Raw genomic sequence first — 57671 nt, 5'->3', positions numbered from 1 at the left:
GTTATCCATCGGGTTCAACGGGTCCTGGTTTTTCATCTGCGTTACCAGCAAGGTCATGAAACGGTCCTGTGTTTCATCGGTGGTGCTGGCGGTGTTGCGCGTGTTCACTGAATTCAGTAAATCCTGTGACACCTGGTTGTTGGTATTAACGGTGGTCATGCTGAAGTCCTTTCTGCAGGTTATTGACCGATATTCAGTGTTTTAAGCAACATGGTTTTCGCCGCATTCATGGTTTCCACGTTGTTTTGATAAGCGCGTGAGGCTGAAATCATGTTCACCATTTCTTCAGTCACATTGACGTTAGGCATGGTGATGTAGCCATCGGCATTGGCCATTGGGTGTTTGGGGTCGTAGACCATTTTGCCGGGCTTGGTATCTTCAATCACACGCTCGACTTCGACCGTGCTGCTCTTGTTGGCTGCGTCCTGCACCGCCTTGAACACGACTTGTTTGGACTGGTAGGGCTTGCCATCGGAACTCACCACGCTATCGGCGTTGGCGAGGTTACTGGCCACGGTGTTCAAGCGCATGGATTGCGCACTCATGGCTGAGCCGGAAATTTTGAATACGTTAAACAGAGACATGACAGACCTCCTTTAATTATTGCTGGCCGTTAATGGCGGACAGCATTTTCTTAATCTGGCCGCCTATCATGGTCAGGCTGGCCTCATAACGGATACCGTTATCGACATACGCATTACGCTCTACATCCATGTCGACCGTGTTGCCATCGGCAGAGCCTTGCACCACGGAGCGGAACAGAGGATCACTGGCACCACTCACATAGCCACTGCCACCTGTGCCATTCATATGGCCCGCATTGGTTTGTTGTAATGTGCCACCGCTTGTCGGTGTACCAGCCGAGGCATTGGGTTGCAAGGCTGCCTTCATGGCAGACTGAAAGTCGATGTCACGCGCTTTATATTGCGGCGTATCTGCGTTGGCAATATTCGATGCCAACAGCTCTTGACGTTGATTGCGCACGCGCAATGCCGTCTGATGGAAATTCAGTGCGGCGTCCAGTTTGTTTATCATCGTTTTATCCTTTCCTGGCTTTTTCTCAAGCCCTGTTCGAAACCTGTTACTTTCGAACCTCTAAAGTTTTGCCATCTGCAGCCGTTAACCCGATTAAGCAGGTCTGCTTTCACACATGACTTTTACTAGCTATGCCTAGTGTACGCCGCGGCTTATGCAATGATTCTTCAATTAAACGGGGGAAATCCCCTTTAATTCCGGGATTAAACTTGCCCGTGATGCGTAGAATAGGGCACATGAAACAACTCCAGCCCCAGATTGTGATGATGCTTATCGTTAGCCTGTTATGGCTGATGAGTGGCTCTGCGCACGCGGCAGACCGCACTGTGATTGCGAATCAGCATGCAGCGGGTGCTGCCACGGCAGGCAATGACATGCACAGCCGCTTGTATCAGACGGCAATGCAATATGTGCAAAGCCAGACACAAGGGTATCCGGGCAAAGTCAATATCGAGATTCAGCCGCTGGACAGCCGTATCCGGATTGCCGAGTGTGCATTGATGGAAGGATTTACCGTACAGGGTGCACGTTTGTGGGGTAAAACCCATATTGGTGTGCGTTGCCTGCAATCTGACACCAAGCCATGGACACTGTATGTACAGGCTGATGTGCAGGTGTGGGGAGAATATGCCGTCACTGGCTTGCCGGTCAGCCAGGGCTCACCAGTACAAACCACAGACGTAGTCATGCAGTCTGGGGATTTAAGTAAATTGCCTGCGGGCATTATTACCGATCTTTCTATGCTGGCGGGTAAGCAGGCAGCATTGAATTTGCCACTGGGCACCGTGTTAAGACCTGAGCTACTTAAGTCTGTGCCAGTGATTAAGCAAGGGCAAACTGTTCAATTAAATAGTCGTGGTGACGGCTTTGTGATTACGGCTGATGGCACCGCCATGCAAACCGCAAATGTTGGCCAGGTAGTTGATGTGAAAGTCAGCAGCGGCCAGATTGTAAAAGGCGTGGCGCAGTCTTCCGGTAAGGTAGACATCCAGTTTTAGTCAGATGGACAACCTTTTTAATTGAAAACTAGCTTAATTGAAAAATGTCTGAAAATTATAAACATGCGATAAAAAGTATATTAAGCACTAAAGTTCGCTTAAACTATGCCGATAGTACTGTTAACGAATGAGGGTTTTGACTTTGATCAGCCCTGAAACAATTCAAAATCAGAAGAGGTACGGCATGAATATTTCAGATTCTATTAAAAAATTGGGTGTTGGCGGCGTTGACAAGCCGACATTGGACAAAGGGTCTGCGAGCAAAGGCAGTGACAAAGCGGCGAATACGTCTAGTACTGCCTCTTCAGACAATGTGACTTTATCTTCTGCCTCCGTGCAGCTGCAGTCATTAGAAGCCGGATTAGCGTCTGGTGAAGTCTTTAGATACGAACAAGGTCGAAGAAATCAAAGCGGCGATTGCGCGTGGTGATTTCTCCGTCGATACGGCCAAAGTGGCAGATGGTTTGCTGCAAACCGTGAAAGATTTGATACAACCGAATAATAAAGGGTGACTATGATGGCGACTGCAACGCATTTATCTTCTTCTCCAGTAACGTTTGAAAAAGACGCCGCACTGGTTTCAGAACTTTTAAATGATTTGCAGTCTGAACAGTCCGCGTTGATCAGTGCTGACCTCGATGTGATTGAGCGCATGGTAGATAAACGTGTAGAACTGCTACAAGCATTAGGTGCAGCCGCTAATTCACGTTATGACGCACTGGCCGCTGCCGGTTTTGAGCCAAATGAGCAAGGCATGTCTGCCTGGTTGCAAACACAGTCTAGCCCATTGCTTGATTCGGCTTGGGTGACTTTTCAGCAACAACTGGTACAAGCCAAAGAACTGAATCGCCTGAATGGCATTCTGATCAACAAAAACTTCATACGTAACCAGGAAAAACTGGATGCATTGAACGGCAAGAGTTCTGCCCCGCAGTTTTATGGTAAGAATGGTCAAGCCCATAGAGCCAACGCCAGCCGCAGTGGTTTTTCAGTGTAAACACGATTCATACGATTAAAAAATAACAGCCGAAGAGAGTCTCTTCGGCTGTTGTGTTTTTAAGGCTCTATAACAAGGTTCTGTAAATTGCTAAGCCAGGTTTTCCAACGCTTCCCAGCGCGCGAGTTTTTCAAGGATCAACAATTCAATGTCGTCAAGTCGGTCTTGCAACTGTTTAACTTGCTCAGGCGCCTGTTTATAAATATCGCCTTGGGCGAACTGAGTCTGGATGTCAGCTTGTTCTTGTTCCAGCTGCTCAATCTCTGCAGGTAGTGCTTCCAGCTCACGTTGTTCTTTAAAGCTCAATGTTTTTCGCGGTGTGACCTTAGGTGTGGGTGTGTTTGCTACTGGCGCGGCCGCAGGTACTTTGGGCGTAGGCGCAGGCTTGCTGGCACGATCCTGGGTAAATCTTAACCAGTCATCGTAACCACCACCAAACTCGGTTAACTTCCCTTGGCCTTCAAACGCAATCACTTGCGTGACGGTGTTTTCCAAAAATGCCCGGTCATGGCTGACAAGAAAAAGGGTGCCCGAATAATCCTGTAATAGCGTCTCCAATAATTCCAGCGTATCAATATCCAGGTCATTGGTCGGTTCATCTAATACCAGGACGTTGGCCGGGCGTGCAAACAGGCGCGCTAGCAGCAAACGGTTGCGTTCACCCCCAGACAGGGACTTCACTGGTGAGCGTGAGCGTTGTGGCGGAAACAGAAAGTCTTCCAGGTAACTGATGACATGTTTACGTTCATTGCCAATTTCAACAAAGTCTGAGCCAGGGCTAATGGTGTCAGCCAATGTGGCTTCTTCATCTAACTGCTCACGCATCTGGTCAAAATAAGCAACATTGATTTTGGTGCCGCGCTGAATGTCGCCGCTATCTGCTTCAATGTCACCTAAGATCAGTTTTAACAGCGTCGATTTTCCAATGCCGTTGGGCCCTAATAAACCGATTTTATCGCCACGTAAAATACGTGTGCTAAAGCCCTTGATTAATGTTTTGTCGCCATAGGATTTATAAACCTGATCCAGCTCGGCAACCAGTTTGCCACTACGTTCGCCAGCATCCAGGTTGAGTTTGACATCGCCCTGGCGCTCGCGTCTGGCTGCTCGGTCTAAACGTAACGCTTCTAATCTTCTCACGCGCCCTTCATTACGGGTACGGCGTGCTTTAATGCCCTGGCGGATCCAGACTTCTTCCTGTGCCAGAAACTTATCAAATTTAGCCGCATGGGTTTCTTCGACTGCCAGCAACTCCTCTTTTTTAATTTGATATTGCGAAAAATTGCCCACAAAGTCAGTCAGGTTCCCACGGTCGAGTTCAGTAATACGTGTGGCCAGCTTGTCTAAGAAGCGGCGGTCATGGGTAATAAACAACACACTGCCATTAAAGCCCAATAGCAAATCTTCCAGCCATTCGATGGCTTCCAGGTCCAAATGGTTAGTCGGCTCATCGAGTAGTAATACTTCAGGTTCTGCCACGAGCGCACGGCCAAGCGCGACACGTTTACGCCAGCCACCAGAAAGCGTGGAGACCAGTACATCTGCATCCAGCTTCAAGCGGCTAAGCACGGTTTCCACACGTGATTGCGCTACCCAGCCATTCTGTGCATCCATTTCATGCTGCAATGCCTGCATGCGCTCCATCAGCGCCTCAACATTGGCATCTGGCATGCCCATATCATGGGTGACTTGATGGTAGTCAATCATGGTTTGTTGCAAGCTGCCTAAACCTTCTGCGACGGCTTCAAAGACGGTGTGCGCATTATCGAGTTCAGGCTCTTGCGGCACATAGACCACGCGTACGTTTGGTGCCCGCCATACGGTGCCGTCATCCAGTTTGATGGTACCGGCAATGGCCTTCAGTAAACTGGATTTACCGGCACCATTGCGGCCAATCAAGCCAACGCGTTCACCTGGATCTAACTGAAATGAGGCTTGGGCAAGCAAGGCATGATGGCCAAATGCCAGGCTGGCATTATCAAGCGTAATATGAGGCATAAAGGGTACTCAAAGCAGTGCGAATGGAAGGGGCACTATTGTAAACGACATCAAACCGCAGAATATGCTGAATAGGTAAATATCAACAATATATCAGTGTATATGCTGCGAAGGTGAGGGCAGGCTATCCAGTGACAACACACCACCACGCAAAGAAACACCAAGCGCCGGGCGCGTATCCGGTTGGTATTCTTCTACCCAGCGCTGTAAGTCCTGCTTGATCTGCGCTTCTTGCAAATGCGGCACGCTTGCCAGCCACTCCAGCAGATTAGTTAACCAAAGCGTATCTGCGCTACGCGCCTGTGCAATGCGTAATTTTTCATGGCTGGTAGGCAAAGTGCTTTCATCATCCGCCAGCAGTTCTTCATATAGTTTTTCGCCTGGTCGCAAGCCGGTAAACTCTATGCGGATATCCTGCTCTTGCAAGCCGGACAATTTAATCATGTCGCGAGCCAGGTCGATAATCCTGACCGGCGTGCCCATATCCAGCACAAATACTTCGCCGCCATTGCCCATGGTTGCTGCCTGCAGCACCAATTGCGCCGCCTCGGGGATAGACATAAAGTAACGTGTGATTTCTGGGTGGGTAATCGTCAGTGGCCCGCCGTGCGCAATCTGCTCTCGAAATTTAGGAATCACACTACCGCTGCTACCTAACACATTACCAAAGCGCACGGTGATAAAGCGTGTGCTGCTATTGTCTGCATGCTGTAAGCCCTGACAAATCAGCTCGGCCAGCCGTTTGCTAGCCCCCATCACATTAGTGGGATTCACTGCTTTATCGGTTGAAACCAGCACAAAGGTCGGTACGCCCGCCGCCTGGCAAGCCGCCGCAATCTGGTAGGTGCCATGGGCGTTATTTTGCAAGGCCTCCACCACATTAAAATGCTCCATCATCGGGACATGCTTGTAAGCGCCCGCATGCAACACCACGTCAGGTTGATGGCTTTGCAAAATACGCTGAATGCGCGTCTGATTTTTCACATCGGCCACTAGGTACACCAGCTCCGTGTCGGTCACCCATTGGCTAAACTCCTGTTGCAGGGTGTAGAGCGCATATTCAGAAATATCCAGACAAATTAACTGTGTAGGATGAAAACTTAAAATCTGGCGACACAACTCAGAACCAATCGACCCCGCTGCCCCAGACACCAGCACCACTTTGTTCGCCAACATACTGCTCAGGCCATGCGTGTCTAACTGCACCACATCGCGCCCCAGCAAATCCTCCACATCAATCTTGCGAATCTGCGACAGGCTAATTCGGCCACTGATCAGGTCCGACATCGCAGGCAAGGTCAATACCTCCATGCCCTCGACTTTACGCGCAGCATCCACCGCCAGCCGACGCTTTTCATGTCGACTACCCGGCATCGCAATCATGCAATGCTGGCAACCATGCCGCGCAGCAATCTGCGCCATATCCTCCAGGCCGCCCTCGACCTTGGTGTGCATAATCTCCCGCCCAATTAGCTTATTGCTAGGGTCAACCATGGCAACCACGCGCCACTCAGGGTTCTTGCTCAGCTCTTTAATCAGGTTAAACGAAGCGTCTTCAACGCCAATCACTATCACCGGTTTACCTTGCAAAGCAATACCATTAAATAAGCGACGTTCTTTCCAGGCGCGATAGATAAAACGACTGCCGCCCATGGCTAATAGCAATAACATGGGGTTGAGAATTAGCACAGAGCGCGGAATGACGATAGTAGGGTGCACCAATAAGGCAAAGGTGGCACTCAGTAGCGCAGCAAATGCCACAGCACGCATGATGCGTTTTAAGTCAGGCAGGCTTGCAAAGCGCCAAACGCCTTTGTACAAACCAAAACTGTAGAAGCAAATACTATGGAAAATGAAAATAATTGGCAGGCTTTGAAAGAAAAAACTGACGAATTGATTAGGGATATGGAAATTAAAACGCAGTGCAAACGCCATCAGCCAGGCAGCGATGACTACAATTGCATCATGCAAGAAAGCGAGCAGAGATAATAATTTAGCAGGGAATTTAAGCATGGTTGCAATTTAATAATCAATGCGTGATGTTATCACGTCTTAACACCTTGATTGCAGTTAATAAAATAATCCTTAAATCCAGCCACACTGTTTGGTTAGCAAGATAATATGCATCTAAAGCCACTTTCTGCGGGATCGGAATCTCATCCCTTCCATTGATTTGCGCCCAACCAGTGATGCCGGGTTTCAATGTGTGCACGCCTTGCTCTGTGCGCAAACTCACGAGGTCATCTTGGTTAAACAGTGCAGGACGCGGGCCAACAATCGACATATCCCCTTTGAGTACACTCCATAATTGGGGTAACTCATCCAGGCTGGTTTTGCGGATAAAACTGCCCACTGGCGTGAGAAAAGCATTGGGATTGCTTTGTTGATTCATTAAATGGGTGGCAATTTGCGGTGTGCCTACGCGCATTGAGCGGAATTTCGGCATGCTAAACAGCTGGTTGTTTTGACCAATACGTTGACTCCAGTATAAAGCCGGGCCGGTTGAAGTGAGCTTTACTAATAGGTAGGTCATCAGCACTAGCGGACTGAGCAATAACACCGCAATCAGGGTCAATAGAATATCCAACAATCTTTTAATCAACATGTGAGATCACCGCGTTTTTAATACCTTCATCCAGACGCAGAATGGGTTTCCAGCCTAATAATTGTTTTGCTTTGCTCACATCCACCTGCAAGTTAGCCAGGAGCTGATCACTCAGATTATCTTTACCTAAAAAGTTAAAAAAAGAACGCAGCCAAGTGTTAGGAACAGGTAGTAACCATGCAGGTTGATTGAGCGCTTTTCTAATGGTCGTAATCAGTTCGGTTAAAGAGACATCCTGATCGTCGGAAATGAGAAACGTCTGATCAGCCGCTTCAGAGTGTTGGCAACACAGACTAATAAAATGACACAAATTATCAATACCAACCAAGCTCCGTTTGTTATGGATGGCTCCAAATGGCAGCGGGATCGGATATTTACACAAGGAGACCAATGTTTTAAAGTTTGCTTTAGGGTTGGGGCCATAAACGAGTGGTGGACGGATAATTGTCAGCTCAGTTTCCGTTCCCTCAAAAAATCCTTTTAATGCTAGCTCAGCCTCCCATTTACTGCGTGCGTAATCATTATGAGGTTTAGGGATGTCCTGTTCCGTAAAAGGAAGCGAGCCTGAATGTTTACCATTAACACCAATTGAGCTAATAAATACAAACCTCTTAATTGCCAGCTTTTTTGCTAACTCAGCCACCTTGAGTGTATATCCAACGTTTGCTTCATTAAATGCGTGGTAAGCGTCCTCGCTTGTTTCGCGCAATATATGTGCACGGCCTGCTAGGTGTATGAGGCAGTCATATTGCAAATGTCCCGAGTTTTGTGGACTGGGGTGACGGGGAATAGTGGAAATTGTATGCCCTTCATTGATTAGAAAGCAGTATAGACTACTGCCAATAAAGCCATTTGCACCAGAAATTAGGATGTTCATTTTTTAGGCAGTAAGAATATTAAGACAAGAGCAATACTGTCCCAAAATTTGCGGCGGAACTGACGAATATTTGAAATTAAAAGTAATCTATCGATCAGATTTAATCTTTTTAGCTGCTTAACGGGGAAGCCATGATCCATTTCCAACAATTCAGCTAGAGATATGATTTGATTAATATACCAGCCATTGGTTAATCGCTTGATTCGCTTGATTTTTGCACGTAACCCAATATTAGCGCCCATAGCATTCGCATGGTGCTGTCTGTAAAGCATAAAAGATTGTTCATCTATGAACCATTTATAACCATGGGATCTTGCAAATGCATAGATAAACCAATCATGCAAATCAATCGACGAGGTAGTTTGTTCATTCTTATTTAAGAATTTTTGAATTTCCAAAGCGAGATTCTTTGTTAAAACGAATGTACAACCTGGACCCGCTGATTCGAATAAAAAATCCCAACGTTTTAGCGGTTGAGATTTCTTTATCAGACGCTTTTCTCCATTGGGCCAAAAAGCGGTCACGTTCCCAGAGTAAGCATCTACCTCTTCTTCTTCAATTTTTAAAATTGCAGTTGATAGCTTATTAAAGTCCCAAATGTCGTCTTGATCTGCGAAAGCAACGTAATCAACATCGCTGAAATTTACAATACGAAGTAATCTAAAGAAGTTAGCTGCTGCTCCTCCCAACCTTGTAGAGGGTAGAACAGTGAGCGTAATGTTTTTAAGATAATTTTTGTTCAGCAAGCTTTGGGTACTATCGGTAGACTGATCATCAGATACAAACAACGATACGACAACGTTCTTTTGTGCAGCGATACTTTGCAATTGAGTGCCGATGTGTTTTTCGCCGTTGTAAGTCGCAAGCAGCACAGCAACTTTATTTTTTTTATTTTGCAAAGAGCTTCTTCCTAAGAAACACTAACATTAGTCTTCTTATAAATTTGAGATATGAAAAAACGAATAACGTGACACACCCTAAAAAGTTGATCTTGTTTTCCTTAAATAGTAACCAATAGTTGTTTAGCTCGGATTTCTCCATCGCCCACATTTGAGCGCTTAAACCTGTGGCTCCATACATCGGTTTGAATATTGCAACTAGAGGTATATTTATTCTGATAACTTTGTAATTGCTTAATGCAATTTGCATCCATAACAAATGATCATCAACATGCCTCTTTTTTTCGTTAAATCGGAATCCTATGTTTTTATTGAACATAACAGACGGTGTACAGAACGGATTTCTAATCAGAATGCTTAGCTTGGAAATTAAACTATAAGTCTGTTTACCCAGTGACCAATTAAAGCTAGCATTGGCGTTGACTATTCTTAATTCATGACCACATAAGCTGACATCTGGATTTTCTTTCATAAAGTTGTATTGAATTTCAATTTTCTGTGGATGCCAGGCATCATCAGAATCAAGCAAAGCAATATAAGGTTGAGATGCTGAGTTCCAACCAACATTCCTAGCATTCGCAGCCCCTTTATTTTTATCCAGTGCGATCAGTTTTGCAAATCCTGGATTTGCATCTATGATTTCTTGTAATTTAATTTTGGTTAAATCATCACTGGCATCGTCTACAAGTATTACCTCAGTAGGGAGAACGGTTTGCTTTTGTATGGATTCAAAAGCCCTTCCAATGCTGTCAGCACAACGATAACAAGGAATGACCACTGATACATCAGCTCTCAATTGAGAGTCTATTTTAACTTTGTCCAATATGGAGACTCCCCCATAATTATCCTGCCCATATCTAAAAGAGATTTGGCTCTTTTTTCACCTAAGATTTTCCATAGCGTTGCTCTAATATAGACTCTCATTAAGGCTAAAATCCAAAAAAGGCTTAATTTTTGTTGATGTTTAATTTGCGCTTTTCTAAGTTCTTTAAGTAACAATAGTGAATTCTGCGGGTCGCTACTTATGCCTCCTTGCTCCATTCCACACAAGATAACATTAGGTATAAAGGTAGCCTTATTGGTTTTAAAGTATCTTAAAAGCAACTCATAGTCTCCGGCAATTCTATAGCTATAATCGAATTTACCGTATTCAATAAACAATTTTTTGTGATGTAAAGTACCTTGATGAGGTATTGGCATTCCATGCTGCAATTTAGCTATTGACTGCTCCCATGGTTTGCCCGCCAAAAGAATATTTTCGTTGTTTTGATTAACCAGCATTACCTGAGCATAAACCACTCTCTCCTCATTCAAATCTGGCATCTTTATTAGTGTTGATACTATTTTTTCGAGTGAGTCTGAACTCCAAAGAAAGTCGTCTGCGCCAAGGAATAAAACCCACTCACCATTAGCAATATCTAAACCTTTATTCCATGCATCATAAATTCCATGATCTTTTTCAGAGATCCAGTGACTAATTAAAGATTGGTTGTGCCGAATAATCTCAAGCGTGTTATCAGTAGAGCCACCATCAATGATGATTAACTCATAGTTTTTGCATGTTTGAGAGCTGATAGAGTCAATGCATTTTTGCAATCTAAGACTAGCATTGAATGTCGCAATAATGATTGAAAAAGTTATCGTGCAATTATTAGTCAAAAGAATGTCTTTCTGAGGCGAATCTATTTCAAATCTTTTTGTGTGTGTTGGGATATGAACTTATTAATATCATTAAAGTGTTGGTAGTTATTTTGAACCCATTCAATATTTTTTTCCCACCATTTAAATTGAATTAAAAAGTCAATCTGAGAGCCATCGAATCTTTTACGTATTTCCTTGGCCGGGTTCCCACCAACTATAGAGTAGGGGGCTACATCTTTTGTAACTACTGCAGCAGCAGCAATAATTGCCCCATGACCAATAGATACTCCATCTAAAATGATGGCCCTAGCTCCGACCCACACATCATGACCTATATTTATTGGTTCATATTCATTAAAACGACATTCTTTTGTAAACGTGATACCAGTCTGGTTGTTTGTTGAGTAAAAAACTGGGTGGCTAGAAACGAACATTCGAGATGGATGTTTGCCTAGTCCAATCATTACATCAGGGCCGATACTACAGTATTTACCAATTTTACAATTTGATATCTTTGAATTCTCAGCGATATATGTAAAGTCGCCTATTTCAACATTCGTTAGATGTACGTTTGCGTATGTCTTATTATAGAAACCAAACTTTATGTTTGTGCATACTGACATGTAACCCAAAGAAAGCTTTTTATCCCTATTGATAAATTCTAGTTTTGAGTTTTTCAGCAGCCTATTAAGCCAAATAAAAAATGGGCTTCTGAGTATTTTCTTGTTCATTTAAAAAGCTCCGAAAAGGAGACTCTAGGAAATACCTTTAATATACCTCCAGCAGAAGCATTAAATATTTTGGATTTCGTGGTTTTGGCAAAACCTTGGTACTTCATGAATATTTGATACTGTCTCAGAAACTCCTGAATGTAAAAGTCTTCTCCAAAAGTGCGTTTTATCTCATTCTTCTGGTGTTTGGCATCACTGTACATGCGCATATCTTTTTCACTTTCATAAAGAAAGTAATCGTGATCCATTCCTAGCAAATATATTTCATCGAACCCCATATATATTGCAATCATTATGGCGTAAACGCTAACAGTTTCGCCACTAAATATGACACCTCTCAAATCCATGCCATGCTTTATAGATTTTGTTTCATTATAGTTTTTACCAGAAAAATACCAATAAAGACTGTGTTTTTGGAATAGATTATGTTTGCTAAAAATGTGTAAGCAATTTTTTTTATAATTGTTTAAACCAAAAAACATTTTCACATTTTGGGGAACTGATTTCTCCATTTCTGTAAACCAATCTAGCCATTCATTTTCAGTCTGAGGTGGGTGTATTGGTGCTGTCACATAATACTTAGGCTTGTCACCACTAAAGATTTCCTCAAAATCTTCATGCACAAAGAAATTGTTTAATCCGAACACAATTTCATTTTTTAATGGAAGTAGATTTTGTTTTTTTATCGATGGACCGCTACCGAGAATAAAGCATCTTTTACCCTTGTGTACGTTTTTAAATAAGCCATTTCTCTTAGTTAGATATTTGTATTTAATGAATTCTTTGTAAATTCTCGTATCTCTCAACAGCATTAGCGCTATCGGAGGAATGAAATTTTTTAAAAATAATTTCACGAATTACCTATCACTTTCAATGAAATGTCATGCTTATAAAATCTGCGAACTAAGAGTGAGTAAATGCCTAAAGATAAAATGGTGGCATAAGCAAAGTAACTAACATCGAGATGATTAAATGATATATAGAAGTTCAAGATTATTTGAATTATTAGAATGATGGTTTGATACTTAATAAGAACGTGACTTAAATTATTACTAATCATGTAGTAAATATACATATTGTTGATGCTCAATAATGCAGAAGCGATTACCAGCAAAGAAAATGTTAAATGGGTATCGTAGTATTTGTGAATCACTAGATTGACCATGATTGGATAAAAAAGAATTGCAAGTATGGAAATGGAAAGAACTAACACATAAAGTTTTTTGTTGACGTCATCAATTAGGTTGCCTGCACCTTTAAAGTCACTTTTAGCGATAAATGTGTAAAGTTTCTGAGAATAAGGTCCTAGGTAGCTCAGTGCTAAAAGCCAAATATTCATGGCTAAGGCGGAAACAAATCCATATGAGGCTAAGTGTTGGATTGCATAATATTGCGAAATAAACCACTTGTCAGAACTCCTGAATAATAGGTCAATCACCCATACTATATATATAGGAAGGCCAACCTTGAGTGTTTCAATTAAGTAATTAGAGGACTTCTCAATTTTAATCAGGGATAGCGTTGGTCTTTTAAAATAGATTGAAAGTAGGAGTAGAAAAAAACTTGTGATCAAATGTCCGATAAAGATTGATTCAATATCATTAAATTTGATGAACAGCGTGATTACAATTATGGGCCTTATAACCTGATCAACCAACTTTAGAATATTGGCCTTTTTGAATTCATGTAAGGCGTTCAGGTAAAGAAGTATGTTCTCGCTATACTTACTCAAAAATAAATGAACGAAGATGATTAGTATTAAATGTGTTCTGAATGATGTTTCAATTAAAAATAGTGATAGTAATGAAAGAGTATGTAAGACATGTGAGCTTTGATTGAATGTTTGAAAAAAGTCTCCGGATTCCTTTTCTTTTGTAGCAAGGTACTTGGGGAGTAAAACTAATGCACCATGCATAGTACCAAGTTGAGAGATTGGTAGTAGCGAAATAAGCATTGATACATAAACGAAAGTACCGTATTCATTTTTCGTTAAAACCCTTGCTATGTAAATAAAAGAGACTAATGAAAGCAGTTTTGCAACAATTGTTATTGTTAAGTTTTGAGCAATTATTCTTCGCATTATTTTTTAGTGGAGATAATATCTTTAATACCTGTTTTTCTTAACAGAAAACTAAATAACTTTCTATAAACGGTGGGATTTATTTTAAGCATGTGTTGCAAGTAGTATTTCTTTAAGCTTATTGCTACCTTTTCTGCACATGAGCTATGACTTGCCTTCAAAAAACGACCTATGTTTGGAACTGACCAGTCTTTAGGTTTTTTTAGTAACAAGGAGCACGTTTCATTACTAAGTATCACCTCAAGTCCCATACTTTTGAAGAGCGTTTTCAGAAAGTTAGCGTGAAAGTTATACACATGTGCGTTTTGAAAATACATCAATGGATTCTCATACGCTTTTGGTATATTGAAAATGCCAGGAACCTCAATAAATAGATAGCCCTCTGGTTTGATAAATTTCGTGATATTTATTAGTGACTCTATGGGGGTATTAAAATGCTCCATTACATGAGATAAGATGATTAAGTCTTGGCTTTGCTCAGCTGTATTTTGAGTTGATAGTTCTCCTTGATAAAGAGTCAGCCCATTCAACCTACCAAAAGCTAAGTACTTTTCTCCAAAGTCACAACCTGAAACTAGATGGCCAGCTTGCTTGAAAGCGTTCAATATGCCACCCGCACCACAACCAACCTCAAATACTGTTTTTATTTGAGAGATATTAATATGCTGGGAAATTAAGCTATAAAACTGTTCGCCTCGCCGCATTTGGCTGTTGAAGAAGTCTTGTGTAGCAATATCTAAACCGACATAAATGTTTCTGTAGTCATTCTTATAAAAGGCTGCAGTAGAATCATCATCTAGTCTGTCTTTTATTCGAATTAATCCACAATTCATGCAAAGCACATTTTTACATGGAATTCCGTATCTATCTTTTTGGGCGATTAAAACATCCGTGAACTCATCGTCAATGCCACACAGGCAAGGGTTTTTAACGTATTTATATGTTCCAGTATTTACTTTATTTATAAAGACCTTTATGGCCTCTCTTTGAGTCTTATTTAATTTTAACGCGGCTTTCCCATCATCATCCCATAATGGGTAACTTACTAATTGTTCAAGCAAATCCATCCCCTTTTAGTAATAAGTTGTTCATTAGGGATTCAGCAACTATCCAATCTGTTTCTTCATCAATATCAACGGCAGAGTATTCTGGCATCTCAAAAATAGTTATTGGTTTGGTTAGGCGGTTTTGATAGTTAATGATATTTGCAACTTTATTTATATAAAAAGCCCCATTCTCCATATACATGCCATCAAAGTCCTGTCTTCTAGGACGCATATTAAAGTCATAGTTAATTGGAGTTCCATTGTTATCCCAAAAAAAGCGCTTCGTTAGAACGCATGATAACAAGCTGCTAGCATTACTTTTATCTAATTGATCTAGTGCACGATCAATATCAACTGATCGTATAAAGGGGGAGGTCGCTTGTGCCAGGATGAACGTATCTTCGCCGTTGAGTTTAGCGTGGTTTATATATTCCAGCATTACTGATTCTGTGCTTGACGAATCCTGACTGTTTTCAGCATTTCTCCAATAGCACGATACTTTTGGCAAACGAAACGAATTGATAATGCTCTCATAGTGTTTGCAGTCTATGGCAACAATTATTTGATCAACACCTTTTGCATTTTGCAGAGCATAAAGAGACCAAAATACCAATGGCTTCCCACAAAAAAGTTTGATATTTTTGTTAGGTATTGACTTACTGCCTGATCTTAAAGGTATAAACGCAATGTTCATTTGTAGAGATTTTGGTTTGGGAGTTGTGAAAACGCGAGTAGCGATTTTTAGCTTCTTAAAGACTGCAATTGAGAGCTTCAGCAAAAAACATCTTATATCACTATTTATGTTTATTGGAATTACACGTTTTTAATTCCATTCTTCCATCTTGAAAGGTCAGTTTCAATCATTTCTTGGATAATTTTCTCAATTGGTTTTGATCCGGCCCACCCAGTTTCCAATTTTAGTTTATTAGGATTTCCTGTCCTTGCTGTGGTGTCAAAAGGTCTGAAATATCTTTCAGAAACAACAGCTATTTCTTGCCCTGTTGACTTATTAAAGCATACTTCTGAACTGCCATTCCCTTCAAATTGGGGATCAAACCCCACCTCTTGTGAGGCTATTTTAAGAAACTCTCGAACGGACGTAAGTTTGCCTGTTGCAAAAACAAAGTCATCTGGCTTTTCTGCCTTAAGCGTTAGGGTCATTGCATATGTATAGTCTTCGGCCGATCCCCAGTCTCTACTAGCATCTAATGAGCCCAGCTCGATAGGCTCACCTCCATTTAATGCTATTCGAGCTAAATTAAATGTGATTTTTCGAGTTACGAAGCTACCAGTGCGTAACGGGCCTTCATGATTAAATAAAATGCCGTTTGTTGCAAATATTCCGTATCTGTCTCTATACATTTTGACTAGATGCTGGGCAGTCATTTTAGAAATCGCATATGGATTAGAAGGCAAAAAAGGACTTTTTTCATCTAATAGAATACTGTCATTGCTTTCACCAAACACCTCGGAGCTGGAAGCAAAGAAAACTCTAGTTTTTTTTGCTAAAAGCCTTACAGCTTCAAGAATATTTAAAGTTCCGATTGTGTTTGTCTCAATTGTTGTCAAAGGATGGGTAAATGAATCTGCTACAAAGCTCTCACCGGCAACATGAAAAATGTAATCCGGCATGATGCTCTGAAAGGTTTCGATTAAGTGGTACGGTTCGTCAATATTAATATTTACGAGATGGATGTGTTTTAGGACATCTAAGTGTTCTAAACGCCATACTTTCGTTCCTGACCCTCGTCTGTACCCACCGAATACTTGGAAACCCTGTTTAAGGAGATGTGATGCTAAATAAGCACCATCTTGCCCGGTAACTCCCAAAATAAGTGCAATTTTCTTATTCATGCTTAAATAGTTTTTCTATACTTGCAATGGCTTTACTAAAACCGGCGCCATCATCAAGGTGGCCTTGCCATACCTCAATAACTTTCATGCAGTCAATCTCGAAGGAATTTCGCAGAGCCAACATGTTCTTTTTATCGCCTTCACCAAAATGCAAACCCTCACCGTCAATACCCTGTGCATCAGCAATATGAATATGCTTTATGTATGGGGATAATTCTTTTACGACTTCTGATGCATTAAAGTTCCAAAGGCTATCACCCATACAGAGGTGGCAAATATCCATACATATAGGTAATTGGTACTTTTTAATATAACTGATGTCTTTCAATTCATTCATGACATTTAGTTTAACTGAACCTCCAAAGTACCAAGCTATTGGAGGCAGCCATTGTGGAAGTATTGATACACCTTGGTCTCTAAATTTGTTTAGCAACGCAGAGTGTTGCTCATAAAATTGATCGAGGCCTTCATGGACAAGAGAGAAACTTCCCACAATTGGCACTTCAGTTCCTGTTGAATCCTGGAGTTTTTTTGCAAAGTTAACTGTACGATTTAGTATGTTGTAACTTTGAATTGCCTGGTTCTCATCACTTGAGAATGGATCCATCAGTGCTGTAGAGCTAATATAGTCCGGTAGGTGAATACTATATCTATTGGCACTGGAGTAAGATTGTTGATTAAGATCACTTAGCACTTCACCAAATGACAAATGAAATTCGTATGCCCCGATTGGAAACTTACTTTCAAATCTTTTGAAGTCATGAAGTCTGACTGGAATTGAAATTTTCTTTTCTCGAGCGAATGCAAGAGCACTTTCAGATGCCAATGATGGTTTGATAAATGTAGAACCATTTATAACTTCACCAGGCTCCAAATCTTTAATCGCTGGTTTACCAAGGTGTTTTGATATTTCAATTCTACCGAGTCCAACTCGAGGAGAGCGAAGTATTAAATCTTCATCTCGGACAACATCGCCAGTTTTAATTGCGTGTTTTGTATAAAACGATCGTCCAAGATTCTGAAGATTCAGCATTTCTCCCTGATTCGGAACTCTAGGTATGTTTCCCGACATTAGTAATTGCATGCTCTCTGCAAATGCCGTTATTTTTATGAATTCGTCTAAGGTTGAGCTTGTTGTATGATCCAGTCCCTCTGCTGTTTTATCAAGAGTTATGTGGCGTTCAATAATGGTTGCTCCCATGCTCATGGCGATTAAGCAGACCTCCCAATTTTCATCATGGCTTGAATAACCAAACGGCCTTGACCATTTGGTTTTCATATGGTCAAGATAGCCCAGTCTTGCATTTGTTAGTGAAACTGGATAATTTGATACGCAATGCAGCGCTACCCAGTTGTCACTTTTTAATTCAGAGAAAGCCTGATCAATCTCGCTCTCATAGTGGCAGCCTACTGAAATATAGACGGGTTTGCCAAATCCTAGCATTCGATTGATTAGTTGAGTGTTGTTGAGCTCAACAGATGGAGATTTGAAAAAATCAAATGAGTGAACATTTTCTCCAAAATCATCAATATCTGCATCATCAAAAAAGCTAATTCCTGCTTCTAATTTTAGATCATGACTTATTGCTACAAGCTTCAAAATATCTTCAGGAGATAGATAGTTTTTTGTGATTTCTTTGAGTAGAATCTCGTCACCAATTTGTCTTGAGCCCTCGGCATAAGCATTTTTTAGGTTGCGATACTGAAATTTAATACCATCAACACCAGCTTTCTTAGCAGCTTTAATTAAATCTAGGGCTTTTGAGAATTCCCCGTCATGATTGATACCAATTTCAGCAATGATGTATATCTGTTGTTGTTTCACGAGTAATTAATCTCAGTTTGTAATTGATAATTGTAGTAATTGTCTTTGATGTGCTGGAACTTTCTAATGAATTTCTTTTGCATATTTCAATAGAAAGTCTTGGATAGTCAACTGAAGACCCTCTTCGATGGAAATTAATGGCCTCCATCCGAGTGTATGAGCTAACGTTGAGTCCATCAGTTTATTAGAGGTGCCATCTGGTTTGGAAGTGTTATACACAACATGACCATCGAAAGAAGTGTATTTCTTAATTAACTCTGCAAGCTCACTAATTGTTATATCGCTGCCATAACCAATATTTACTAAGGGAGGAATATCTCTCGTCAATAGAAAATTTAGTTTAGTTTTTGGCATAGTCATCAGTTCCAAACATGCTGTTGCCATATCTTCACTGTAAAGAAACTCTCTTCTTGGTTTACCAGTGCCCCAAATCTCAACCTGTTTAATATTATTCGTTTTTCCCTCATGGAACTTTCGAATAAGCGCAGGTATGACATGACTGTTTTCTGGGTGGTAGTTATCGCCAGGCCCATAAAGATTGGTTGGCATGGCAGCCAAAAATTGTGTGCCATATTGGCGGTTATAACTCCAGCACATCTCTATGCCCGCAATTTTGGCTAATGCATAGGGACGGTTTGTTGGCTCAAGAGGGCCAGTAAGCAAGTGTTCTTCTTTAATTGGTTGAGGTGCATTTTTGGGATAAATGCAGCTAGAGCCTAAAAAAAGCAGGCGCTTGACGCCATTTACATATGACTGATGTATGACGTTGGTCTGAATAGCCAGGTTTTCATGGATAAATTCAGCGGGGTAGGTGTTATTGGCGTGAATGCCGCCCACCTTGGCTGCAGCTAAAAATACGTATTCAGGCTTTTCTTGCGCAAAAAACGCCATGACTGCTTGCTCTGAAGTCAGATCAAGTTCCGCATGGGTACGCACCACCAGATTGGTGTAGCCTTGCGCTAACAACGCTTTAACGATCGCTGAACCAACAAGGCCTCGATGACCAGCAACGTAGATTTTGGCATTCTTATCCATAGACTACTCGTGATAATCCATGGCTTGATAGCCGTGTTGCTTGATGAGTTCATCTCGTTGCGCAGATTTGTAATCTTCACGTACCATTTCAGCAACCAAGTCTTCAAAGCTGGTTTTGGGCACCCAGCCCAGTTTCTCTTTCGCTTTGGTAGGGTCACCCAGTAGCGTGTCTACTTCAGTGGGTCTGAAATAACGCGGGTCAACTTGCACAATACATTTGTCACCCCAGTAACCTTTTTCCTCTACACCGTTGCCTTGCCATGTGACGGTGATGTCTAATTCCTTGGCTGCTGCATTGACGAAATCACGCACACTGTATTGCTTGCCGGTGGCAATGACGAAGTCTTCAGCCTGCTCTTGCTGTAACATCAGCCACTGCATTTCAACATAGTCTTTGGCGTGGCCCCAGTCTCGCAAAGAGTCTAAGTTGCCAAGGTACAAGCAATCTTGCAGGTTAAGTTTGATCCTGGCCAGCGCCCGCGTGATTTTGCGGGTGACAAATGTTTCACCGCGAATCGGGCTTTCGTGGTTGAACAGAATGCCGTTGCAGGCGTATATGCCATAGGCTTCGCGGTAGTTAACTGTAATCCAGTAAGCGTACATTTTAGCCACGGCATAAGGGCTGCGTGGATAAAATGGGGTGGTCTCTTTTTGTGGTGTTTCTTGTACCAGACCATACAGCTCAGAGGTTGATGCCTGGTAAAAACGGGTTTTTTTCTCCAAGCCTAGAATACGAATGGCCTCCAGAATACGCAGTGTGCCAATGCCATCTGCATTTGCAGTGTATTCTGGTGTTTCAAAACTCACGGCAACGTGACTCATGGCTGCCAGGTTGTAAATTTCATCTGGCTGAACCTGTTGAATGATTCTGATCAGATTAGTAGAGTCTGTCAGGTCGCCGTAGTGCAGGATGAAATTGTGATGCTCAATATGCGGATCTTGGTAAAGATGGTCAATTCTGTCAGTGTTAAACAACGAAGATCTACGCTTAACCCCATGCACAATGTAGCCTTTGCCAAGTAACAGCTCAGCTAGGTAGGCACCATCTTGACCAGTGATGCCGGTAATTAACGCGACTTTTTGTGACATATTATGAATTGCAGAGTTAAAAAGTGTTCGGATTATAGCATGGGCTAGATTTAGCCAGCATGAGGAGAGCGCTAAGTATTATGTCGGTTTACTCGCCAGCATCGCCTTAATATTCGCCATCTTGCTCTTGCCATAATCTTTACTCAGCACCTGATCTGGCCCGTTAAAAGGATTGCCAAAGTGTTTAACATCGTCTTTGGGTAGTTCGGCGATAAAACGGCTGGGTTCGCAGGCTTGCATTTCTCCGGCGCGTTTGCGTTTTTTGCACCAGGTGATGTTGAGCGATTTTTGCGCACGCGTGATGCCGACATACATGAGGCGGCGTTCTTCTTCGATTTGATCAGCGTCAATCGAGTTGGTGTGCGGCAAAATGCCTTCTTCACAGCCGATTAAAAACACGTGGCCGTACTCCAGGCCTTTGGAAGCGTGCAGGGTGGAGAGTTTGACGGCGTCGGGTTCGCTGTCTTCACGGCCTTCTAGCATGGTGATAAGCGACACCATTTGCGTGAGTTCGAGCAGGTTTTTGCCTTCGGACTCATTGCCGTATTCTGTGGAGCCTTCGCCTTTTTTGCTGAGCCAGGAGACAAATTCGATGACGTTGCCCCAGCGTGTTTCAGCCGCACGTGCTTCTTCGCCGTCATACAAATAGGTTTCGTACTGGATGGCGGTCAGCAGGTCATTGAGCACTTCGTTGGCCGGGTCTTTGACGGCACGGCCTTGTAGTGTCTGGATATAGCGGCAGAAGGTGAGCAGGTCTTCGAGCTGTTTGGCGCCAATATCGTGTTGGAAACCGCCTTCAAATGCAGCGGCAAATAGCGACATTTTATGCGCGCTGGCGTATTCACCCAGACGCTCTAGCGTGGTGTTGCCTATGCCTTTTTTAGGCGTGGTCGCAGCACGGATGAACGCAGGATCGTCATCTTCGTTCGCGACTAGGCGCAGGTAGCTGATGATGTCCTTGATTTCGGCTTTATCAAAAAACGAAGAGCCGCCAGAAATGGTGTAGGGAATTTTGTGGTTGCGCAAAAACTTTTCGATGATGCGCGCTTGGTGGTTACTGCGATAGAGAATCGCATAATCTTTATAAGTGGTGCGATGCTCGAATTTGTGCGCTTGCAGTTTCATGACCACGGTTTCGGCTTCGTGTTCTTCGCTTTGTGTGGCGGTGACATGCAACAGCTCACCAGTCCCCAGCTCACTCCACAGTTTTTTCTCAAACAGTTTCGGGTTGTTGGCAATCACCTGGTTGGCGGCGCGCAAGATACGCACGGTAGAGCGGTAGTTTTGCTCCAACTTGATGACTTTGAGTTTTGAAAAGTCGGTAGTGAGCTGGCGCAGGTTTTCTACGTCGGCGCCACGCCAGCCGTAAATCGCCTGGTCATCATCGCCCACGGCGGTAAATTGCCCGCGCAGACCGGTGAGTTGTTTGATCAGCTTGTATTGGCAGGCGTTGGTGTCCTGGTATTCGTCAATCAGCAGGTAGTGCAATTTGCGTTGCCATTTTTCCAGCATCTCGCTGTGCTGGTCAAACAGTTCAACCGGGACCTTGATCAGGTCGTCAAAGTCGACGGCCTGATAGGCACGCAGGGTTTGCTGATAAAGCTGGTAAACGCGGGCCGCGGCATGCGCCATTTCTTCATCCGCCAGCGCTTTTGCCTGGTCAGGGCTGACAAACGCGTTTTTCCAGCTGGAAATTTGCCATTGAGTTTTGCGCAGCAGTTGCTTGTCAGTCGTAGCGAGGATGTCACTCAGGATTTTAAAGCTGTCTGAGGCGTCGAGAATGGAGAATTGTGGTTTATAGCCGAGCAGGGCGGCTTCCTGACGCAGGATCTGCAGGCCCAGCGAGTGAAACGTGGTTACGGTCAGGCCTTTGCCACTTTTGCCTTCCAGCAGTGGTGTGACGCGCTCCTGCATTTCGCGCGCAGCCTTGTTGGTAAAGGTGATGGCGGCAATCTGTGTGCCTTTATAGCCCGCCTGGTTAATCAGGTAGGCAATTTTTTGCGTGATGACACGTGTTTTACCACTACCGGCACCGGCTAACACTAATAGAGGGCCGTCAAGGTAGTGAATTGCTTCGCGCTGTGGAGGGTTAAGTAGATGCTGCATGGGACTTCAGGGGTTTGTGCTAAACAACAAAAGCAGAGTAGGAATTAGCCTGTATGGACTATTTAACCCCTTCATTTATATGGGTATAGTCGAACACCATAGTATTATGTTTTTCAGGTAAACAAACTTTGTCCGTCCCTGTGTTTGATCTCAACAGTGTCATTCTATCATCAATTGGACTCACCTTAACGCAGGTTCTGGTCTTGTCGATTTTTGGCGCCCATCAGCAGCGTAGTCTGATTATGCACTGGGTACGTGGTTTGCTGGTATTCGCGCTTGGCCTTGCTGTCTATTTTATTGCGCAAACCTCCTTGATAGACGGCCCGCAAAGCATTTATGTGGCTACCTCCGTCACCATTATTGCCTTGGGCATCAGCCTGTTTATCAACGGAATCCGCCTGTTTCGGGGCTATCGTGTGTATCGCTACTGGGCATTGCTGGTGGTGACGACCTTGCTGGCCTGCAACGCGGTGATGCTGAATACGCATACGCCAGCACGCTGGATACTACTCAGTAATGCACTGGTGCTGATGTGGGTGTTTGGCTATGGCACGCGCAGCTTGGTCGGGCATGGCAAAGACTTTGTCGCGCATGTGTTTTGGCTGTGTTGCAGCTTGTTTGGGGGCATCAGCCTGATGCTGGCGTTTGTCGCCGTGAAAGTGGTGCTGGGCGATGATGGCAGCTTGCAGTCTTTTTCACACTGGACAATCCATGCTTATATGATGACCGCCACCATGCTGGTGATGGTGACAGTGAGCAGTTTGCTGTTGCTGGTGATGCATGTGCGTGCGCAGGCTGGCCTGCAAGCCATCGCCACGCTGGATGGCCTCACTGGTGTGTTGAACCGTCGTGGCCTGCAAGAAGCCGCGACACGTATGCAGGCGGTGTCACAGCGTATTCGCCTGCCGATGGGCATGCTGATTGTCGACCTGGATTACTTTAAAAAGGTCAATGATGTGTATGGGCACCTGGTGGGGGATGTGGTGTTGAAAGCGTGCGCGGGCACCATACGTGCCGCTTTGCGTGGTGGCGATGTGATCGGCCGCTATGGCGGGGAAGAATTTTGTATTTTAATGCCTAACACCGGCGAACATGAGGCAATGATCTTGGCGGAGCGTATCCGCCGTATTATTGAGGTGACCCCGGTCAGTATTGCCGGCGTGGAAAGCATGAGCAGTGACACGCAGGCCATCAAGTGTACGGTTAGTGTTGGCTCTGTCAGTTCGGAAACTGTCGGTTATGGCCTGGAAGGCCTGTTTGCCGGGGCGGACCAGAATCTGTATAAAGCCAAGCAGAATGGCCGTAACCGCATTGCCAGCAATATTGATCAGCTACTCAATCAACCACCCGAGGCGGGTAAACCTGCCAAGCGGCATGCCAGCCTGATCGCCTGAGTATTTTCGTAAACGGTTATACGCTATCTGGCTCAGGCGTCGCCTGGTCTTCTTTAGCTTTTTTCGCCGCCGCGGCCTGTTCTGCGGCCAGCGCCAGCATCTCAGCCCGGCTTTGTGGCGACTCAAGGCTGATACGGCCAATGGCACCACTACGGTAGTCAGTGAGCAAAGCCATGGCGGTGCGCTCCATATCCCATTCGCCATCATTACGTTTGTAAGTGCGGCGCTTGGCAATGGCTTGCAGCAGGTCTATGCCATCCATGGTAGCGACATCCAGCTTCATCACGTCCAGTTTGTAGCGCGTATTCATCAACGCGGGGTACTGTTTTAATAGCAGGTTGCCCAGAAACTCGGCCACATCTTCATCAATCACGGCGTTACGGCCAATGGCGTGGCTGGCCGCTAGCAGGTAGCCGTCAGATTCATGCTCAATTTTTGGCCACATCATGCCCGGCGTGTCGGTAATGTTCTGGCTATCATTTAAATCAAAGCGTTGCTGGCTTTTGGTCACGGCGGGTTCATCGCCCACTTTGGCCGCGCGGCGGTTAAGCAGGGCGTTCATCAGCGTGGATTTGCCAACGTTGGGAATGCCCATGATCATCATGCGCAACGGTTTTAATGGCGTGCCACGATGTGACGCTAGTTGGCGGCATAAGCCCGGGATTTTTTTTGCATCGCCAGGCTTTTTACACGACAGCGCAACCGCTTTGGTATTGGGTTGTTTGTTAAAGTAATTCAACCAGGCCTGGGTGACTTGCGGATCCGCCAGGTCGGCTTTGTTGAGGATCTTGAGGTTAGGGCGCTGGCGAAAGTTGCGCATTTCCTCAATCATGGGGTTGTGGCTGGCAGCGGGGACGCGTGCGTCCAGCACTTCAATCACGACGTCGATATGCTCCAGTGTTTCTTCTGCCTTTTTGCGGGCAGAAGTCATGTGCCCCGGAAACCATTGTATCGCCATATTTTTGCTCCATCTTCAACTCAAAAAATACGGTATCAATGTCCCTTGCCGTACCCCGCATTGTGTTTTGCCATGATGCTCTTTAAACGAGATTCAAAGACAGTTAAAACAATGAAGTGCTTATTTTAACATTTAAGCAGCCACTCCTTACAGGTGGCAGCGATCTCCTTGCTATTTCCAGCTATAACCCAGTGTAAACAGTGCACGCGTATCGCCTTTGACACGGTCATCCACCGGGCGGCTGTCATAGTTGTAGTCAACTTGCGTCGAGGCGCTCAAGCCAAAAATAAACGGAAAGCGCAGGCCGGTTGAGCTATAGACCAGGATTTGTGAGGGATCTCTAGGCGTGTATAGCACTTCGTGGCGATGGAATGCCTGTACAAAAGAGTCAAACAGGTATTGGTTATAGTTCACGGCCCAGCGCAATGCGGCATGGCTGTCATCGCTCTCTTCATAATAGTCCTGTTTAATCAGCGACACACCGCCTTCGACGGACAGGTTAAGCTTTTCACCTTCAAAAATCTGGTAACCCGACCCTACACCGTAGGTGCTGCGTAGTTTGATATCCCGGAAACGGTCTTTTTCCTGAATGGTGTTGAGGTAGCTAAACCATTTTTTGGTGAAAAAGTGGTCATACTGGCCGCGCACGCGCGCGTTGTTTTGTGTTTGCTGGTCGTTATCTTCTGCCCAGTAGTAATAGCCTTGTACCGTATAACGATTATCCAGGCCGCGTAACACCGACTCGCCGTTAAATTGCATGTTGCGGTTGGTACTGTTGCCATTGTTAAAAGCGCCGCCCAGGCTCAGGTTGCCGGTCCAGACATAGCCTTCGCCAATCAGGTCGCGCGTCGGGTTGATGTAATGTATTTCATCGAGCTCGGTATCGACCAGCGGCGTGCTGGTTTCTTCATCGAGAATGACCTGACCTTCGTCTGAATGCACCAGTCGGCCATTGACGATGCTGCCATCCATCAGTTGCATCAGCATCGGTTTGTCAGCATCTATGCTGTGAATATCATTCCAGTTGATTTTTACTTCATCGGCGTAGCTGGTTTTGACCGTGAGCTTGTTAGACACTTTGACGCCTATGGTACCGGTGATTTTGTCACCATTTTTTAGCCATACCGTATCCGCGAAGGCTGCGTTGGCGAAAAGTGCATAAATCGCCAGCAGTGAAAAAGCAGGCTTTATTTTTCTGCGTAAATTAAAAAAAGCCATGCCGGCAGAATCATGTGACATACATACTCCCTGATACGATTGAACAACAGCGCTGAATGCAGCGAATTGAAACAGCGCGCATGTGCGTCGCTGCAGCGGTGATAGCCGGCTTGATGGCCATTGTCTATCGACTGCTTATAGTCAAGATGCCTGAACCATGCCGAGAGTTCCCGAAGGTTGGCAGTCATGGCAACCGCAGCCATTGCTGTTAAACTGACAGCTTATATTTTAATGCAGCATGACACATGGTCAAAACTCAATTGCCTCCCCAGGTCAAACCCCCATTACCCCCCGAAGTCAAACCCGGCCAATCCTTGCCGTTATTGCAGGCGCTGCATATTCTGACGCGCGACGGCAAACTCAATCAGGATAGTCGCCGTAAACTCAAGCAGGTCTACCACCTAGTGAATTTTATCGAGCCGCTGATGCAGGCCGTGATGGACAAGCAGACGCAGCCAGTACTGGTAGACCATGGGGCAGGCAAGTCTTATCTGGGGTTTATTCTCTACGACTTGTTGCTCAAGCAGCATGCGGGCGGACAGGTGATTGGTATTGAAAGCCGCGGTGAGCTGATTGAAAAGTCGCGCCAGCTGGCACAAGAGTGCGGCTTTGACCGCATGCAGTTTGAGCATTTAACCGTGGCTGAGGCCATGCAGTCGCAGCAACTGCCTGCAAAGGTCGATATTGTGACGGCCTTGCATGCCTGTAATACGGCGACAGATGATGCCATCCAGTTCGGTTTGCAAAAGCAGGCGCAATTTATGGTGCTGGTGCCTTGCTGCCAGGCAGAAGTGGCGGAGGTCATGCGTCAGCACAAGGCAGAAACGCTGGCCCAGACGTTTCTCAGTGAATTGTGGCGGCATCCTATCCATACGCGTGAGTTTGGCAGCCAGGTGACCAACGTATTGCGCTGCCTGGAGCTGGAAGCGCATGGTTATCAGGTGACGGTGACGGAACTGGTGGGATGGGAACACTCAATGAAAAATGAGCTCATCATTGCCAAATATACCGGCCAGCGCAAACGCAGTGCACGCGAGCGCGGGCAACAACTGCTGGAACAACTGAATTTGACCAGCCTCTCAGCGCGCTTTAATTTTCAATAGCCATTTTGCGTTAGATATAAAAAAACCTCTGACACTGGGGTGGCGTCAGAGGTGAATGGAGCGCATTAATGCCCCAGGGAAGAGACTTTACAAAATATCTGGTTTAGAAGCGTTTGCCGACGCCTAAGCTGATCACCCAAGGGTTAATGTCCAGGGAGTCGATTTTTGCCCAGCGGTTGCCAGTGGTTGCACTTTTCATTTCAACGTCGGTATCCATCCAGACGTATTTCACATCCGCGTTCAATAACCAGCCATCTTTCAGGTTGATGTCTACACCCGCTTGCAGGGCAGGGCCAAAGCTACTGCGGTCAATTTTGATTTTTTCGCCTGCAGTCGCGCCAGAAGTAAAGCGCAGGTTACGGTCCAGCATAAATGTTGCGTTCAAGCCCGCGCCTACGTACGGGTCTATGGTCTGGTCTGGATTAAAGTGCCATTGCACGGTGAGTGTCGGTGGCAGTGCATCAATACTACCCAAATGCTGGTTACCAACCACACCCGCGCTGTCGCCGCTGATTTTGACATCATGTTTACTGCCCAGCGCCAGAATCAGCTCGGTGGCAATGTTTTTGGTCCAGTAGTAACTAATATCCAATTCAGGGATGGTGTTGCTGTCGACTTTCAGGTCAGCACTAGGCGTCATCACATTGGCGCCTACCGCTTTGTTCACTGTGCTGCCAAGGCGGCTGCTTTCATTGGGGCTGACATTGGTTGCACGCAGGCGAACAACCCAGTCGCCTTGTTCGGCGTAGGTGTTGGTGGCAGGCAACAAGGCGGCCAACATAAAACTGATTGCGGTTTTTTTCATTGTGATCACTCCATTAGGTGCATTGAATTTAGGGCCATTGTAGGTTTGCTCGCCAAACCTGGTATTGACCCAAATCAACTCAGCACGGCTTTGTGCCGCGCATGTACACCTAAGGGGTGATGAGGATGCGGATAGGGCTGCGTGGCTATCCGCGTGGGAATGTTCTGCTAAAACTAATAGTCGTTGCGCTGTTTCCAGGCGTCATCCAGCACTTTGGATTTTTGCTCAAAAATAGACTTTTTGGTTTCCAGGTCTTTTTCTGTCTGCACTTTGTCAGCTTGATATTGCTGTAACTTCGCTTGTTCCTGTGCAAGCAGGGCTTCCTGGGATTTGATTTTTTGCTCAAGGTCACTGAGCTTGCTCATGGCATCGCCCACCGCATCCCGTGCTTTAGCCGCTTCGGCTTGCTCATTACTGATATTGCGGGCAAACACTGGCTGGCTCAGTGTGGCGATCAAGAGTAGAACAGAAAGGGCTTGTAAACGCATGCGAGACTCCATAAAAACAACATAACAACATTTCAACACGATTATAAAGCCAAAATGCTTTCGGGCTTGATATTCGCTAGTGACTTGATATTGGCTGGTCACGATGAATTGCCGATGATGCGTGGTTAGTAAGCTTCCATGGCATTAGGTTCCTGCATCCACAAATATCAGCCAGACGGCTTGAGTGTCCGTTTGGGCGATGATTCAGTGGATTTATTGATCTACCTCAATATGTTATTTATTAATTAAGTTATTGTATTTAAAAATAAAAGTCATGTTTTTTGTAAGACAAATTCTGACATTTCTAACAGAAAAAACGGATATCAGCCAACGTGATTTTGTGTCAAACGTGACGGCTATCCAGCTGGGAGAAGCAGAGGTTCAAGCAGTCTTTATTATTAAATTAAATTGTCTCAATGACTCAGGGATAGAAAGCGATTAATGATGAAATTAAATTTGCCAGTCACTGCCACAGAAGTCCAGTTTGATGATGCCCAGTTTATGCTGACGAGAACAGATCTCAAGGGCGTGATTACTTATGCCAACAAGGATTTTATTCAAGTCAGCGGCTTTAGCGAAGCTGAGCTGGTTGGTAGCAGCCATAATATTGTGCGCCACCCGGATATGCCCGCTGCCGCCTTTGCTGATATGTGGCGCAGCTTGAAAGCCGGTAAGCCATGGACAGGGTTGGTGAAAAACCGCACCAAGCATGGCGACTTTTATTGGGTGGTGGCGAATGCCACGCCGGTGACAGAAAACAACCAAGTGGTGGGTTACTTATCGGCGCGCCGAAAACCAACGCGCGCACAAATTGAAGAGGCTTCTGCTGCCTATGCGCTATTCAATGCAGGCAATGCCAAGGGCCTGGCGATTGTCGATGGTAAAGTGGTCACCGTGTCCTGGGTGAATAAATTAAAAAATAGGCTGGGTGCGATTACCGTCAAGCAACGCCTGGTGGGCCTGGCGGCCACGGCATTTGCATTGCTGGCCGTGCAAACCGGGTTGGATGTGGCCAATCACGCACAATCGCTAGCTATGTCTTTTGCCGGGTTGGGCCTGGCCTTACCTGTGTTGCTCGCGTTGGCGATGATCATTGCACGCTCTGTTACCCAGCCGCTGGCGCAAACGCTGAATGCGGTGAAAGAAATCACCACGGGCAACTACAGCACCTATATTGACGCACGCGGTAGCAATGAGCTCAGCGAGGTGCTGCAAGCGCTAAAGAAAATGCAGACCTTGCTGAGTGTGAATGAAAATTCGCTCAAAGAATCAGCGATAGAAACCCGCGAGCAGGCCGCTTTGTTTGAAAATCAGCTGGCGGCGATTAACCGTTCTACCGGCTCGATAGAGTTTGACCTGGAAGGCAAGATTCTTGCGGTCAATGATATTTTTCTGGAGGTGCTGGGTTACACGCGTAATGCGCTGGTCGGCCTGTCGCACCGTCAACTGGTTGAACCGGCGTTTGTCAGCAGTGGCGAGTATGACGCGTTCTGGCAACGCCTGAGACGCGGAGAATCTATCGCTGGTGAATTTTTGCGTTTAGGCAAGCAAGGTCAGGAAATTTGGCTGGATGCGACCTATAACCCGATTTTAGATGCGAATGGCAAGCCTTATAAAGTGGTGAAATATGCCGCCGACATTACCGCGCAAAAACTCAGGAACGCTGACTTTGAGGGCCAGATTACCGCCATTGGCAAATCACAAGGCGTGATTGAATTAGGCTTGGATGGTACGGTACTCAAGGTCAATCAAACGTATCTGCAGATGCTGGGTTATCAAGAGCATGAACTGGTCGGGCAACATGTGAGCAAAGTGCTGGAGCCAGGCTTTGCTGGTAGCGAGGCCTACAAAACTTTGTGGAGCAGGCTGGTCAATGGCGGCTCTGATATGGGGCAATATAAACGCATTGCCAAGGGTGGCCGTGAAGTCTGGATACAGGCTTCTTATAACCCGATTTATGATTTAAAGGGCAAACCCTGCAAAATTGTGAATTACACCATGGACATCACTGAGTCCAAGTTGATTGCGGCGGACAATGCCGGTCAGATTTCTGGTATTCACAAAACACAAGGCGTGATTGCGTTTGAGCTCGATGGCACCATCACTTCGGCAAACGACTTGTTTTTGCAATTATCCGGCTACACAGAAGCTGAGATTGTCGGCAAAAATCACAGCATGTTTGTCGATGCTGCTTATCGCGCTAGTCACGATTACAAAGCCTTTTGGGAGGCCTTACGGCATGGCGAGGCACAGGTCGGGCAAGTCAAACGCATTAAAAAAGGGGGGGGCGTGGTCTGGATGCAAGCCATTTACAACCCGATTCTGGATATGAATGGCAAGCCGTTTAAAGTGGTGAAATATGCCACCGACATCACCGAGCAACATGAAAGTGCAGAAGCACTGGCCCGCGCGGTTCAAGAGACCAAAGCGATGATTGAAGGCGCCAAAGCGGGGGATTTAACGAGCCGAGTATCGCTAGAAGGCAAAAGCGGTGATATTGCCGCCTTGTGTGAAGGCGTGAACGCGCTGGTCGACAAAATGAGCGAAGTGATTTTGCAGGTACGCGAAGCCACGGTGACCATTAATACGGCTGCGACGGAAATTTCTGGCGGCAATAATGACCTTTCCAGCCGTACTGAGCAGCAAGCCTCTAGCCTTGAAGAAACCGCCGCCAGCATGGAAGAGTTAGCGTCTACCGTGAAGCAAAACGCTGATAACGCCAAGCAGGCTAGCCAACTGGCGATGAATGCCTCCGAGGTTGCTTCCAGAGGTGGCGTGGTGGTGGGTGAGGTGGTGGATACCATGAGCGCCATCAATGACAGTGCAAAACGCATTGAAGATATTATTTCGGTGATTGATGGCATTGCATTCCAAACTAACATTCTTGCCTTGAATGCAGCCGTCGAAGCCGCCAGAGCAGGCGAGCAGGGGCGCGGATTCTCTGTGGTGGCTGCCGAAGTGAGAAACCTGGCCCAGCGCTCTGCCTCGGCCGCCAAGGAAATTAAAGTGCTGATTGACGATTCTGCGGCAAAAACCGCCCGCGGTAGCGAATTGGTGTCGCAAGCGGGTAAAACCATGCACGAGGTGGTGGCTTCGGTGCAGCAGGTGACGGATATCATGAGCGAGATTGCGGCTGCCTCAGTTGAGCAAAGTACCGGTATCAATCAGGTGAATCAGGCCGTGATGACCATGGATGAAGTGACCCAGCAAAATGCTGCTTTGGTTGAAGAGGCCGCGGCTGCTTCTGAATCCCTGGTGGATCAGGCCGAAAGCCTGGTCGATGCAGTCAGTGTGTTCCAGCTGGCAAACGACGTGCATGCAGGCAAACGCTCCACTGTGCACCATCTGCATACGCATGCGAGCAAGCAGGGGGCTCATGGCAGCGGCTCACAGACTGCCGGATTGCGAACTGGCACTGATAATAGCGAATGGGCACAGTTTTAAGGCGGCAAGGTGATCTCAATCAATAAAAAAACCGCCGGAATACGGCGGTTTTTTATTCAATCTATCTGAATAGATAAGACTGATTATTTGTTCATGACGTACATCGTCACTTCAAAGCCAAAACGCATTTCAGTCGCAGCTGGTTTAGTCCACATAATGATCTCCTTACGTTGTTTGTGAAGTACATCATGATTGATATGCTGGTATGACTCTCACTATACGCACGTGTTTCAAAAACGGCCTGAAGCCAATCCGTAAAAACGGCTCATGATTTTACTTAGAATCACGGCCGATTATTCATGGGTATGCTGGCTGTCAAACACAGGCAATTGCCTGAAGGCTTCCACGGTGAACGGTTTTTCATCGAACAGTGCGGGGTAGATGGCATGCCGCAGCTGGCTATGAAACGCGGTGATGTGTTGACGATGCGCCAGCAGGTGGGTGACATTGCTTTGCGCTACATTTTCGAGACTGCGTTGCACCCATATACTGGGCAACAGCAGGCCTAACTGCTGAGTGGCCTGGTCACGCTGCAACAGGCTTTGTTCTCTGGCCGTGACTTGCGCTTGCAAGCGCACATCCGCCATGTGCTGGAAAGCGAAATACCACTTCCAGTGAAAACGGTCGGTGACGGGCGCTGAATGTTGCCATTGCGGATACAAGGCATAAAACGGCTCCAGGGTGTCGGCTTTGGGTAAATCCCAGGCGCCATGCACCAGTTGTCGGTGTTGCAGGGCAATCTGGCTGCCATCTTGTAACGGAAACTGCTGGTGTAGCCAAAGCTGGGCCAGGTTAGGCAAGACGACGCAGCATAGCAACCAGGCACTTGCCAATGCCAGTGCATTAAAGCTGGCGTTGAGTGCGCGGGCACGCAGGCTGAACGCCGCGCAGAGGATAGTCCAAAACAGGATATACAGCAGGCTGATGGCCAGCACCTGCAGTAACGGCAACACAGACAGTGTGTGGATTACCGCAAAGAGTAGCACCGGCAGTGTAAAGGTGGCGGTAATCAGCAGTGCCCGGGTGAGCGCGCGCTTAAACCAGAAGTGCTTAGGAGAAGTCGCCAGGCTTTGCAAAAACAGCAATCTTTGCGCCTGATGCTCGCTGGCCTTAAGGTCGTGCAGCAGGGCAATGCACAGCAGGGGTGAAAAAAATACCAGCCAGAACGCATAATCAAAACTACCGAGCATGACATATTCCGGGTGATGCGACTCACCATCGTACAGCTGCCCTTGCAGGCCGAGCAGGCGGATACGCTGTACGTATGGCGTCACCAGCCGGTTGCCCAGCGCAATAAAACTCCATTCGGCAGGCTGATGGTAGGCGTGATGAAACACGTAGTAACCGACTTCACCGGCATCCAGACTACCTTCATGCTGGTGAAGATGCACAAAGTCCTGTTTGCGTTGCGCTTCTTCATGCTGGGCATGGCTGATTTGTGCCTGAATATGCTGGATATTTTGCCAGCCATTGAGAAGGCTTAACGCGGTAAGCGCTAAGCTGAGTAACAGCAGGGCGACCATGCTGCGCTGTTTTAATAACAGCTTGAATTCGTGTTTCATATGCGTTGGCTGACCTTGAAAAGAAATGCGCCGGGAAGCAATAGCCAGCCCAGCAGGATAAGAAAGCTGGCTTGCAGGCTGGGCTGGCTCACGCTCATAGGTGCCAGCGTCACCGCCGGGCGTGGTGCCTGCTGCCAAAACTCAGCCGACACACGCGTATTCTTGTCGTCAGCGTGTACGACTTTGTGGCTATGAATGCTGTTGAGGTATTCAATCAACTGGTAGCGGCGGTTTTCTGCCTGGCTGATAAATGCCTGATGATGCGCCAAATCGTTGCCGCTGCTGGCCATCTGCACGTATTGCAGCGCCAGTGCCGGTGTGAGCCAGCACCATAGGCGTATGCTGGCATTTTGTCTGGCCAGTTGCTGGTCATGCAAGGCTTGCTGTTCGCGATACACCTCGGTGGTCAGCCGTTCACCTTCTTGCATCAGCAAGCCGTTGTAGTTGACGGGCAAGTCTTCAATGCGCGTGACTGCATATTGTTTAAGCAGGCTGGCTTTGAATGCAGCAAAATGCGGGTCATTCGGATTGTGGCTATCGCCTATTGTTTTCAGTTTGACCTCGGCATGGTATTCAGCTTCTGCGCGTGGCTGGGTAGGGTGTAATACCTGCGCCAGGTTGGCCAGTCCGCGTGGAAAAATGATGCAGATACATACCCAGCACAGCAGCAAAGTGAGCAAAGCACCATGCAGCTGGCGGCTATGCCAGGAAACCGCTACCACCAGCAAACACCAGCCTGCGATATAGAAAATTTGTGCCAATAACATGGCTGTCAGCCTGAGCGCCAATTGGTCACTGCCTCTGCTCCAGAGCCATGTCAGCACAGCTTGTATGGCTAACAACAGCAGCAATGGCAAAAACAAGGCCAGCCATTTGCCAACGGCAATCTGCCAGCCAGGGGTGCCGTTGCCACGCATAAAGGCCAGTGTGCCGGTGACTTTTTCTGCGGTGACGGTGTGATACGCCATCATGATCAAAAACAGCGGCATCCACCATTGCACAATCATAGCGGGCGTCATGAGTGGAAACCGCCCCAGGCTGGTGGCTTCGGTGGCGGGGTTGAAGTTGGCACTGTTTAAGCGATGTGCCTCCAGATACACCAGGTGGCCAGACTGGTCGAGAATGCCAGGCTCGATGACGCTGAGCGGATGCAGCGGTTTGGCAACAAAGTCACCATAGTGCGATACCCGGTGCGGATGGCGGGCTGGTTGTGATTGCCAGTCCTGCTGGCTGCGCTGCGTGACCTCTGCCACGGTGCGCGCATGGTCTTGCCAGTGATGGTGCGCGGCGAGGGCGGCGATGAGCCACAGCGTCACCAGCACAGTCAACAGCAAGGCAGGCACACGGGCATGCCACAAGCGCCGCCATTCGTTGCAGGCGATGGTCCAGAGTGGCGTGAGATTCATAGCTGCCCCTGGTAAAGTCGCTTGAGGTTATCTAAGGTGAGTGCCTGCTGGTCCAGGTTGACGGGTGAGAGCTGGCCGTTGGCCAGCATCAGCAAACGGTCAGAAAACGCCATGGCCGACAGCACATCATGCGTGACCACCAATACACCCATGCCCTGCTGTTTGCATTGCAGGATTAACTGGTTTAGCTCTTCGGTCGCCTGTGGATCAAGGCCAGAATTTGGCTCATCCAGCAGCAATAATCTGGCTTGTTTCGCCAGTGCCAGCGCTAACATCACTTTTTGTTTCATGCCTTTGGAGTAATCACTACAGGGTCGTTGCCAGGCTTGTTCCGGCAAGCCTGCCATGCTCAAACAAGTGGTGATATCCAATGTTTGGCTAACGGCCCCCAAGCTCAAAAAGTAACGAATGTTTTCAATCGCAGACAGGTGGCCATACACAGCGGGTTGTTCTGGCACATAGGCCAGTTGTGAGAGTGCTTGCTGGCGTGCCTGCACGAGGTCTATGCCTGCGATGTGTATTGCCCCTGTTTGCGTGACGCGCCCATCATGCAAGCCAAGAATGCTTTTGAGCAGGGTGGATTTCCCGGCACCATTGCTGCCCAATACCGAGACAACCTGTCCCGTTTCTACGGTTAGATTAAGTGCATTCAAGATAGGGCGTCCTGCGAATTGCAGGCTCAACTGATTTACGGTGAGTAAGGGTGTCATTAGTAATCCAGGGTGGCGGTCAACATGAAATTGCGGCCAGCACCAGGTGCGAAGTTGACACCGCCGGTGCTGCCGTTGGAGTTGAAGTCGAATACATACTCATAATAACGGTCAAAAATATTATTCGCTAACAGGCTGATGCGGCCCCAACTGGTTTTGTAATCAATATTGGCATGGGTGAGCGTGTAGCCGCCATATTGGCCACCACGATTACTTTCATTAATATAGTAGTCTCCCTGGCTGTCTACATGAAGACGTGCAATCCAGTCTGCGTTTGGCATGAATTGCACACCCAGTGAGGCCGTATAAGAGGGGATGCTGCGAATATGGTTGCCTTTGAACTCCGGGTTCAGCGCATTGGGTTCTTCAATCTTGGCAGAGACTCTGGAAACATTGCCCCAAAAGCTGAGTGCGTCATTAAGCTTGTAATCAAAGCTGGCATCCAGGCCTTGTCTGAGTGTTTCTCCAATAGGCTGACGGATATTATCTATCGTAATAAATTCGTTTTTGGCCTGTTGTTGCCAGTAAGAAACACGCGTGTTTAATGCTGGTATCCAGCTACTTTTAAGACCAAGTTCCCAGCCATCGTTGATGGCCACCTTGATATTGGTTCTGCTACCAAAGTTGGCGCCAGCTGCGGCGTTATACTGATTTAAATTAAAACTGGTGGGCGTTTGAAAACTGCGGCCTGCACTGGCAAAGAGCCTATGTTGTTCTGTCAGATTGGCAAATATATTAAATTTTGGTTGTACGATAGACGAATCACTATACAAATCGGTTGGAATCAGCCTGGTTGGATTAGCGTTGGTGCCGATAATAATGGGATCATTGGCTTTTGCATCGAGTCGGTCTGCCCGTAAAGCAAAGTTCCAGCGTAACCAGTCCACAGGGGTATTCTCAACTTTTGCATAGATGCCTTGGGCAGTAAAGTTGTAGTCAGCGCTTAAGCGGATGACATTCACGCCAACTGCATTGACGCGCTGGTTGAATTGATCGACCTCCTGATGCTCAATATCGTAGCCGGTTTCAAAGGCCCACTGCGGATTGATTTTCCAGTTTAATCTGGCAATCAAGCCTGTGGAGGTTTGATTATCCTGTCTGTTCTCAACGCCGGGTGAGCCAATAAAACGTACGTTACGTTCTCGGTCAAAATTCTGCCAATAAGTCTTTAAGCTTAAATCCAAGTCGTTGCTGAAGAAATAGTCATAATGCAGGCTCAAATGCTTGAATTCTTTTTCACCACTATCATTCAGCGCGTTGGGTGCCACGCCTTTTCTATCTTCGCGCGCCTGTTGTTTTGACATGTAGCCCGGCGCCTCAGGGGCGTTGTATTTGCCATACTTTGCACTTAAAGCTAGGCTGGATTGTTCAAAATCCATTTGCCAGCGGCCGGACAAGGCCATTTTTTCATTCTCGGTGTGGTCGCGGAAGCCATTGCCCTTGCGATACCCGATAGCATAGTTTTGCGTAAAATCGCCTTGCTTTTCGCCATAGTAGCCCTGCATTTCGCGGGTTTGAAAACTGCCGTAGCCAAACTGCAATTGCTTGCCAGCATCCTTACGCGTTTCCACCTTGTAGTTGCCTGCTGTCGCAAATAGTCCGGTAGTAGCGTCGCTGGTGCCCTTGAATACCTGTACACTTTGAATGTTGGTTGGGAACAGGTAATCCAGTTCGCTCAAGCCTGAAAACAAATTCGAGGGAATACCGTCCACCAGCACTTTTGCGTTTGGTGTCTCGCCGTCACCACTAAAACCCCTGATAGAGACTTCGGTGTTTACAATACCCTGGCTATAGCGTGACAGTACCACACCAGGTGTTTTGCTAAAAAGCTCCAGCGTATCCGTCACATGCTCATATTCGAGTTCTTCGCGGGTAATCACATCAACCGAGCCCGCCAGCCCCTTATCTGTTGTCGTTGCCTGTTCTTTTTTGCCGAACACCACGACGCTATCGAGTTCTACGCTGGCTGCGGCTGCCTCTTTTTGATAGTTATTTTTTTTGTTGGTTTTTGGCAATTCGGCGCTGTCTTCGGCATACACGTGTGCGACCGGCAACAGCATGATTGCCAGCAGGCGGGCAATCCTTTTTTGCTGCATCATGGAGACTCTTCCCTGTGAATATAAAAATAAATAACGGTTATCAATGTCGCAACGATTGTTTGTTCTCGCCTGCGGCGATAATCCTGCCAACTTACCACATCGCGTCCAGTGCCAGGATGACGCGGGTGCTTCCTGGCGCAATCTCTGGCGAGCGATGTATCACACCGGCATGACCATTGCCTTGCCAGCGGCTGCCTTTTAACAGGACAAGCGCATGTTGTGCTGCCTGGCGTACGCCCTGGGGATGCAAAATCAGATCGGCGTGAAAAGCCTCAAGTGAGGCATGTGTGCGTGTTAACGCCTCTCTGTGGCAAAAGTGCTCTTCCAGCCACTCGGTGCCCGGGCCGACATAGGTACAGAGCAGACGGATGCCGGTACGATCAATATGAAATTTGGGGCACATCGCATGCTGTAACACTTCAAGCCGGATGGCCACCTGCGGACAATCCAGCAGGTCAGCATACAAGTTAACTAACAAAGAGATCTCTGCCAGCAATGCTGCTTTACCGCTTGCTTCAGGAAGGCGTAAGGCCTTTTCTAATGCTTCCAGGTGCGCGTCGGCAGGCCTGAGTATATGCCTGAATCCGTTGCCCAGCCTTGCGGAGACTTGTTGCAAGTAGCTGGAAATCTCGCTATTTGGCGGTCGCTCTATGACCTGAATTTGCCGCTTGTTTTCAAAAATTGACAGCAACTCCATGGGATTGAAATCAGGCATGATGTGGGTTGGCGGCCTATGCTGTCCTCCTGTAGATACGCTTTCTAGCATGGCTTAGGCCATCTCTTCGGTTGATTCTTCGGCCTCGGTGTGCAGATTCACTGACCATTGTGGAAACGGGTCCGCAAAAGTGCGCCAGGCATCCATGCCTAATGCCATTTCCACATCAGTTAGCAGGCAGGCGTCAAATGTTGCGGTCAGTGCGGCTTTATCCATGGCCATGCCTATGATGACCAGCTCTTGTTGGCGATCACCAAATGGCTCCTGCCAGCGCTCATGAATATGCTGCAGGCTTTCACGGTCTTGCGGCCAGTACACTTTGGGCGTCGCCACCCACCACATGCCTGCCAGCTCGGTGCGGGTCACGGCCCCGGCTTGCGACCAGGTGGCACAAAATTCCGGTCGTGAGGCGATCCAGTAACGGCCTTTGGAGCGCACCACACCAGACCATTCCGTATTCAACCACTGCCAAAGGCGTTGCGGGTGAAAGGGCTTGCGGGCGCGGTAAACAAAACTCGAGATGCCATATTCCTCACTCTCTGGCACATGCTCGCCACGCAGTTCCTGTAACCAGCCCGGCGCTTCGGCAGCCTGCTCAAAGTCGAATAAGCCTGTATTCATAATACGGTGCAAAGGCACTTTGCCAAAACTGCTATGAATGATCTGAGCCCGTGGATTCAGCGTTTTAAGCATGCTTTCCAGTCTGCCGATTTCCTCCAGGGTTAACAGGTCGGTTTTATTGAGCACCAGCACATCACAAAACTCAATTTGTTCGACCAGCAAGTCGACAATCGTGCGCTCATCTTCTTCTCCCAGCGACAGGCCGCGGTCACCCAGCAGGTCTTGTGAACTGTAATCTTTAAGAAAATTGTAGCCATCGACCACGGTGACCATGGTGTCTAGTTGGGCAACATCGGCCAGCGAGACGCCATCTTCATCTGCAAAGGTAAAGGTTTCGGCAATCGGCAAGGGCTCGGAAATACCGGTGGTTTCAATCAGCAGGTAATCAAAACGGTTTTCTTTGGCCAGGCGGGTGATTTCAATCAGCAGGTCTTCACGCAAGGTGCAGCAAATGCAGCCATTGCTCATCTCGACTAGTTTTTCTTCCTGGCGCGACAACTGTGCACCGCCGTCGCGCACCAGTTGGGCGTCGATATTCACTTCTGACATATCATTGACAATCACCGCCACACGCTTGCCTTCGCGGTTGTTGAGCACATGGTTAAGCAAGGTGGTTTTGCCCGCGCCGAGAAAGCCAGAGAGGACGGTCACAGGGAGTTTGTTCATAGTCATGATCCTTTAATGATTGAATTGACGTTCGCGACGCTCATGGCGCTCTTGTGCTTCCAGGCAGAGTTTAGTCGTCGGCCTGGCTAACAATCGCGGCAGGCCAATCGGCTCGCCTGTTTCTTCGCAATAGCCATAAAGGCCATCACGTATGCGTAATAAGGCTGCAGCAATGCTTTTTAAATGTTTGCGTTCGCGCTCACGTGTTCTAAGTTCCAGGCCATGTGATTCCTCTTGTGAGGCGCGATCTGCCGGGTCTGGCGTCTCTTCCTGTTCGTGCAGATGACTACTGGTCAGTCGCATGTTGTCATGCAAAGCCTGGCGCTGCTTTTCCAGCAAGTGCTGAAAGAATGCGAGTTGCGCCGCGTTCATGTAAGCCTCTGCAGGCATGGAGAGTAGTTCGGATTCGGTGAGCATGATGGCAACTTTGTTGCATTGCAATTTAGTTGCATTTTAGTCTTGAAAGATACATTTTGCAACTATGTTGCAAGGTGGGCTGACATGGGTAGATCAAAGTCGCTTGATGAAGCGTCCGCTGAGGAAATTAAGCCGCGGCTTGCTGGCAGTCCGGGCAAATGCCTTTTAGGCTGATCTCAATGTGCGAGACCTGATAAGTCTGGAAAATCCCTGCAGGAATATGTGCGGCCAGTTCGTGTATGCACAATACGGTTCCGCACTGCTGGCAGTGCAGGTGGGCATGGCCATGGTTGCTGGGCAGGCCAGAAGGAGTGAGCAAGGCTGAATGACTTGTTCCGTCAGCTGCTTTGTAGCTGCGTTTGGGAGCATTGAGCTGGAACTTCCAGGCACGGTCATCGGTGGAAATTTTATGTATGAGTGCGTTTTCCTGTAGCCAGTCCAGCACCCTGTAAACCGTTACCCGGTCAATTTCTTTCACGCCGTGCAGGGCGGACAAAATCTCTGTATGACTCAAGGCTGTGTGAGAGTTGATCATCACGCTCAGCACGGCCAAGCGCGCTTTAGTCGGGCGCAGGCCAGCCTCGGTGATCAATTGTTCAGCAGTTTGCATGGCCCAAATTATGAACTACACGACAACATCGAGCAACCGGCCTTTTGCCGCGCCCAGTCCGGGCGCTTTTGCGCAAAGGCGGCCATGCCAGCCTGCTCGGTATAGGGGTGGCGTAACACTTCCAATAACGTCAGCAGGCGCGAGTTGTCGCCTTCCGTTGCCAGATCAATGGCTTCTTGCGCCAGATAGTTACGCAGTACATAAATCGGGTTGGCTGCTGCCATTTTTTGCAAACGTTGCTCAGGGGAAATTCCCGACTGTTGCAGGCGTTGGCTGTAATTGTGCAGCCAGGACTGGATATCGGCGCCAAACTGTTGTTGTCCTTGCTCGGTGTAAAAAGCGTCTGTCAGCGTTGCCAGTTGCGGTTGCGCAATATCCAGTTTCGCCAATTGGGTGAAAAACAGTGTCTGGTCGACTTCAGCGCGTTGCATCAACTCAAAAATATGGTTAATCAGTTCACCATCGCCGTCTTGCCAGTGGTCGAATCCAAACTTGCCAGCCAGGCTGGAGGTCAGGGCGCGTATATAGGTCTGGTCATAAGTGGTCAGGCCATCCGCCAGGCCTTGCGTTTCCGGTAGCAGGGTGCCCAATGCTTCGGCCAGGCGCTCAAGGTTCCAGCGCGCGATATCCGGTTGGCGGCCAAAACAGTAGCGACGGCCTTGCGCGTCGGTGGTGTTTGGCGTCCAGCCCGGGTCAAAGTTATCCACCCAGCCATACGGGCCATAATCAATGGTCAGGCCGAGGATGGACATATTGTCGGTATTCATCACACCATGCACAAAACCCACGCGCATCCAGTGCGCGATCATGATGGCTGTGCGCGAACACACTTCTTCAAACCAGGCTTCAATCAGCTCGGCAGAAGGGTCGTTAATGTCCAACGCCAGGCCGGTGGTCGGCCACCAGTCGGCAAAGTCGCGATCCAGCGTCAAGCCGATCAGGCGTTTTAATAACGGTAATTCGTTGCGGCTGGCGAGGATTTCAAAATGGCCAAAGCGCGTGAATGATGGTGCAACACGGCAGACAATGGCGCCGGGTTCGAGCTGCGGATTGCCGTTGTAGAACATATCGCGTACCACCTGGTTGCCGGTAGTGACCAGGCTTAACGCGCGCGTGGTCGGCACACCCAGGTGATGCATGGCTTCGGAGCATAAAAACTCGCGCAGGCTGGAACGCAGCACTGCGCGGCCATCTGCCGAACGCGAGTAAGGCGTTTCGCCCGCGCCTTTGAGTTGCAGCTCAAAGCGTTTGCCCGCGTGGATGAGTTCACCCAGGTAAATGGCACGGCCATCACCGAGTTGCCCGGCCCAGTGCCCAAACTGGTGCCCACCGTAACGGGTGGCATAAGTGAACATGCCATCCAGGATGCCATTGCCGCCCAACGTCTGGATCAGGTCGCGGTCTTGCATGTCCGCGGCAGAAAATCCCAGCAGTTCGGCGACTTCAGGGCTATAGGCCAGTAATTGCGGGTTGTTGACCGGGGTTGGTTGTACAGGCGACCACAAACAGTCGCTGACTTGCCTGGTGTAATTGTCTGAGATCGGGTCGCCGGGAAGTTCGCGGGTAAAACGGTTGTCAAAGGTCAGGGGCTTCATCATGCTATTTTAGTCATTATCCTTGGCTAAAGTTCAGTGCTTGCCAAAAAACTGCGGCCTTCTCGGGTAAAATAGCGTTTTAATACGCTCAAGTGTGATTTCCACACGTTTAATTTCCCCACATGAATGTTTTTTACGAAGAAGACGGTGGCTTTAAAGTCGCTTCCATCATGTCTGAGGCCGATAGCAGCTTGCAAGTTGAGGCTAGCACCGGCAAACGCAGCAAAATCAAAGCGGCCAATGTATTAATGCGCTTTGACGGCAGCTTGTCCGGCTTTCTCGAAGCAGCACAGGCAGAGTCTGATACCCTGGATACCGACTTCTTGTGGGAGTGCTGTGGTGAGCCGGAGTTTGCTTTTGAGGACTTGGCGCAAGAGTATTACGGCGGCAAACCGAGCCGTCAGCAGGCCGCTGCGATTGCGCTCAAGCTGCACGCGGCGCCCATGTATTTTTACCGCAAAGGCAAAGGCCGCTATAAAGCCGCGCCGGAAGATACCCTGAAAGCCGCCCTGACTGGCCTGGAGAAGAAACGCCAGCAAGCCGAACTCATGGCGCAAATGGTGGCGCAACTCAAAGTGCAGGCTTTGCCAGAGAGTTTTGCTGCCAGGCTGGATGCATTGTTATATGCGCCTGATAAAAATAGCCTGGAGTGGAAAGCGCTGGAGCAGGCGGCTGCCGAACTGAAACAATTGCCCGTGCAAGTGTTGCACGCAGCGGGGGCGATCCCTTCCGTGCATGATTATCACCTGGGCGCATTTTTACGTGAGTATTTTGCGCACGGCACGGCGTTCCCGGCATTTTCATTGGCTGAGATGCCTGACGCATTGCCATTATCAGCCGTGCAGGCGTTTAGTATTGATGACAGCACCACGACTGAGATTGATGATGCTTTGTCCGTGACGGCCCTGGCCAATGGCAATACGCAAGTCGGTATCCATATTGCCGCACCGGCGTTGGGTGTGGCGCCACACGAGGCGCTGGATAATGAGGTGATGAAGCGTTTGTCTACGGTGTATATGCCGGGGCATAAAATCACCATGTTGCCTGAAGTCGCCATTCGGCCATTCAGCCTGGATGCAGGTGAAACCAAGCCTGCTTTATCGCTGTATCTGGAAGTGGCGCCTGATTTCAGCATCGTGCACCAGCATAGCTGTTTGGAGCGTGTGCAGATTGCGGAAAATTTGCGTCACGATACGCTGGAACCTTATTTCAATGAAACCACTTTGACTAAAGATAGCGGTCATCCGCTGTGGTCATCACTGGTGTTTTTGTTCCATTTTGCCGAAAGCCTGGAAAAAGCCCGTGGCAAATATGACCCGACCCGGCCACAGCCGGTGGACTACAACTTTTATGTCACCGATGGCATCGTCGATATTGTGAATCGCCAGCGCGGTTCGCCGATGGACAAACTGGTGGCCGAGCTTATGATTGCCGCCAATAGCCAGTGGGGCTTGTTGCTGGCTGAGCACGATGTGCCGGGGATTTACCGGGCTCAAAATGGCGGCAAGGTCTATATGACGACCAAGGCCGAAGGCCATCAGGGCCTGGGCGTGGCGCAATACGCCTGGTGTACCTCACCATTGCGTCGGGCGGTCGACTTGATTAACCAGCGCCAACTGATCAGCGTGTTGACCTTGCAGCCACCAGTTTACGCGGCAAACGGCGATGAAATCGTCGGCCATATGCGCAATTTTGACCAGACTTATAATGCCTATAACGAGTTCCAGACCCGCATGGAGCGTTACTGGTGCCTGCAATACCTGATCCAGGAAAACATCACTGAAATAGAGGCCACCGTGTGGCGCGAAAACCTGGTGCGGCTGGAACAGTTGCCTTATATGACCAAGGTACACAGTTTGCCGGCGACCAAGCCAGGCAGTAAAGTACGGCTGGCGATACAGAAAGTAGATACTTTACTCATGGAGCTGGAATGCAAGTTCCTCGGCGTGATTGAAGAGGTAAGCGCTGCTGGCGACGAAGAGTCGCTGACAACTACCGCGACCGAGGATGCCCAGCCTGACGTGACAGAAAGCGCATAATGTTTAAATTTAACCGTAAAATCCACAAAGCCGTGTCTGACTTTGAGATGGTGGAAGTCACCGAGACCGACGGTGTGCGTTCCATGCATCTGGGTTCGCCGACCATACAGAGCAGCATGAAGGTCAAAGACCCTTATGCACTGGTGTTGGCTTACTCATGGGGCGTATTGAGCAGCCTGTTATTCAAACCTGATAGCCGCCAATTAACACTGGTCGGCTTAGGCGGCGGCTCGATTGCCAAATACGTGTGGAAATACTGCCCGCAAATCCAGCAAACCGTGATTGAGCTCAATCCACAGGTGATTCAGGTGGCGCGTAGTCATTTTTTTGTGCCAGACGATGACGAGCGTTTGCAGATTATTGAGGGCGATGGCATTGCTCATATCCAGCAGCACCCCGGCGCTTGTGACTGGCTGATGATGGATGCTTTCGGCAGCAATGGTTTGCCGCCGGATTTTTGTACCCAGTCATTCTTTGATGATTGTGCCGATGCGCTGACGCCAGATGGATTGTTTACCATTAACCTGTGGGGCTCAGACAAGAAGTTTGATATTTACATGCAGCGCATGGAGCAAACTTTTGAGCAGCGCGTATTAATGATGCCAACGGGTAAACCAGGCAATATCATCGTGTTTGGGTTTAAATCCGCATTGGCGATGCCAGACCTGGCCACCTTGCGCAAACGTGCTCAAGAAGCCATGCAAACACACAATATTAATTTTCTCGACCTGATAGACCGCCTGCAAGGCGCGAATCCGAACAACGGTAAGGAGTTCACACTCGGTGGCTAATTTCATGAATCAATATTTCGCTACCTGCCCACGTGGCCTGGAAGCTATCCTTGTTGAAGAACTCAAGCAGGGCGGGGCGCGTGACATCAAAGCCACCGAAGGCGGCGCCAGCTTTAGCGGTGAACTGTCTGTGTGCTATCACGCCAACCTGCATTCACGCGTAGCGACGCGCATCCTGATGCAGGTCGGTCGCGGTAAATATCTCAAAGAAGACGACATTTACCAGGGCGCACTCAAAATCAACTGGCCGAACTGGTTTGATGTCAAACACAGCATGATGGTGAAAGTCACCGCCGTGCGTAGTCCTTTGAAAAGCCTGGAATTTATTACCCTGCGGGTCAAAGATGCGATCTGCGACCGCTTCCGCCAAAGTGTGGGCAGCCGCCCGAATATCGACACACGCGAGCCAGGCGTGCGTGTGCATGTCTATCTGACCGCTGACAGCTACCAATTATATGTAGATACTTCTGGCAATCCTTTATATCAGCGCGGCAACCGCAAAAACAGCATTGAGGCGCCACTGCGTGAAAACCTGGCAGCAGGTATTTTAAAACTCACTGGCTGGCAACCTGGTCAGGCACTGCTGGACCCGATGTGTGGCAGCGGCACCTTTTTACTGGAAGCGGTCATGATTGCGCTGAATATTGCGCCAGGCCTGAACCGCAACTTTGGCTTCGAGAAACTCAAAAACTTTGAATCTGACACCTTCAGAAAAGTGCGTAACGCCGCGGCCAAAGCAGTTAAACCAGTAAGCTTCCAGGGCATTTATGGTTCGGACATGGATTTGCGCGCGGTGCGCGTGACCAAGCAAAACCTGGAAATGGCTGGCTGGCTGGACGCGGTGCAGCTCACGCATTGGGAGTTTACCCAGGTCTTACCGCCAGCAGACAGTGGTGTGCTGGTTGCCAATCCCCCTTATGGTGTGCGCATCGGTGAAGACGATACGCTGGCTGAGTTATATCCACACATGGCAGCGGCGCTCAAGCAGAAGTTCTCCGGCTGGAATACTTACTTCCTCACCAACGATTTGCGTATGCCTAAACTCATGCGCTTAAGCCCAAGCAAGAAAACGCTGCTGTATAACGGACCCTTGGAGTGCCGTTTGTTTGAAATTAAAATGGTGGCAGGTAGCAATCGTAAAGACAAGCCAGAACAACCTGCCGCCGATGAACGCGGATAAACGCAGATACAAGCCTCTCAATCAGACGCTTTTTTGTTGATCATCGGCGTGTATTGGCGTTCATCGGCGGCAAAAATGTTTTTATTGAATGTACGCTAAGTAATGACAGGTGGAATACAGATGACAGATAGCATTGATGCATTGCGCGCACGTGTGAACGCCTTTGTAGAGGAGCGCGATTGGGCACAGTTTCATTCCCCCAAGAATCTAGCCATGGCCATGATTGTAGAAGCCGCTGAGGTGGTTGAACATTTTCAATGGATGACTGAGGCTGATAGCCGTCAGCTGGATGCTGAAACCAAAGAAAAAGTGGGCCAGGAGTTGGCAGATACCTTTGTTTACCTGATGCGGATTGCTGAGGTGTGTGGCATTGATTTAATTGCCGCCACCAATTCCAAAATCACACTGAATGCGCAAAAATACCCTGCTGATAAATGCAAGGGTAGTAATGCGAAATATACAGAATATCAATAGATTAAATAAAAAACTTTAAGTTTTTTATTACGTAAGGAATTTGGCCGTGACCATGCCTGTAAGCTCTCCAGTAACTCACTTTCTTGTCCAGCAACAGATCCCATTTCAAGTGATTGAGATTCCTCTCAGTGAGGATAAGAAACCCATACGCCATCTGGAAGAACTATTGTCTGCGCAAGGCTTGGATCCGCAATCCGTGGTGCGCAGTGTGGTGTTCAAAGGCGAAAATAGTGGTTTCTGCCTGTTGGCAGTGGCTGGTGGCGGCCGTGCCGACTGGGCATTATTACGGGCCCAGCTTGGTGAGCGCAAATGCCGTATGGCGGAATATGACGAAGTGTCGGAAGCCACCGGCTATGTCGTCGGCGCTGTGCCACCGATTGCGCTGCCTGAAAGACTCACGGTGTTAGTGGATGACAGTGTGGCCAGTTATGACACCGTGGTGATAGGCAGTGGCGTGCTAGGCTATGCCCTGGCATTACAGTCTGCAGATTTGCTGCAGTGTCTCAGTGGCAAAGCGCGCGGTCAGTTTGTCAAAGCGTAACAGCGTTCTAACACAGGCATAGGCACTTAAGATGCGCTGCTATTCACGCTAGCAATCAGGCGTTCAAATTTGGCTTTGTCACTGCCGCGAATAATCCACTTTTTCAAGCCCTTGTTCCAACTGGCCCCGGCTTGTTTAATGGCTTCTTTATGTTTATGCGTATTGCCGGTCAGCGCGTATGCTTTGCCATGCGGCTCCAGCCCTAAGTGTTGGTCGGGGGCGGCGTGATCATGTGAGAGATCATGCTTAACTTCCTGCTTAACTTCCTGCTTAACTTCCTGCTTAACTTCCTGGACGGGGCTTGAGGCCATGGTTGTTGCAGTCACTACCGGAGTATTCACTGTGGCATCCTGAAACGATTTAAGCTCCATGAGTTTGGCGCGGATTTGCATGCAGACCGGATTGGTGGCTGCCAGCCAGTTTTTGTCGTGGCGGTTTGCTTCGTATTGGCCAGGCATAATGCCCATGAGGTCGGTGGGGAGCCGCAAGTCTGCGACATGGTCAGGGGTAATAAAGAAACAGCGTTCAACCCCCAGGCGGCCGATAAACAGGCCTAATTCAAAAATCACATTGTCACGTACCACCGGGTTCTGCTGGCCGCGCATTATGGTCAGGTCATCCGGGCTAAATACAAATACACCAAAATCCGAGTTGCGCAGGGCATTGATCAGGCTGTAGATCGTCGTGCCGGAAATTTGAAATACGCCATTGCTCCATACGGTACATTCGGCATCGCGGGTTAGATTGGCGTGTATTGCATTGGCAATGTCGAGACCTTCACGCGAAGATCCTATAAAGATTTTTGGTTTCATCACAGCGTTCCTTCAATTGTTAGGTTGTTATCATTATTTAACAATTGTATATGTGGCGTGCATCGCTTGCCACAAAAATAATAAAGCCCGGCGAACCGGGCTTTATTGATGGAAACATGAATCGTTGATGAGGCTTTTTACAGACGCATCTCCAAGACTTAACTGCCAAAGATCGTGTTTAAAGAATTACTTTTACTGCTTTCGACCATGACGGACGCTTTGCCTGGGCTTTCACTGATGGTGTTGACCCAGTCATCACTCATGTTCTCTAATGCATTGCTAGACGATGCACCCATTAAGCCGGTCAAACCTGTGCTGTCATCACTAGCGTCATCGCCGTTGCCAAATATCAGCGACGCATTGCTTAACTGGTATTGACGTAATTGCTGCATTAAGCCTTTGGCCGTGTATGTTTCAGGCGCCGTGCCAGTGTTGCCTAGGGTGACCTGCGCACTGGCTGATGCGTTAGGGCTGCTGTCGTTGCCGGACTGTGTGTCTTTAGTGGTTGTACTGATGGCGTCGCCTGAAGTCGTTGCATTGGCTTCGGTATTGTAGGCTTTGTTTAACAATGCCGAGACGTTGCTTTGAATGTTAGAAACTGACATGACCATGCCTCGTTAAAAAGAATAGGGATACATTACCGCTGATCTTGTTAACGGCATGAGTGCAATAAACTTTAAAAAATCCCTTATTTCAGGGTTTAGGCCGTGACTCGTGACTGGTTTTTCGTCAGATAGCACGTCGTCCAGGGGCGATTTATGGTATGGTTTCAGCCTTGTTAGACATCACTCGTTTCTCTGCTATCACATGTCCTCCGTCCGCTATTGTGTCAATGGTAAATTGGTCTCAGGCGTTGCGCCGACCAATCGCGGTTTTGCTTATGGCGATGGCATTTTTCGTACCATGCGATTGCTCAATGGTGAGTTGCAAGATTGGCCGTTGCACTACCAGACGCTGGTGGCAGATTGCAGCAAAATTCACATTGTCTGCCCCTCGGCAGAACTGCTGATGCAGGAATTTAAACACCTCATGGCATCCGCAGAGGATGCTGACTTGTCGTCTGGTATCGTCAAAGTTATCATCACCCGTGGCGATGGCGCCCGTGGTTATGCGCCACCGGCGATTTGTGAGCCAACACGGGTCTTAATACTTAGCGAATTGCCGGTGTATCCGCCTGCTATTTACGATGTTGGGGTTGCCTTATACACCTGTCAGACGCGATTAGCTTCTCAGCCCTTGCTGGCGGGTATCAAACATCTTAACCGTCTGGAAAATGTGCTGGCACGCGCTGAGCTGAAAGACCCGCGTTTTTTTGATGGCGTCTTGCGTGATTATGATGCCCACGTGATTGAAGCGGTCAGTGGCAATCTATTTATTCACAAAGACGGCCTGGTAATGACGCCCGCGCTTGAGCATTGCGGCGTGGCAGGCGTGATGCGGCAAAAAATACTCGATTGGTATAAAACGCAGGGCCAGGCGGTGGTCTCAACCAATTTGTTTATGGAAAACCTGCTGGCCGCTGATGCGGTGGTGGTTGCCAATAGTGTTTATGGCGTATTGCAGGTGACACAGATTGACGAGCAGGTGATTGCCAGCAATGACTGGGCGAAAGAATTAAGAGCGCATTTAAACTATGTTGTTCATTAAGCAGTGTGTGAAATACGGTGTCGCCGCGCTGATGCTGGGCGCGGTGGCATTGGCAGTGTGGGTGGTGATTTTCATGATCAGGCCATTGCCCATGGCATCAGAAACCATCGGTTTACAGATTCCGGCCGGGGCCAGCGTGCGCGGCATTGCCGATCAACTGGTCGCCGCAGGCGTGCTGACGGAGCCGTATAGCTTTTTGCTCACGGTGAAACTGACAGGTAGTGGCAGTCAATTACAAGCCGGTGATTATGCTTTGAATACGCCACTGCAGGTGATGTCGCTCATCGACATCCTCAAACACGGCACATTTGACCAGTTTAAGCTGCAATTAATCGAAGGCAAGACATTTGCTGACTTTAGGCAAAAGCTGGCGCAAATGCCTGGCATCCGTCATGACACCCTGATGCTGTCTGATAGTGAGTTGATGCAGCAAGTGAGTGGGCAACCCATACATCCAGAGGGCTGGTTTTTTCCGGATACTTATTTTCTGGATGCGCAGAGCAGTGATGCCGACTTGTATAAACGGGCTTACCAGAAAATGGCCCAGCATTTGTCTGCCGCCTGGGAGACGCGTGATACTGGCTTGCCTTATCGCTCCATGTACGAGGCGCTGGTGATGGCCTCCATCGTCGAAAAAGAAACCGGGGTGGAAGAAGAGCGCCCGCAAATTGCCGGTGTGTTCATTAACCGCCTGCGTAAAGGCATGCGTTTGCAGACGGATCCTACTGTGATTTACGGCATGGGCACGCGTTACCAGGGCAATATCACTAAAAAAGACCTGCTCACTGATACGCCTTACAACACCTATACACGTAGTGGCTTGCCGCCTACGCCGATTGCGTTGCCAGGGCTGGCATCGATACAAGCCGCCTTGCATCCGGCCAAAACCAATGCGCTATATTTTGTAGCTAACGGTCAGGGCAGGCATGTGTTTACCAGCTCGCTAGAGGCGCATAACCAGGCCGTGCGCGCCTATCAGTTAAAAAAACACTAAACATCATATACATATGGGGAACCTTGAATAATGGCGGGCTTGTTTATTACGCTGGAAGGCATGGATGGTGCGGGCAAAAGCACGCATATTCCGACCATACTGCAAATGCTGGCCAGCCGTGGCCGTGAAATAGTCTCTACACGTGAGCCAGGTGGCACGCTTTTGGGCGAGGAGTTGCGTGAAATCCTGTTGCACAGGGAAATGCATGTGGAAACGGAGTCTTTGCTGATGTTTGCTGCGCGTGCCGAGCATCTGCAGCAAGTGATTTTGCCCGCATTGCAGCGCGACGCGATTGTGGTCTCAGACCGTTTCACTGATGCCTCTTATGCTTATCAGTGTGGTGCACGAGGTCTGCCTTTACACAAGATGCAGCAATTAGAGCAGTGGGTGCAGGGCAGTTTGCAACCGGATATCACTTTGTTATTTGATGTGCCAGTCGAGGTGAGTTTACAGCGCCTGGCTGGGGCACGGACGCCAGACAAATTTGAAGCGCAAGGCGCAGAATTTTTTGCCCGATTACGTGCGCAATACCTGGCCAGGGCGGCTGAGTTTCCGCAACGGTTCCGCGTGATTGATGCCCATCGCTCACTTGAAGAAGTGAAGAAGTCAGTTGAAGAAATCATTTCATCCATATGATTAATAAGATTTATCCCTGGCAAGAGTCGCTATTCTCGCACTGGATGCAAGCGGGAGAGACGCGCCATCATGCCTTGTTGCTGCATGGTAAAACCGGCATCGGCAAATTGCATTTTGCGCAGACGATGGCCGCGGCCTTGCTGTGTTTGCGGCCACAACAGGGTTTTGCCTGCGGTGAGTGCGAGTCCTGCCACTGGTTAGCAGAAGGTGCGCATCCCGATTTCAGGGAAATCACGCCCGAGGATGACGACAGCGCAGAGAGTGGCAAGAAAAAGACACGCAAACGCCAGCAAATCCTTATCGACCAGATTCGCGCCTTGCATGACTATTTATCGCTGACGTCGCATCGCGTGGATGGTATTCGTGTGGTGCTGATTCATCCACTGGAAGCGATGAATGTGGCGGCCTCCAATGCGTTACTAAAACTCCTGGAAGAGCCGCCGCAGCGTACCCAGTTTTTACTGGTGTCGCACCAGCGCCAGGCTTTGTTACCCACGATTTTAAGCCGCTGCATGCAGGTGGAAATGCCAGTGCCCAGCCGAGAGCAGGGCTTGCAGTGGTTACAAACCCAGTCTGTGGCCAACCCGGAATGGGTCTGGCATTACAGCGGCGGAGCGCCCACTACCATACAGCAGGATGAGTTTGACTGGCATGCCTGGTACCAGCAATTCCGTCCGCACCTGGCAGGCGGGGCAAGCATAGACGTTGCCGCCGCGGTGCCGGTGCTGATCAAGCAGGGCATGGAGCAGGCCATCCAGGTGTTGCAGAAATGGTTGCTGGATGTCTGGCTATCCAGCCATCAGCAGCCATTGCGGTATCATCCCAGTGAGGCCGCCCCATTGCAGGCTTTGGCCGGTGCGGTCAATATGTCGCGCTTACTGGCGTTTCAACAACAGTTAAATCGTTTTAGAATAACGGCACAGCATCCACTCAATCAGGAGTTACAGCTGGAGCAGTTATTATTGCAATACAAAAAAATGTTTGCTTAGGGCCAGCTTGTTTGATGGCTAATCAGGTAAATATTCTGGAGCTTGGGCAATGACAGACACACTACCACCCGCCGCCGCAAAACCAGGTGTTTTGTCGCTGGCGATTCGCGAAAAAGCAGCCTTGTTTGCGGCTTATATGCCTTTTGTCAAAGGCGGCGGTTTGTTTATTCCGACCAGCAAGCCGTTTAAAATGGGCGAAGAGATTTTTATGTTGCTGACTTTGCTCAATGACCCGAATAAGCTCAAGGTCGTAGGGAAAGTCATCTGGATTACGCCGCAGGCAGCGAATAACAAGCCACAAGGCATAGGCATCCAGTTTACCGACAAGGATGGTGGTGCGGAGGCGAAGAAACGCATTGAGACGATTCTTGGCGCTGCACTCAAATCCAGCCGCCCTTCAAATACGATATAGCACCTATTTAACAGCTTTGAATGAGTTTTGGTTGAAAACATGTTAGTTGATTCGCATTGCCATCTTAATTTTCCCGAACTGGTGCAGAATATGGACCAGGTGCTTGAGAGCATGCGCAGTCATCAGGTCGGGCATGCCTTGTGTGTGTCAGTCACGCTGGACAAGTTTCCCGAAGTGCTGGCGATCGCCGAGCAATACCCGAATATTTACGCCTCAGTCGGCGTGCATCCTGATTACGAAGATATCAAGGAGCCCACTGTCGATGGACTGGTGAGTTTGGCCGATCATGGCCGCGTGGTTGCCATTGGCGAAACCGGCCTGGATTATTTCCGCCTCACTGGCGATCTTGAATGGCAGCGCGAACGTTTCCGTACCCACATCCGCGCGGCGAAAGCGACCGGTAAGCCGCTGATTATCCATACCCGCAATGCAGCCGAAGATACCTTGCGCATCATGCAGGAAGAGGGCGCAGCCGAGGTAGGCGGGGTGATGCATTGCTTTACCGAAAGCTGGGAAGTGGCGCAGGCTGCAATCGCCATGGGCTTTTATATCTCGTTTTCGGGCATCGTGACCTTTAAGAATGCGCAAGCCTTAAAAGACGTGGCGCAAAAAGTGCCTCTGGATAAAATGCTGGTCGAGACGGATTCCCCCTACCTGGCGCCTATCCCTTTCCGTGGCAAAACCAATCAGCCAGCCTATGTGCGCCATGTGGCCGAAGAGGTTGCGCGTTTGCGTGATGTGCCATTGCAGCAGGTGGTAGACGCTACCACGGCCAACTTCTTCACTCTGTTCAAACACGCGCAGCCATGCAATTAACCATTTTAGGCGTAGGCTCCAGCGCAGGCACGCCTGCTGTGGGTTGTACATGTGCCACGTGTCGTTCAACAGATACCCGTAACAAGCGCACGCGCTGCTCCAGCATGGTGACGCTGGAGGATGGCCGCGTCATCCTGATTGATACTTCCCCGGATTTACGTCAACAGGCCTTGCGGGAAAACATGCGCCGTGTCGATGCGGTGCTGTATACCCACACGCACGCGGACCATTTGCATGGCATTGACGATCTGCGAGCGTTTTGCCAGATTAATCGTAGCCAGATTCAGCTATATAGCTCTCCTGAGTCCATTGCGCATATCCAGGAAAAGTTTGGTTACACCTTGCGCGACCCCATTCCGCAATATTGGGACTTACCCGTTTTGGCCGCACATGTGGTCGAGGCACCATTTGAAGCAGCTGGGCAATGGGTGACACCTATACCCGTTATGCATGGCAAAATTCGTATTTACGCCTACCGTATTGGCAATCTGGTGTATATGACCGATGTGTCTGAGATTCCGGAAAGCTCTTATGCCTTGTTGCAGGGCGTGGATGTATTGCTGATTGATTGTTTGCGCGAACAGCCGCATCCGACCCATGTCTGCGTCGAGCAATCCCTGGCCTTGATTGCGCGCATCGGCGCCAAACGCAATGTTTTGATACACATGACACACGAGCTGGAATATCAGGCATTACAGGCGCGTGTGCCCGCCAATGTGCAAGTCGGCTATGACGGCATGCAACTTGAGATTGCATAGACCTGTCCTAATGATGATGTCGCGGCAGGTCAACCGAATGGTGTGATAAACAGTTATACTTTCACGCAACAATACTCATTGAGAACGATATCGTTACTTGGTTTGAATATTTAATACGTTGGATTTTGGATAACAGGAATTAAAACATGAAGTTATACGCAAAGATTTCAGCTGCAATGGTCGCCACCTCATTGCTGTTTGCAGCCACCGCTGCTGTTGCTGGTAAAACCTACAGCGAAGACGAGTTTATTAGCGGATTTAGTGGCAAGTCCAAAAAACTTGTCATCGAAAAGCTAGGTCAGCCATTTAAAAAGCAGCAGTCAGTCAAGCCAAGCAATGCCAATAACATTATTGGTAGCATGGGTAAGCAACAAGACAATTCCAAGCCAGTACAAGTCGAGATGTGGTATTACAAAAACCTGGTGAAGTACGACAATAAAAATACCTACAAAGAGACTGAAGTGACTTTTGTCAATGATCGCGTGATGAATATCGGCTTTTTCAATAACCGTTAATAAGTGCGCGTGATAAAAAAAGCTGTGTAGAAATACACAGCTTTTTTTATGTTTTTTGTATGATGACAATGCCCGCGCGTGTCCACAAAATCTGTGGATAACCCAGTGGATTGGGTCTTGGTAAAAATGCTAAGTCACTGAATATCAATCGTTTTAATCAGATGTGCGTTTTTTGACCTTCGCGCGTAAGCTTGACTCAATGCCCGTATTTTTACAACATTGTCAACATAGCATGCTTGTTTTTTCATCTACAACTTTGGCTTGGTCAATTGCTCGCGTGGTGTGTTGTTAAGGGGGGGATATAGACACTTTTTAACCCTCATTCGCCATATGCTGTCACTGGTTGCTCTGTCACCTAAGCGTTTGCTCATGACAGATCAATCAGTCTCAGTTTAAGGGGGCTAACCAGGTATTTGTGGTGTTCATCAACACCAGAGCATTTAATCCTCTGATTTTTGATAAAAAATGTAAACAATAGTTCAAACAAATGTTAATATTTGTATTGACGTTTATTTTTATTTTTGTTTAGGAGAGTATTGATGATAAAGCATTCCCTGATGGCATCAGCCATTTTATTTGCTTTTAGTAATGTTGCTTCAGCCGCAGCAGTCAAGGTCAGCGCTGATGCTGCAGATGGTTATGGTTTGTACCTGGATTTAAGTGCCCAGGTGAACGCAAAATTGCTTGGCTCAGTCACCGTAGGCACTGCATCGGTTGAAGTTAAAACGCCTACTGCGCTCGGTGACATCAGCGTAGCGAGTGCGGGTACGCCGATTCCAAGGCAAACAAACTCAACACTGAATCTTGGCTTGAGCGCCAGTGGGACCGGCACAGGCGTGTTATCCAGCTTGAATCCTATCCTGGCACTACTGACGCCAACCCAAGTGGGCTCTGCCACATTTTCAGGTTCTGGCGCATATCTTGAAAACAATCCTGTGCCTGGCTCCAACAGCGCTATTGGCACCGGCAGTGTTGAGCATCTGAATGTGAGTGTATCAACAGCGTTGGCATTGCAGGCCGATCTCATCGACTCCACTTCAACCGTGACGGTGAATGAAAGCTCAGGCTTGTTTACAGCCAGTGGTAACAGCACTTTTGTCGGCGCCAACCTGAGTATTTTAGGCCATTCGATTGATCTGGCAGCGGCGGCTACAGGTGGTGTCTATCTGGATTTGGGACCGTTGGGCCGCGCTTCAGTGTTCGCCAACGAGAGTAAGTATTGGGCCGATGGTATCGTGGCCAGTAACTGCAATGGCGCAACATTTAGTTGTGCTGTGGAAACCAATGCCCTGCAAATTACGCTGGACGAGATTGGCATAAATTCATTAGGCTTGTTAGGGCTTGCTAATCTTTCAGCCACGACCGATTTGTGCATTACCGTTGGGCATTCTTATGCATCAGCCACTGTCACGCCGGTGCCAGAAGCTTCTTCCTCCTTAATGATGCTGCTAGGCTTGGGTGCGCTCATGGGGCTTTCACGCCGTCGCCTGTAGTTCGGCCAGGTCATATAAAAAGCAGTGATATAAAAAAGCCCCTGAATTCAGGGGCTTTTTGTTTTAACAAGTGATTTTCTACTCAATTAATGGCTGTCAATATCTCAATGGTAACTATGCATGGATGATTGACGTTTTGTGACTTAATTTAGTGGTCATGGGTTTAGTGGTCATGATTGCTTGGTGAGCATGACCCACATGGTGGCGGTGGGGGAGGCGTGCATGGGCTTGGTGCTGGTGCACAACCTGGGTTGTACCATGAGATTGGCCCATAGTTAATGCCGGGTTGATTAAAAACGCTAAATACGCTGCCCATGACAAATGGGTTGTACGGATAGCCTGGGAAAAACTGTGAGCCGCCAGAAATGGTTTGTATTTCAGGTTGGGAAAGCTGATTGATAGCCATATTTTACCTCTTCAAAAGTTAACATGAACTCAGTTTGCTGACCGTTTTAGTGTTTCGCCACGGTTGTGATTGCGCCCTGAATTACCTTGAAACGTCATTTGCGCCTGATTAAATGAGTGCACTGCTGACGGGACCCACTTCGATGCTTATTCAAAGTGTTAATTAATGTTAAATATAAACTTAAATTAATACAAGTTAATTTTGGAGGGCTATGAATATCTGCATTTCACGCGATGGCTAAAAAGATCAAATTGATTGGCATCGAGTCATGCTAGAAAGCGTGGTTAAAGCGTGGGCGTATTTGTGACAAAGGTCATTTGCCGATATGTGTTACAGGCGTGATAGATAGTCAGCACGAAGAAGACACCGAGGTCTGTGCAATGTGTGTTTGCAGTAGAGTTAAAGTTTAATCAGCCTCAAACATGAAAGATGTTAAACTGTGACCATGATGATTCAACAAGAAGCAAAAGCAATTATTCAAAAACGAAACAAATTGAGTGCTTGGGAATCTAGATTTGGCGCAGCTGAAAAGCTGCTTGAT

General features: G+C 47.9%; 56 protein-coding genes and 1 tRNA gene (2 of these 57 running past the window's edge). 20 read left to right on the top strand and 37 right to left on the bottom strand.

Annotated features, from left to right (window positions below; genetic code table 11):
* The 3 genes in view from INP78_RS10480 to flgB are tightly spaced (at most 20 nt apart) and all read right to left on the bottom strand, a layout consistent with a single transcriptional unit that may run on beyond the window.
* Window positions 1–159, bottom strand: partial view of a flagellar hook assembly protein FlgD gene (locus INP78_RS10480; protein WP_194742119.1) — the 5' end (the start) only. Its footprint begins 510 nt before the window's first position; the window shows 159 of its 669 coding nt (coding positions 1–159); it begins with the start codon at window positions 157–159; the stop codon falls past the left edge of the window.
* Window positions 160–179: 20 nt separating this feature from the next.
* Complete coding sequence (gene flgC, locus INP78_RS10475) at window positions 180–584, bottom strand: flagellar basal body rod protein FlgC (protein ID WP_194742118.1); 405 nt, start codon at window positions 582–584, stop codon at window positions 180–182.
* Between the two features lie 16 nt (window positions 585–600).
* Entirely contained in the window at window positions 601–1035 is a 435-nt protein-coding gene (flgB, locus tag INP78_RS10470) for a flagellar basal body rod protein FlgB (RefSeq protein ID WP_194742117.1), read from the bottom strand.
* Window positions 1036–1271: 236 nt separating this feature from the next.
* Between flgB and flgA the strand changes: the two genes are divergently transcribed.
* The 3 genes from flgA (at window position 1272) to INP78_RS10455 (ending at window position 3030) form a co-directional block, all read left to right on the top strand.
* Window positions 1272–2033 carry a flagellar basal body P-ring formation chaperone FlgA gene (gene flgA / locus INP78_RS10465; protein WP_194742116.1) on the top strand — a complete coding sequence of 254 codons (762 nt, stop codon included), beginning with the start codon at window positions 1272–1274 and terminating at the stop codon, window positions 2031–2033.
* Between the two features lie 371 nt (window positions 2034–2404).
* Window positions 2405–2545 carry a flagellar biosynthesis anti-sigma factor FlgM gene (gene flgM, locus INP78_RS14580; RefSeq protein WP_368667983.1) on the top strand — a complete coding sequence of 47 codons (141 nt, stop codon included), beginning with the start codon at window positions 2405–2407 and terminating at the stop codon, window positions 2543–2545.
* 2 nt (window positions 2546–2547) lie between these two features.
* On the top strand, window positions 2548–3030 hold the full coding sequence (locus INP78_RS10455; RefSeq protein ID WP_228522807.1) for a flagella synthesis protein FlgN: 483 nt from the start codon (window positions 2548–2550) through the stop codon (window positions 3028–3030).
* Window positions 3031–3120: 90 nt separating this feature from the next.
* On the opposite strand, the gene INP78_RS10450 is transcribed toward INP78_RS10455, so the two are convergent.
* The 17 genes from INP78_RS10450 to INP78_RS10370 form a co-directional block, all read right to left on the bottom strand.
* Window positions 3121–5028, bottom strand: a complete 1908-nt coding sequence (locus INP78_RS10450) for an ATP-binding cassette domain-containing protein (RefSeq protein WP_194742115.1) — start codon at window positions 5026–5028, stop codon at window positions 3121–3123.
* Window positions 5029–5121: 93 nt separating this feature from the next.
* Complete coding sequence (locus INP78_RS10445) at window positions 5122–7041, bottom strand: nucleoside-diphosphate sugar epimerase/dehydratase (protein ID WP_194742114.1); 1920 nt, start codon at window positions 7039–7041, stop codon at window positions 5122–5124.
* A 16-nt stretch (window positions 7042–7057) separates the two neighbouring features.
* The gene (locus INP78_RS10440; RefSeq protein WP_228522805.1) at window positions 7058–7633 is read right to left on the bottom strand and encodes a sugar transferase; all 576 of its coding nucleotides are present in this window, start codon (window positions 7631–7633) and stop codon (window positions 7058–7060) included.
* A complete protein-coding gene (locus INP78_RS10435) occupies window positions 7623–8510 on the bottom strand; it encodes an NAD-dependent epimerase/dehydratase family protein (protein WP_194742113.1) in 888 nt (295 codons plus the stop codon). Before INP78_RS10435 ends, INP78_RS10440 begins: the two co-directional genes overlap by 11 nt.
* Window positions 8507–9409 carry a glycosyltransferase gene (locus INP78_RS10430; RefSeq protein WP_194742112.1) on the bottom strand — a complete coding sequence of 301 codons (903 nt, stop codon included), beginning with the start codon at window positions 9407–9409 and terminating at the stop codon, window positions 8507–8509. Before INP78_RS10430 ends, INP78_RS10435 begins: the two co-directional genes overlap by 4 nt.
* Window positions 9399–10232, bottom strand: a complete 834-nt coding sequence (locus INP78_RS10425; protein ID WP_194742111.1) for a glycosyltransferase family 2 protein — start codon at window positions 10230–10232, stop codon at window positions 9399–9401. The genes INP78_RS10430 and INP78_RS10425 overlap by 11 nt, the downstream gene beginning before the upstream one ends.
* Window positions 10214–11068 (bottom strand): glycosyltransferase family 2 protein, encoded by an 855-nt coding sequence (locus INP78_RS10420; protein WP_194742110.1) that lies wholly within the window; start codon window positions 11066–11068, stop codon window positions 10214–10216. Before INP78_RS10420 ends, INP78_RS10425 begins: the two co-directional genes overlap by 19 nt.
* A gap of 23 nt (window positions 11069–11091) precedes the next feature.
* Window positions 11092–11781, bottom strand: coding sequence for a CatB-related O-acetyltransferase (locus INP78_RS10415; protein WP_194742109.1), 690 nt, complete (start codon window positions 11779–11781; stop codon window positions 11092–11094).
* On the bottom strand, window positions 11778–12635 hold the full coding sequence (locus tag INP78_RS10410) for a hypothetical protein (protein ID WP_194742108.1): 858 nt from the start codon (window positions 12633–12635) through the stop codon (window positions 11778–11780). The genes INP78_RS10415 and INP78_RS10410 overlap by 4 nt, the downstream gene beginning before the upstream one ends.
* Window positions 12632–13861 carry a lipopolysaccharide biosynthesis protein gene (locus INP78_RS10405; RefSeq protein WP_194742107.1) on the bottom strand — a complete coding sequence of 410 codons (1230 nt, stop codon included), beginning with the start codon at window positions 13859–13861 and terminating at the stop codon, window positions 12632–12634. Before INP78_RS10405 ends, INP78_RS10410 begins: the two co-directional genes overlap by 4 nt.
* Window positions 13861–14922, bottom strand: coding sequence for a bifunctional 2-polyprenyl-6-hydroxyphenol methylase/3-demethylubiquinol 3-O-methyltransferase UbiG (locus tag INP78_RS10400; protein WP_194742106.1), 1062 nt, complete (start codon window positions 14920–14922; stop codon window positions 13861–13863). Before INP78_RS10400 ends, INP78_RS10405 begins: the two co-directional genes overlap by 1 nt.
* Window positions 14915–15685, bottom strand: a complete 771-nt coding sequence (locus tag INP78_RS10395; RefSeq protein WP_194742105.1) for an acylneuraminate cytidylyltransferase family protein — start codon at window positions 15683–15685, stop codon at window positions 14915–14917. Before INP78_RS10395 ends, INP78_RS10400 begins: the two co-directional genes overlap by 8 nt.
* Before the next feature lie 35 nt (window positions 15686–15720).
* Window positions 15721–16761, bottom strand: a complete 1041-nt coding sequence (locus INP78_RS10390; RefSeq protein ID WP_194742104.1) for a GDP-mannose 4,6-dehydratase — start codon at window positions 16759–16761, stop codon at window positions 15721–15723.
* Window positions 16754–18586 carry an N-acetylneuraminate synthase family protein gene (locus tag INP78_RS14730; RefSeq protein WP_194742103.1) on the bottom strand — a complete coding sequence of 611 codons (1833 nt, stop codon included), beginning with the start codon at window positions 18584–18586 and terminating at the stop codon, window positions 16754–16756. Before INP78_RS14730 ends, INP78_RS10390 begins: the two co-directional genes overlap by 8 nt.
* Before the next feature lie 63 nt (window positions 18587–18649).
* Entirely contained in the window at window positions 18650–19621 is a 972-nt protein-coding gene (locus INP78_RS10380) for a GDP-L-fucose synthase (RefSeq protein ID WP_194742102.1), read from the bottom strand.
* Window positions 19622–19624: 3 nt separating this feature from the next.
* The gene (gmd, locus tag INP78_RS10375) at window positions 19625–20710 is read right to left on the bottom strand and encodes a GDP-mannose 4,6-dehydratase (protein WP_194742101.1); all 1086 of its coding nucleotides are present in this window, start codon (window positions 20708–20710) and stop codon (window positions 19625–19627) included.
* Window positions 20711–20788: 78 nt separating this feature from the next.
* Window positions 20789–22816, bottom strand: a complete 2028-nt coding sequence (locus INP78_RS10370) for a UvrD-helicase domain-containing protein (protein WP_194742100.1) — start codon at window positions 22814–22816, stop codon at window positions 20789–20791.
* A gap of 203 nt (window positions 22817–23019) precedes the next feature.
* Here INP78_RS10370 and INP78_RS10365 point away from each other — a divergent pair, with 203 nt between their 5' ends.
* On the top strand, window positions 23020–24210 hold the full coding sequence (locus INP78_RS10365) for a GGDEF domain-containing protein (RefSeq protein ID WP_228522804.1): 1191 nt from the start codon (window positions 23020–23022) through the stop codon (window positions 24208–24210).
* 16 nt (window positions 24211–24226) lie between these two features.
* Here the strand turns inward: INP78_RS10365 and ylqF are convergent, their stop codons facing one another.
* Window positions 24227–25168, bottom strand: coding sequence for a ribosome biogenesis GTPase YlqF (gene ylqF, locus INP78_RS10360; protein ID WP_194742099.1), 942 nt, complete (start codon window positions 25166–25168; stop codon window positions 24227–24229).
* Between the two features lie 171 nt (window positions 25169–25339).
* Window positions 25340–26407, bottom strand: a complete 1068-nt coding sequence (locus tag INP78_RS10355) for a YdiY family protein (protein WP_194742098.1) — start codon at window positions 26405–26407, stop codon at window positions 25340–25342.
* Between the two features lie 224 nt (window positions 26408–26631).
* Here INP78_RS10355 and INP78_RS10350 point away from each other — a divergent pair, with 224 nt between their 5' ends.
* On the top strand, window positions 26632–27489 hold the full coding sequence (locus INP78_RS10350) for an SAM-dependent methyltransferase (protein WP_194742097.1): 858 nt from the start codon (window positions 26632–26634) through the stop codon (window positions 27487–27489).
* A gap of 103 nt (window positions 27490–27592) precedes the next feature.
* Here INP78_RS10350 and INP78_RS10345 read toward each other — a convergent pair whose 3' ends face one another.
* Together INP78_RS10345 and INP78_RS10340 are read right to left on the bottom strand one after the other, a co-directional pair.
* The gene (locus INP78_RS10345; RefSeq protein WP_194742096.1) at window positions 27593–28294 is read right to left on the bottom strand and encodes an OmpW family protein; all 702 of its coding nucleotides are present in this window, start codon (window positions 28292–28294) and stop codon (window positions 27593–27595) included.
* Window positions 28295–28467: 173 nt separating this feature from the next.
* Window positions 28468–28782 carry a hypothetical protein gene (locus INP78_RS10340; protein ID WP_194742095.1) on the bottom strand — a complete coding sequence of 105 codons (315 nt, stop codon included), beginning with the start codon at window positions 28780–28782 and terminating at the stop codon, window positions 28468–28470.
* 444 nt (window positions 28783–29226) lie between these two features.
* Here INP78_RS10340 and INP78_RS14655 point away from each other — a divergent pair, with 444 nt between their 5' ends.
* Window positions 29227–32226, top strand: coding sequence for a PAS domain S-box protein (locus tag INP78_RS14655; protein WP_194742210.1), 3000 nt, complete (start codon window positions 29227–29229; stop codon window positions 32224–32226).
* Window positions 32227–32309: 83 nt separating this feature from the next.
* On the opposite strand, the gene pqqA is transcribed toward INP78_RS14655, so the two are convergent.
* The 10 genes from pqqA to INP78_RS10285 all read right to left on the bottom strand — a co-directional run bounded on the left by pqqA (window position 32310) and on the right by INP78_RS10285 (window position 42630).
* Complete coding sequence (pqqA, locus tag INP78_RS10330; protein ID WP_081624291.1) at window positions 32310–32381, bottom strand: pyrroloquinoline quinone precursor peptide PqqA; 72 nt, start codon at window positions 32379–32381, stop codon at window positions 32310–32312.
* 138 nt (window positions 32382–32519) lie between these two features.
* The gene (locus INP78_RS10325; RefSeq protein ID WP_194742094.1) at window positions 32520–33788 is read right to left on the bottom strand and encodes a DUF3526 domain-containing protein; all 1269 of its coding nucleotides are present in this window, start codon (window positions 33786–33788) and stop codon (window positions 32520–32522) included.
* Window positions 33785–35194, bottom strand: a complete 1410-nt coding sequence (locus INP78_RS10320) for a DUF3526 domain-containing protein (RefSeq protein ID WP_194742093.1) — start codon at window positions 35192–35194, stop codon at window positions 33785–33787. Before INP78_RS10320 ends, INP78_RS10325 begins: the two co-directional genes overlap by 4 nt.
* On the bottom strand, window positions 35191–35904 hold the full coding sequence (locus INP78_RS10315) for an ABC transporter ATP-binding protein (protein WP_194742092.1): 714 nt from the start codon (window positions 35902–35904) through the stop codon (window positions 35191–35193). The genes INP78_RS10320 and INP78_RS10315 overlap by 4 nt, the downstream gene beginning before the upstream one ends.
* A complete protein-coding gene (locus INP78_RS10310) occupies window positions 35904–38003 on the bottom strand; it encodes a TonB-dependent receptor (protein ID WP_228522803.1) in 2100 nt (699 codons plus the stop codon). The genes INP78_RS10315 and INP78_RS10310 overlap by 1 nt, the downstream gene beginning before the upstream one ends.
* A 91-nt stretch (window positions 38004–38094) precedes the next feature.
* On the bottom strand, window positions 38095–38769 hold the full coding sequence (locus INP78_RS10305; protein WP_194742091.1) for a DUF1826 domain-containing protein: 675 nt from the start codon (window positions 38767–38769) through the stop codon (window positions 38095–38097).
* Between the two features lie 3 nt (window positions 38770–38772).
* Window positions 38773–40005, bottom strand: coding sequence for a zinc metallochaperone GTPase ZigA (zigA, locus tag INP78_RS10300; protein WP_194742090.1), 1233 nt, complete (start codon window positions 40003–40005; stop codon window positions 38773–38775).
* Window positions 40006–40017: 12 nt separating this feature from the next.
* Entirely contained in the window at window positions 40018–40422 is a 405-nt protein-coding gene (dksA, locus tag INP78_RS10295; RefSeq protein ID WP_194742089.1) for an RNA polymerase-binding protein DksA, read from the bottom strand.
* 127 nt (window positions 40423–40549) lie between these two features.
* A complete protein-coding gene (locus INP78_RS10290) occupies window positions 40550–41032 on the bottom strand; it encodes a Fur family transcriptional regulator (protein WP_194742088.1) in 483 nt (160 codons plus the stop codon).
* Window positions 41033–41040: 8 nt separating this feature from the next.
* Window positions 41041–42630, bottom strand: coding sequence for a YdiU family protein (locus INP78_RS10285; protein WP_194742087.1), 1590 nt, complete (start codon window positions 42628–42630; stop codon window positions 41041–41043).
* A gap of 119 nt (window positions 42631–42749) precedes the next feature.
* Between INP78_RS10285 and INP78_RS10280 the strand changes: the two genes are divergently transcribed.
* The 5 genes from INP78_RS10280 (at window position 42750) to INP78_RS10260 (ending at window position 47652) form a co-directional block, all read left to right on the top strand.
* Window positions 42750–44666, top strand: a complete 1917-nt coding sequence (locus INP78_RS10280; RefSeq protein ID WP_194742086.1) for a ribonuclease catalytic domain-containing protein — start codon at window positions 42750–42752, stop codon at window positions 44664–44666.
* Window positions 44666–45457 carry a polyamine aminopropyltransferase gene (locus tag INP78_RS10275; RefSeq protein WP_194742085.1) on the top strand — a complete coding sequence of 264 codons (792 nt, stop codon included), beginning with the start codon at window positions 44666–44668 and terminating at the stop codon, window positions 45455–45457. Before INP78_RS10280 ends, INP78_RS10275 begins: the two co-directional genes overlap by 1 nt.
* Before the next feature lie 4 nt (window positions 45458–45461).
* Window positions 45462–46637 carry a class I SAM-dependent RNA methyltransferase gene (locus tag INP78_RS10270; protein ID WP_194742084.1) on the top strand — a complete coding sequence of 392 codons (1176 nt, stop codon included), beginning with the start codon at window positions 45462–45464 and terminating at the stop codon, window positions 46635–46637.
* A 120-nt stretch (window positions 46638–46757) separates the two neighbouring features.
* Window positions 46758–47111, top strand: a complete 354-nt coding sequence (locus INP78_RS10265) for a nucleotide pyrophosphohydrolase (RefSeq protein WP_194742083.1) — start codon at window positions 46758–46760, stop codon at window positions 47109–47111.
* A 52-nt stretch (window positions 47112–47163) separates the two neighbouring features.
* Window positions 47164–47652: an aminoacyl-tRNA deacylase gene (locus tag INP78_RS10260; protein WP_194742208.1), complete on the top strand. Its 489-nt coding sequence runs from the start codon at window positions 47164–47166 to the stop codon at window positions 47650–47652.
* Between the two features lie 26 nt (window positions 47653–47678).
* On the opposite strand, the gene INP78_RS10255 is transcribed toward INP78_RS10260, so the two are convergent.
* Both INP78_RS10255 and INP78_RS10250 read right to left on the bottom strand, forming a co-directional pair.
* The gene (locus INP78_RS10255) at window positions 47679–48464 is read right to left on the bottom strand and encodes a nucleotide-binding protein (RefSeq protein ID WP_194742082.1); all 786 of its coding nucleotides are present in this window, start codon (window positions 48462–48464) and stop codon (window positions 47679–47681) included.
* Between the two features lie 158 nt (window positions 48465–48622).
* The gene (locus INP78_RS10250; RefSeq protein WP_228522802.1) at window positions 48623–49069 is read right to left on the bottom strand and encodes a hypothetical protein; all 447 of its coding nucleotides are present in this window, start codon (window positions 49067–49069) and stop codon (window positions 48623–48625) included.
* Window positions 49070–49271: 202 nt separating this feature from the next.
* On the opposite strand from INP78_RS10250, the gene pabC reads away from it, so the two are divergent.
* The 9 genes from pabC to INP78_RS10205 all read left to right on the top strand — a co-directional run bounded on the left by pabC (window position 49272) and on the right by INP78_RS10205 (window position 56724).
* On the top strand, window positions 49272–50111 hold the full coding sequence (pabC, locus tag INP78_RS10245; RefSeq protein ID WP_194742080.1) for an aminodeoxychorismate lyase: 840 nt from the start codon (window positions 49272–49274) through the stop codon (window positions 50109–50111).
* Entirely contained in the window at window positions 50098–51105 is a 1008-nt protein-coding gene (gene mltG, locus INP78_RS10240; RefSeq protein WP_194742079.1) for an endolytic transglycosylase MltG, read from the top strand. Before pabC ends, mltG begins: the two co-directional genes overlap by 14 nt.
* Before the next feature lie 30 nt (window positions 51106–51135).
* Window positions 51136–51741: a dTMP kinase gene (tmk, locus tag INP78_RS10235; protein WP_194742078.1), complete on the top strand. Its 606-nt coding sequence runs from the start codon at window positions 51136–51138 to the stop codon at window positions 51739–51741.
* Window positions 51738–52730: a DNA polymerase III subunit delta' gene (holB, locus tag INP78_RS10230; RefSeq protein WP_194742077.1), complete on the top strand. Its 993-nt coding sequence runs from the start codon at window positions 51738–51740 to the stop codon at window positions 52728–52730. Before tmk ends, holB begins: the two co-directional genes overlap by 4 nt.
* A 49-nt stretch (window positions 52731–52779) precedes the next feature.
* On the top strand, window positions 52780–53142 hold the full coding sequence (locus tag INP78_RS10225) for a PilZ domain-containing protein (protein ID WP_140003602.1): 363 nt from the start codon (window positions 52780–52782) through the stop codon (window positions 53140–53142).
* A gap of 39 nt (window positions 53143–53181) precedes the next feature.
* Window positions 53182–53958 (top strand): TatD family hydrolase, encoded by a 777-nt coding sequence (locus tag INP78_RS10220; protein ID WP_194742076.1) that lies wholly within the window; start codon window positions 53182–53184, stop codon window positions 53956–53958.
* Window positions 53949–54716, top strand: coding sequence for an MBL fold metallo-hydrolase (locus tag INP78_RS10215; protein ID WP_194742075.1), 768 nt, complete (start codon window positions 53949–53951; stop codon window positions 54714–54716). Before INP78_RS10220 ends, INP78_RS10215 begins: the two co-directional genes overlap by 10 nt.
* A 176-nt stretch (window positions 54717–54892) precedes the next feature.
* Window positions 54893–55231: a hypothetical protein gene (locus tag INP78_RS10210; protein WP_194742207.1), complete on the top strand. Its 339-nt coding sequence runs from the start codon at window positions 54893–54895 to the stop codon at window positions 55229–55231.
* A gap of 539 nt (window positions 55232–55770) precedes the next feature.
* Window positions 55771–56724, top strand: coding sequence for a PEP-CTERM sorting domain-containing protein (locus INP78_RS10205; RefSeq protein ID WP_194742074.1), 954 nt, complete (start codon window positions 55771–55773; stop codon window positions 56722–56724).
* Window positions 56725–57670: 946 nt separating this feature from the next.
* Here the strand turns inward: INP78_RS10205 and INP78_RS10200 are convergent.
* Window position 57671: transfer RNA gene (locus INP78_RS10200), tRNA-Leu, on the bottom strand (it continues 84 nt past the right edge of the window).

The sequence above is a fragment of the Methylophilus sp. 14 genome, assembly GCF_015354345.1.
GTDB lineage: Bacteria > Pseudomonadota > Gammaproteobacteria > Burkholderiales > Methylophilaceae > Methylophilus.
This window is presented reverse-complemented; position numbering and strand designations above follow the sequence as displayed.

Excerpts from the sequence above, each read along its gene's own strand:
- flgB (WP_194742117.1), bottom strand. The coding sequence starts at position 1,035 with ATGATAAACAAACTGGACGCCGCACTGAATTTCCATCAGACGGCATTG.
- INP78_RS10250 (WP_228522802.1), bottom strand. The coding sequence starts at position 49,069 with ATGTCAGTTTCTAACATTCAAAGCAACGTCTCGGCATTGTTAAACAAA.
- INP78_RS10325 (WP_194742094.1), bottom strand. The coding sequence starts at position 33,788 with ATGAAACACGAATTCAAGCTGTTATTAAAACAGCGCAGCATGGTCGCC.
- INP78_RS10405 (WP_194742107.1), bottom strand. The coding sequence starts at position 13,861 with ATGCGAAGAATAATTGCTCAAAACTTAACAATAACAATTGTTGCAAAA.
- INP78_RS10370 (WP_194742100.1), bottom strand. The coding sequence starts at position 22,816 with ATGCAGCATCTACTTAACCCTCCACAGCGCGAAGCAATTCACTACCTT.
- INP78_RS10320 (WP_194742093.1), bottom strand. The coding sequence starts at position 35,194 with ATGAATCTCACGCCACTCTGGACCATCGCCTGCAACGAATGGCGGCGC.
- zigA (WP_194742090.1), bottom strand. The coding sequence starts at position 40,005 with ATGAACAAACTCCCTGTGACCGTCCTCTCTGGCTTTCTCGGCGCGGGC.
- INP78_RS10210 (WP_194742207.1), top strand. The coding sequence starts at position 54,893 with ATGGTCGCCACCTCATTGCTGTTTGCAGCCACCGCTGCTGTTGCTGGT.
- INP78_RS10310 (WP_228522803.1), bottom strand. The coding sequence starts at position 38,003 with ATGATGCAGCAAAAAAGGATTGCCCGCCTGCTGGCAATCATGCTGTTG.
- holB (WP_194742077.1), top strand. The coding sequence starts at position 51,738 with ATGATTAATAAGATTTATCCCTGGCAAGAGTCGCTATTCTCGCACTGG.
- INP78_RS14655 (WP_194742210.1), top strand. The coding sequence starts at position 29,227 with ATGAAATTAAATTTGCCAGTCACTGCCACAGAAGTCCAGTTTGATGAT.
- INP78_RS10450 (WP_194742115.1), bottom strand. The coding sequence starts at position 5,028 with ATGCCTCATATTACGCTTGATAATGCCAGCCTGGCATTTGGCCATCAT.
- INP78_RS10205 (WP_194742074.1), top strand. The coding sequence starts at position 55,771 with ATGATAAAGCATTCCCTGATGGCATCAGCCATTTTATTTGCTTTTAGT.
- flgC (WP_194742118.1), bottom strand. The coding sequence starts at position 584 with ATGTCTCTGTTTAACGTATTCAAAATTTCCGGCTCAGCCATGAGTGCG.
- INP78_RS10260 (WP_194742208.1), top strand. The coding sequence starts at position 47,164 with ATGCCTGTAAGCTCTCCAGTAACTCACTTTCTTGTCCAGCAACAGATC.
- INP78_RS10350 (WP_194742097.1), top strand. The coding sequence starts at position 26,632 with ATGGTCAAAACTCAATTGCCTCCCCAGGTCAAACCCCCATTACCCCCC.
- INP78_RS10390 (WP_194742104.1), bottom strand. The coding sequence starts at position 16,761 with ATGAATAAGAAAATTGCACTTATTTTGGGAGTTACCGGGCAAGATGGT.
- INP78_RS10355 (WP_194742098.1), bottom strand. The coding sequence starts at position 26,407 with ATGTCACATGATTCTGCCGGCATGGCTTTTTTTAATTTACGCAGAAAA.
- INP78_RS10255 (WP_194742082.1), bottom strand. The coding sequence starts at position 48,464 with ATGAAACCAAAAATCTTTATAGGATCTTCGCGTGAAGGTCTCGACATT.
- dksA (WP_194742089.1), bottom strand. The coding sequence starts at position 40,422 with ATGCTCACCGAATCCGAACTACTCTCCATGCCTGCAGAGGCTTACATG.
- INP78_RS10225 (WP_140003602.1), top strand. The coding sequence starts at position 52,780 with ATGACAGACACACTACCACCCGCCGCCGCAAAACCAGGTGTTTTGTCG.
- INP78_RS10275 (WP_194742085.1), top strand. The coding sequence starts at position 44,666 with ATGTTTAAATTTAACCGTAAAATCCACAAAGCCGTGTCTGACTTTGAG.
- INP78_RS10215 (WP_194742075.1), top strand. The coding sequence starts at position 53,949 with ATGCAATTAACCATTTTAGGCGTAGGCTCCAGCGCAGGCACGCCTGCT.
- mltG (WP_194742079.1), top strand. The coding sequence starts at position 50,098 with ATGTTGTTCATTAAGCAGTGTGTGAAATACGGTGTCGCCGCGCTGATG.
- INP78_RS10455 (WP_228522807.1), top strand. The coding sequence starts at position 2,548 with ATGATGGCGACTGCAACGCATTTATCTTCTTCTCCAGTAACGTTTGAA.
- INP78_RS10445 (WP_194742114.1), bottom strand. The coding sequence starts at position 7,041 with ATGCTTAAATTCCCTGCTAAATTATTATCTCTGCTCGCTTTCTTGCAT.
- INP78_RS10345 (WP_194742096.1), bottom strand. The coding sequence starts at position 28,294 with ATGAAAAAAACCGCAATCAGTTTTATGTTGGCCGCCTTGTTGCCTGCC.
- INP78_RS10435 (WP_194742113.1), bottom strand. The coding sequence starts at position 8,510 with ATGAACATCCTAATTTCTGGTGCAAATGGCTTTATTGGCAGTAGTCTA.
- INP78_RS10265 (WP_194742083.1), top strand. The coding sequence starts at position 46,758 with ATGACAGATAGCATTGATGCATTGCGCGCACGTGTGAACGCCTTTGTA.
- INP78_RS10415 (WP_194742109.1), bottom strand. The coding sequence starts at position 11,781 with ATGAACAAGAAAATACTCAGAAGCCCATTTTTTATTTGGCTTAATAGG.
- INP78_RS10270 (WP_194742084.1), top strand. The coding sequence starts at position 45,462 with ATGAATCAATATTTCGCTACCTGCCCACGTGGCCTGGAAGCTATCCTT.
- INP78_RS10220 (WP_194742076.1), top strand. The coding sequence starts at position 53,182 with ATGTTAGTTGATTCGCATTGCCATCTTAATTTTCCCGAACTGGTGCAG.
- gmd (WP_194742101.1), bottom strand. The coding sequence starts at position 20,710 with ATGTCACAAAAAGTCGCGTTAATTACCGGCATCACTGGTCAAGATGGT.
- pabC (WP_194742080.1), top strand. The coding sequence starts at position 49,272 with ATGTCCTCCGTCCGCTATTGTGTCAATGGTAAATTGGTCTCAGGCGTT.
- INP78_RS10440 (WP_228522805.1), bottom strand. The coding sequence starts at position 7,633 with ATGTTGATTAAAAGATTGTTGGATATTCTATTGACCCTGATTGCGGTG.
- INP78_RS10305 (WP_194742091.1), bottom strand. The coding sequence starts at position 38,769 with ATGCTAGAAAGCGTATCTACAGGAGGACAGCATAGGCCGCCAACCCAC.
- INP78_RS10285 (WP_194742087.1), bottom strand. The coding sequence starts at position 42,630 with ATGATGAAGCCCCTGACCTTTGACAACCGTTTTACCCGCGAACTTCCC.
- flgA (WP_194742116.1), top strand. The coding sequence starts at position 1,272 with ATGAAACAACTCCAGCCCCAGATTGTGATGATGCTTATCGTTAGCCTG.
- INP78_RS10340 (WP_194742095.1), bottom strand. The coding sequence starts at position 28,782 with ATGCGTTTACAAGCCCTTTCTGTTCTACTCTTGATCGCCACACTGAGC.
- INP78_RS10380 (WP_194742102.1), bottom strand. The coding sequence starts at position 19,621 with ATGGATAAGAATGCCAAAATCTACGTTGCTGGTCATCGAGGCCTTGTT.
- INP78_RS10280 (WP_194742086.1), top strand. The coding sequence starts at position 42,750 with ATGAATGTTTTTTACGAAGAAGACGGTGGCTTTAAAGTCGCTTCCATC.
- INP78_RS10315 (WP_194742092.1), bottom strand. The coding sequence starts at position 35,904 with ATGACACCCTTACTCACCGTAAATCAGTTGAGCCTGCAATTCGCAGGA.
- INP78_RS10290 (WP_194742088.1), bottom strand. The coding sequence starts at position 41,032 with ATGCAAACTGCTGAACAATTGATCACCGAGGCTGGCCTGCGCCCGACT.
- ylqF (WP_194742099.1), bottom strand. The coding sequence starts at position 25,168 with ATGGCGATACAATGGTTTCCGGGGCACATGACTTCTGCCCGCAAAAAG.
- tmk (WP_194742078.1), top strand. The coding sequence starts at position 51,136 with ATGGCGGGCTTGTTTATTACGCTGGAAGGCATGGATGGTGCGGGCAAA.